Genomic DNA, 57450 nt, shown 5'->3' on the forward strand with positions numbered 1-57450 from the left:
GCTGCAGCCGCACCAGGTCGCCCACTTGGGCCACATCTGCCGGCGACTGAGGCGCGCGGCCTTGGGCATTGGTATTGATGAACGGGCGAGCCCACTTCATGGTGTCCCAGGCGACGGACTGCTCCTTGCCACTGCGGGTGAGCACCTTCAGGCCGGTTTTCTCTACCTGGGTGACGATGGCAGGCTCCAGGCCACCCAGGGTGCGCTGCTTGGCCAGTTCTTGCAGCCAGGCAGCCTGGGTACGGCCCGGGAAGCGTGCCTCCGGGCCACGGTAGCCGTGGCGTTCGTCGTAGTCGGTCAGGCCCTTGAGGATGGCCTGGTTGGCCATGTCCTGGGTGTCGCTGGGCACTGTGGTGGTAACGCGGAACCCTTCGGTGTAGGCGTCGCTGCCGTAGCGGCCGACCATTTCGGCACGGGCCATTTCGGCGATGTAAGGGGCATTCACTTCGGGCGTGGGCACGTGGTAGCTGGCGTTGAGCGGCTCGGCCAGGGCGGCCTGGTAGCTCGCTTCGTCGATTTTGCCCAGCTTGTACATGCGGCCGAGAATCCAGTCGCGACGCTCTTTGGCGCGCACCGGGTTGGCCAGCGGGTTGAAGCGCGAGGGGGCCTTCGGCAGGCCGGCGATCATCGCCATCTGCGCAAGGCTTACGTCGCGGATCGACTTGCCGTAGTAAACCTGTGCGGCGGCATCGATGCCGTAGGCACGGTTACCCAGGTAGATCTTGTTGACGTACAGCTCGAGGATCTCGTCTTTGGTCAGCTCGCGCTCGATCTGCAGGGCCAGCAGAATCTCGTTGGTCTTGCGCGAGAAGCTGCGCTCGCTGGTGAGGAAGAAGTTCTTCGCCACCTGCATGGTGATGGTGCTGCCGCCGGTCTGGATATGGCCGGTCTTGACCAGCTGGGTGGCGGCGCGCATCAGGCTGCTCGGGTCTACACCGTAGTGGTTGAGGAAGTTGTCGTCCTCGGCAGACAGAAGCGCCTGAATGAACTGTGGCGGAATTTCCGCGAAACGGATGGGCGAGCGGCGCATTTCGCCAAACTCGGCGATCAGCTTGCCGTCGCTGCTGTACACCTTGAGGGGGATCTGCAACTGGATGCTTCTGAGCGAATCGACCGAAGGCAGGTTGGGACTAAGATACAGAAACGCACCGCTCACACCGAGTACGAGCGCGCAGATGACTGCGACGGAAGACCACCAGAAGAACTTAAGCAGACGTATCAAGGCTTTTCGGTGTCCAGTTTGTGAGTGAATTGCACGCGGGTCCGGCGGACCAAAACGCCGGGCATTATAAGCATTTTTTCCCCTCTCCGGGTTACCGCCCAGGTGGCTGGTCGTCGTTCTGGCCAGCGCGCATCCGGTCGCAAACCGAAGGGGCGGCAGGCAACAGGAACGCCGCGATGATAGGACGCTTTGGCAAGGATGCCGGTTCACTTTCAGGGTTGGAAATTACCGCGGGGAGCGTTAGAGCCCTGCAGTTACGGCGGCGCAAGCGGCATTACCACGTGGTGAGCTGGGCGGAGGAACTGTTCGACCCGCCAGCAGGCACCCACTGGATGGCGCAGCCGGCCTCGGTGGTGGCTGCCCTGCAGCGTATGCGCAGGCGCAGCGGGTTGCGCAAGGTGGCCATGGCGCTGCCAGCCGATCAGGTCATCTGCAAGTATTGCCAACTCCCCCTGGGGTTGGGTGAGGGGCAGATAGAGGCGCAGTTGCTGGCCGATGCCGAGCGGCTGTTCCCTTTTCCGCTCGATGACCTGGCACTGGACTTCCAGGTGCTCCACGCTTGTGCGGCGCAACCAGGTTTCGCGCAAGTGATGGTGGCCGCCTGCAGGCAGAGCACCCTGGCCTCGCTCGAGGCGCTGGTGGCGGAAGCGGGGCTGCAGCTGGAGGCTGTTGAAGTGGACACGCTCGCCCTGCGGCGGCTCGTGCCCGCGGCCAGTGATCGGGATGTGGCCCTGCTGCGACTGAGCCCGCACGATGCCACTTTGCACCGCATCAAGCCTGGTGGCGGCTGCCTGCGGCGTGAGCTGTTGCTGGATGCAGGCCCTACACCCGAGAGCATCCAGCGGCAGCTGAGCGACGAGTGCCTGCCTGGTCATCTGTGGGTCGTCAGCGCCGAGCCGTACCACCAAACCTGGCTGGCCGAGCTGCAAAGCAGCCTCAACGTGCATTGCAGCCCGGTGCCCGGGCTGGCTGGCCTCGCTCCGTTCAATGGCGCCATGCTCCTGGCTGGCGCACTGGCCGTTGGGGGGGTGTGCAGGTGATCCGGCTCAACCTGCTGCCCTGGCGCGAGCGGCAGCGCCAAGCAGCGTCGCGGCGTTTTTATGGCCAGCTTCTGGCAAGTGCCGTGCTGGCCCTGTGCGCGGTCATGGTCGTGGACCAACTGGCCCGCCAGCGCGGGGAGCAGCAACGGCTAAGCAACCTGCAGCGCGAGGTTGCAATCTCGTCACGGCACCAGCAGGCGCAGGCCTTGGCTGAGCTGCGTGACCAGTATGCTGTGCTGGTGGCCAGGTTGGCTGAACTGGAAGGCCTGCGCGGTCACCCTGATGTGCTGGCAGGCCTGTTTGCCGACCTGGAGGGTGCGTTGCCCGGCGAGATGCAACTGCTGGGCCTGCACATGCAGGCTGGCCACCTGCGCTTGACTGGCGTGGCACCCTCCGGTGCGGTGATTGCCCAGTTCATGCGTGACCTGCAGCGGTCCGGCGTGCTGGCCGGCCTTGAGCTCAAGTCCATCAAGAGCTTGCCTGGCGCAGACGAGTTCATGCTCACAGCTCGAGTGGCGGCATTCTGGTCATGAATACCACGGCGTTATTGGGCAGCCTGGCCATCATCGGCCGCACGCCATGGTTCAGGCGGCTGGCACCATGGTTGTTGGCCTTTGGCTTGTTCACCCTTGGCTGCATGGTTCGTCTGCCTACGGCGATGCAGCAGCAAAGGGGTGAGCATGCCCGGTCTGCCGCATTGGAGGCGCAACACACTGCGGCGGTGCAGCAACTGGCGGAGCGGGAGGCTTTGAAGGCGAAGGTGGCAACTGCCGAACGGCATATCCAGGAGGCACTGTGGTACCTCGATGCAGGGCAGGGGATGAGTGACCTGCTGGAGCGGCTGTCAGCCTCGGCGGGTAGCCACGGCGTGTTGATCGAGCAGTTGCAGGTGCGTGATGCCGAGCAGCAGGCGGGGTTGCAACGGGTACCGCTGGAGTTGCAGGTCACAGGGCCCTACAGGGCTGTGCGTGTGTGGCTGAACGAGTGGTTTGCGCAGCCGGCGGTATTTCGCAGCGGTGATTTGGCGATTGCAGGTGTTGATGGCCAGCCAGCGATCGTGCGTCTGCGATTGCACGTAGACACCTACCAGGCAAAAGCGCCGCCGCCCTCGGCTGAGTTTCTGGCGCGCTTGCCTGCCAGGCAACTGGCCGCAGGGCCTTGCGCTGATCCCTTTGCACCCAGGCTCGCGCCCTGGCGAGGGAACAGGCTGACCGGGGTGCCGCTGAAACAGGTGCAGATGGTTGGCCACCTGTCACGCGGCGATGCGCACGAGGCGTTGGTCGTGGTTGCCGGCACCCTGTATCGCCTGCGCACAGGTGACCGGGTGGGGCGCGACAATGGCGTGGTGGTGCAGGTCACCCCAGGCCAGGTCGAAGTGCAAGAACGGCTTTTCATGACGGGGGTGTGGCACCCGCGCACTGCCTTCCTTTCTCTGCAGCGACGTACGGGCAAGGAGGCCCCGGTTCAGGATGAAAACATTGAGCAAATGGCTGCTGACGTTACTGCTGCCGCTCCAGGCGGCGGCAGCGTCGACCTATCAGGGTGAGGCCTTGTCGCTGAACTTTCAGGATGTGGAAGTGCGGGCCGTTTTGCAGGTGCTGGCTGATTACGCCGGTATCAATCTGGTGGCCAGCGATGCCGTGCAGGGCAATGTCACCTTGCGGCTGCAGGATGTGCCCTGGGATCAGGCGCTGGACCTGGTGCTGCGCAGCAAAGGGCTGGGGCGACGCAAAGATGGCAATGTGCTGCTGGTCGCGCCCCTGTCGGAACTCAGCTCGGCACCGCAGGGGGCGCCCGGCGGCCTCGGGCTGGAGGCGCAGTGGCAGCCCATGCAGCGCGAACTGTTGCCTGTGCATCATGCCAAGGCCGCCGACCTGGCGGATTTGCTGCTGGCCAGCCTGGCCGACGACGGCATTCTCAGTGGCCGAGGCAGCCTGAGTGTCGATGCCCGCACCAACACACTGGTGGTGCATCAACCCGCTGATCGCCTGGCCGAGGTGCGGGCGTTGGTGGCCCAGCTGGATGTGCCGGTGCGTCAGGTGGCCATCGAGGCACGGATCGTCGAGGCCAATGTCGGTTATGAGAAGGGCCTGGGTGTGCGTTGGGGCGGGCGCCTGTACAGTGAGGCACCGCGGCTGGGCAAGGAGCTGTTCGTCGATCTTGGCGTGGAGCGGGCCGGCAGTAGCCTGGGGCTGGGCCTGCTGCGCGCTGGGGTGCTGCTTGACCTCGAACTCAGCGCCATGGAGAAGAGCGGCAAGGGCGAGATCATTTCGCAGCCCAAGGTGGTTACCGCCGACAAGGAAACTGCCCGCATCCTCAAGGGCACCGAGGTGCCCTACCAGCAATCCAGCAAAAGCGGCGCCACCTCGGTTGCGTTTCGCGAGGCGTCCCTGTCGCTGGAAGTGACCCCGCAGATCACGCCGGACAACCAGGTCATCATGACGGTGAAGGTGACCAAGGACGAGCCGGATTACGTCAATGCACTGAACGACATTCCGCCCATTCGTAAAAACGAGGTCAATGCCAAGGTGCGCGTGGCAGATGGGGACACCATCGTGATCGGCGGTGTGTACTCCACCTCGCAAAACAATATGGTCGACAAGGTGCCATTTTTGGGCGATCTGCCGTATGTTGGGCGGCTGTTTCGACGCGATGTATTACAAGAGAAAAAATCCGAGCTGCTGGTCTTCCTGACTCCGCGTATCATGAGTGACCAGGCGATTGCTGTGAGTCGTTGATTCTGTGCGAAATTTGATACTTGTGGGGCCCATGGGTGCTGGCAAAAGCACCATCGGGCGCCTATTGGCCAAAGAGCTGCGCCTGCTGTTCAAGGATTCCGACAAGGAAATCGAACTGCGATGCGGCGCCAACATCCCGTGGATCTTCGACAAGGAAGGGGAGCCGGGCTTCCGTGACCGCGAGCAGGCCATGCTCGCCGAGCTGTGCGAACTCGACGGCGTGGTGGTTGCCACCGGCGGCGGCGCGGTGATGCGTGAAGCCAACCGCCTTGCCCTGCACCAGGGTGGGCGGGTCATCTACCTGCACGCCTCGGTCGAGCAGCAGGTCGGGCGCACCGCCCGCGACCGCAACCGCCCCCTGCTGCGCACCGCGAACCCCGAAGCCACCCTGCGCACCTTGCTCGAAACCCGTGACCCGCTCTACCGGGAGATCGCGGACCTTGTGGTGGAAACCGACGAACGGCCGCCGCGCATGGTGGTAATCGACATTCTCGAACGCCTGCAGCAGTTGCCCCCCCGTTAACCCGGGACTATTCTCGGCCTCCTGCGTCGAGCGAGGTCAAACGTTACCGCGTGGCTTGCCCGAACGGCGCCGCGCCCAAGATCATTGTGGGGATACATGCAGACACTGAAGGTCGACCTGGGCGAGCGTAGCTACCCGATCTACATTGGCGAAGGCCTGCTGGACCAGCCCGAGCTGCTGGCGCCGCACATCGCCGGGCGGCAGGTGGCCATTGTCTCCAACGAGACCGTTGCCCCTCTGTACCTCGAACGCCTCACCCGTACCCTGGGTGCCTACGCTGTGCTGCCAGTGGTGCTGCCCGATGGCGAGGCGCACAAGAACTGGCAAACCCTGCAACTGATCTTCGACGGCCTGCTGACGGCACGGCACGACCGCCGCACCACCGTGATCGCCCTGGGCGGCGGCGTGATCGGCGACATGGCCGGCTTTGCCGCTGCGTGCTACCAGCGCGGCGTCGATTTCATCCAGGTCCCCACCACCCTGCTGTCCCAGGTGGATTCCTCGGTTGGCGGCAAGACTGGCATCAACCACCCGCTGGGCAAAAACATGGTCGGCGCGTTCTACCAGCCCAATGCGGTGCTGATCGATACCACCAGCCTGAGCACCCTGCCGGCACGCGAGTTGTCCGCCGGCCTGGCCGAAGTGATCAAGTACGGCCTGATCTGCGACAAGCCCTTCCTGGAATGGCTCGAAGACAATATGCAGGCGCTGCGCGGCCTTGACCCGGCAGCGCTCACCCAGGCCATCAGCCGCTCCTGTGCAGCCAAGGCTGCGGTGGTGGGGGCGGATGAGCGTGAGTCGGGCGTGCGCGCCACCCTGAACCTGGGCCACACCTTCGGGCATGCCATCGAGACCCACATGGGCTACGGTGTGTGGCTGCATGGTGAAGCGGTTTCGGCGGGTACGGTAATGGCCCTGGAAATGTCCATGCGCCTTGGCTGGATCACCCAGGCCGAACGTAATCGCGGCATCCGCCTGCTGCGCGATGCAGGTTTGCCGGTGGTGCCACCACAGGAAATGACCCCGGCGCATTTCATGGAGCACATGGCGGTCGACAAGAAGGTGCTGGACGGCCGTCTGCGTCTGGTGCTGCTGCGCCAGATGGGCGAGGCCGTCGTTACCGACGACTATCCTAAAGAGATTCTTCAGGCCACCTTGTCCGCGGATTACCGCGCGATCGTGGCCCAGCTTTGAGGTTGTGACAGCGCAATGACCAGTTTGCATGCCGATGAGGCCTTTCTCGACCATTACCAGTTGAGCCACGACCCGTTCGCACCCCGTGTGCCCGGTTTCAAATTCTTCCCTGCCCAGCGCAAGCCGGTGTTGGGCCAGCTGCACCATCTGGCCCGTTACAGCCAGCTGATGCTGGTGGTCAGCGGGCCGTTGGGCAGCGGCAAGACGCTGCTGCGCCAGGCCTTGGTGGCCAGCACCAACAAGCAGTCGGTGCAAAGCGTCGTGGTGTCTGCCCGCAGTGCCGGCGATGCCGCCAGCGTGCTGGCGCACATCGCCCAGGACCTGGGCGTTGCCCAGCCCGAAGTGCAGGCCATCCTGTCCAAGGTCGTGCAGCTGGCACTGACCGGCCAGGAGGTGTACCTGCTGGTGGACGATGCGGAACAACTTGGCGAGTCGGCACTCCAAGCGTTGCTGGAGTTGGCAGCAGGCGTGCCGGAAGGCCGCCCGCATGTGTTCCTGTTCGGTGAGCCGTCGCTGATTGCAGGGCTTGACGAACTCGAGATCGAGGAAGAACGTTTCCACATCATCGAGCTTGCCCCCTACAGCGAAGAGGAAACCCGCGAATACCTGGAGCAGCGCCTGGACGGTGCTGGCCGGGGCATCGAGGTGTTCAGCCGTGAACAGATTGCCGACATCCATGAAAATTCCGACGGTTGGCCTGGCAACATCAACCAGGTCGCCCGTGACACGTTGATCGAAGCCATGATCGCCAGCCGTTCGACGGTCAAGCGACCATCCATGGGGTTCAAAATGCCGAAGAAACATGTGCTCGCGCTGTCTGCTGTGGTCGTTGTCGCCGTCGCGGCTGCCGTGTTGATGCCCAGAAAGGGTGACAAGGCCCCTGCCGAAGCGCCAGCGGCCCAGGCGCAGCTGCCGCTGGGCGATGGCAAGGGTGCGGCCATCGAATTCTCGGGCTCCTCGCAGCCCACGCCATTGCCGCTGGTAGGGCAATCGCAACCGGTGATGCGCGAACCCCTGGCCCAGGCCGCTGGCATGGGTGAGGGTGAAGAGGGCAGCCCTGCCGGTGACACCGCACTGCAGCCAGGCAACCCACCGCCTACCGTGACCACCATCGCGCCGCCCCAGGGCGTGGCAGCAGGCCCAGCGCCAACGCCCGCCCAGCCCGTGCAGCAGGCGGCGGCACCGAAGCTAGCCGCCACCCAGCAGACCAAGCCTGCTGCACAGGCCAAGGCCGAGCCTGCACCTACCCAGGTTGCCGTTGCCAAACCAGCACCCAAAGCGGTCGAGAAACCTGCTGCCGGTGGCAGTGGCAATGGTGGCTGGTACACCGGGCAGAAGCCGGGTAATTACGTGGTGCAAATCCTGGGTACAAGCTCCGAGGCGTCTGCCCAGGCCTTCGTCAAGGCGCAGGGTGGCGAGTACCGCTACTTCAAGAAAACCTTGCAGGGCAAGCCGCTCTACGTGGTCACTTATGGCAGCTTTGCCAACCGTGATGCGGCCGTTGCGGCCATCAAGAACTTGCCAGCGAAGGTCCAGGCTGGTAAACCTTGGCCACGTACCGTCGCCAGCGTCCAACAAGAGCTGGCCTCGGCCCGCTGATACCTTCCGGGCGGCATCACCCCGCCGCCCAGTAGCCAAGCGAATTCTAGCGTTCGACTAGCCTGCTGCGCCCAAGCGCGGCAGGCTTTTCTGTCCCGAGCTGCCGGCCACAAGCCTACGTTGCAGTCATGGCTGAAACGCTTCAGACTCAAGTCATGCCGCTACCACGGCAGTTGACGCAAAAACATTCAAAATTGCGACATAAATTTTCAATGGTGAGACATGAAAATTTGTGGGCGCGACTGTCGCTGTGCAACAATGGTTTTCCATGGCCACCGCAAAAAGCTGGCATTTGATCGGCGTGGATGGTAAGTGGTTGTTAAAAAAGAGATTTGCCTCCGTTGAGGGGTGAACCTGGTGAGAAAGTGTCTATGAAAACAGGTCTGTACCATCCCGAAGAATTCAAGGACAACTGTGGTTTTGGCCTGATAGCCCATATGACGGGCGAACCCAGCCACCACCTTCTGCAAACCGCCATGCAGGCGCTCACATGCATGACCCACCGTGGCGGTATCAACGCTGACGGCAAGACCGGTGACGGTTGTGGTCTGCTCATGCAGAAGCCCGACCAGTTCCTGCGCGCCGTGGCCCAGGAGCATTTTGCCGCCGAGCTGCCAAGGCAGTACGCCGTGGGCATGGTGTTCTTCAACCAGGACCCGGTCAAAGCCGAAGCCGCCCGCGCCAACATGGACCGCGAAATCATCGCGGCTGGCCTTAACCTGGTTGGCTGGCGCAAGGTGCCGATCGATACCAGCGTGCTCGGCCGCCTGGCCCTGGAGCGTCTGCCGCAGATCGAGCAGGTGTTCATCGGCGGCGAAGGCCTGAGTGACCAGGAATTCGCCATCAAGCTGTTCAGCGCACGTCGCCGTTCGTCGGTGGCCAACGCCCACGATGCCGACCACTACATCTGCAGCTTTTCGCACAAGACCATCATCTACAAGGGCCTGATGATGCCGCGCGATCTGGCGGCCTTCTACCCGGACCTCGGTGATGAGCGCCTGCAGACCGCCATTTGTGTCTTCCACCAGCGCTTCTCCACCAACACCTTGCCCAAGTGGCCGCTGGCGCAGCCGTTCCGCTTCCTTGCCCACAACGGTGAAATCAACACCATCACCGGTAACCGCAACTGGGCGATGGCACGCCGTACCAAGTTCGCCAATGACCAGATCCCCGACCTCGATGAGCTCGGCCCGCTGGTCAACCGCGTGGGCTCCGACTCTTCCAGCATGGACAACATGCTCGAACTGATGGTGACCGGCGGTATCGACCTGTTCCGTGGCGTGCGCATGCTGGTACCGCCAGCCTGGCAGAACGTCGAGACCATGGACGCCGACCTGCGCGCCTTCTACGAATACAACTCCATGCACATGGAGCCGTGGGATGGCCCGGCCGGTATCGTCATGACCGAAGGCCGCCACGCGGTGTGCCTGCTCGACCGCAACGGCCTGCGCCCGGCGCGTTGGGTCACCACCACCAACGGCTACATCACCATCGCCTCTGAAATCGGCGTATGGGGCTATCAGCCGGATGAAGTGCTGGCAAAAGGCCGTGTGGGCCCGGGCCAGATCCTGGCCGTGGACACCGAAACCGGTCAGATTCTCGACACTGACGCCATCGATGACCGCCTCAAGTCCCGTCACCCCTACAAGCGCTGGCTGCGTCAGCATGCTACGCGCATCCAGGCGACGCTGACCGACGACCAGGGCGTGGCCAGCTACGACGCTGACCAGCTCAAGCAGTTCATGAAGATGTTCCAGGTTACCTTCGAGGAGCGCGACCAGGTACTGCGCCCGCTGGGTGAACAAGGCCAGGAAGCGGTCGGTTCGATGGGGGATGACACCCCCATGGCGGTGCTGTCGCAACGGGTGCGTTCGCCGTACGACTTCTTCCGCCAGCAGTTTGCCCAGGTCACCAACCCGCCGATCGACCCGCTGCGCGAAGCGATCGTGATGTCGCTGGAAATCTGCCTGGGTGCCGAGCGCAACATCTTCCAGGAATCCCCCGAGCATGCCTCGCGGGTGATTCTCAGCTCGCCGGTGGTCTCGCCTGCCAAATGGCGCTCGCTGATGAGCCTGGAGCGTGAAGGCTTCGAGCGCCAGCTGATCGACCTGAACTATGAAGAAAGCGTCGGCCTGGAAGCGGCCATTCGCAACATCGCCGACCAGGCTGAAGAGGCCGTGCGGGCTGGCAAGACCCAGCTGGTACTGAGCGACCGCCACATCGCACCCGGCAAGCTGCCGGTGCATGCGTCGCTGGCCGTGGGCGCTGTGCACCACCGCCTGACCGACAAGGGCCTGCGTTGCGACAGCAACATCCTGGTGGAAACCGCCACCGCCCGGGACCCCCACCACTTCGCAGTGCTGCTGGGCTTCGGCGCCTCGGCGGTGTACCCGTACCTGGCTTACGAAGTGCTGGCCGACCTGATCCGCACTGGCGAAGTGCTGGGCGACCTGGACGAAGTGTTCAAGTACTACCGCAAGGGCATCTCCAAGGGCCTGCTGAAGATCCTGTCGAAGATGGGGATCTCCACCATCGCCTCCTACCGGGGTGCGCAGCTGTTCGAAGCCATCGGCCTGTCCGAAGAAGTGGTCGGCCTGAGCTTCAAGGGCGTTTCCAGCCGCATCAAGGGTGCGCGCTTCCAGGACCTGGAAAGCGACCAGAAGCTGCTGGCCGCCGAAGCCTGGAGTGCGCGCAAGCCGATCCAGCAAGGCGGCTTGCTGAAGTTCGTCCACGGCGGCGAGTACCACGCCTACAACCCGGACGTGGTCAATACCCTGCAAGCCGCCGTGCAGCAGGGCGATTACGCCAAGTTCAAGGAATACACCTCGCTGGTCGACCAGCGCCCGGTGTCGATGATCCGCGACCTGTTGAAAGTGAAGGTGGCCGACCAGCCACTGGCGCTGGACCAGATCGAACCGCTGGACGCCATCCTCAAGCGCTTCGACTCGGCGGGTATCTCGCTGGGTGCACTGTCGCCTGAGGCCCACGAAGCACTGGCCGAAGCCATGAACCGCCTGGGTGCGCGTTCCAACTCAGGTGAAGGTGGCGAAGACCCGTCGCGCTACGGCACCATCCGCAGTTCCAAGATCAAGCAGGTGGCGACCGGCCGTTTCGGCGTTACGCCCGAATACCTGGTCAACGCCGAAGTGCTGCAGATCAAGGTCGCCCAGGGCGCCAAGCCCGGCGAGGGTGGCCAGCTGCCCGGTGGCAAGGTCAATGGCCTGATCGCCCGCCTGCGTTACGCGGTGCCGGGGGTGACGCTGATTTCGCCACCGCCGCACCACGATATCTACTCCATCGAAGACCTGGCCCAACTGATCTACGACCTCAAGCAGGTCAACCCGCAGGCGCTGGTGTCGGTGAAGCTGGTGGCTGAAGCAGGCGTAGGCACCATTGCTGCCGGCGTGGCCAAGGCCTATGCCGACCTCATTACCATTTCCGGTTATGACGGTGGCACCGGCGCCTCGCCGCTGACGTCGATCAAGTACGCTGGCGCCCCGTGGGAACTGGGCCTTGCCGAAACCCACCAGACCCTGCGCGGCAACGACCTGCGCGGCAAGGTGCGGGTGCAGACCGACGGCGGCCTCAAGACCGGCCTGGACGTGATCAAGGCGGCAATCCTGGGGGCCGAGAGCTTCGGCTTCGGCACCGCCCCGATGATTGCCCTGGGTTGCAAGTACCTGCGCATCTGCCACCTGAACAACTGCGCTACAGGCGTGGCCACCCAGAACGACAAGCTGCGCAAGGACCATTACATCGGCACCGTCGACATGGTGGTCAACTTCTTCACCTTCGTCGCTGAAGAGACCCGTGAGTGGCTGGCCAAGCTGGGCGTACGCAGCCTGGGTGAGCTGATCGGCCGCACCGACCTGCTCGATGTGCTGCCGGGCGACACCGAGCGCCAGCAGTACCTCGACCTGACGCCGCTGCTGGGCAGCTCGCACATCCCGGCAGACAAGCCGCAGTTCTGTGAAGTCGACCGCAACCCACCCTTCGACCAGGGCGAGCTGGCCGAGAAGATGGTCGAGATGGCCATGCCGGCCATCCGCGACCAGGCCGGCGGCGAATTCAGCCTGGACATCTGCAACTGCGACCGCTCCATCGGTGCGCGGGTATCGGGCGAGATTGCCCGGCTGCATGGCAACCAGGGCATGGCCAGCGCGCCGATCACGTTCCGCTTCAACGGTACCGCCGGCCAGAGCTTCGGCGTATGGAACGCCGGTGGCCTGAACCTGTACCTGCAGGGCGACGCCAACGACTATGTGGGCAAGGGCATGACGGGTGGCAAGTTGACCATCGTGCCGCCAGCGGGCAGCCCGTTCAAAACCCAGCACAGCGCCATCGTTGGCAACACCTGCCTGTACGGTGCCACTGGCGGCAAGTTGTTCGCTGCCGGTACTGCAGGCGAGCGCTTCGCTGTACGTAACTCCGGCGCCCATGCCGTTGTCGAGGGCACCGGCGATCACTGCTGTGAATACATGACCGGTGGCTTTGTCTGCGTGCTGGGCAAGACCGGTTACAACTTCGGTTCTGGCATGACGGGCGGCTTCGCCTACGTGCTCGACATGGACAACAGCTTCGTCGACAAGCTCAACCACGAGCTGGTGGAAATCCAGCGCATCAGTGGTGAAGCGATGGAGGCTTACCGCACCCACCTGGCGCGGGTCCTTGCCGAGTATGTGGATGAAACCGACAGTGAGTGGGGGCGCGAGCTTTCCGAGAACCTGGACGACTACGTGCGGCGCTTCTGGCTGGTCAAGCCCAAGGCCGCCAACCTGAAGCAGTTGCTGTCCAGCACCCGGGCCAACCCGCAGTAAAACAGCTGCAAGCAGGCAAGCCCCACACTGCAGGTAGAAGCAGTACAGGGCTTGCCAGACTTACGTGATCGTCTTGTGGCTTGCAGCTAAACGCTTGCAGCTGCTGTTAAGAGGTTTTTGAAAATGGCTGAACGTCTGAATAACGACTTCCAGTTCATCGAGGTGGGCCGCAAGGACCCGAAGAAAAAGCTGCTGCGCCAGCGCAAGAAGGAGTTCGTGGAAATCTACGAACCGTTCAAGCCGCAGCAGTCTGTGGAACAGGCGCACCGCTGCCTGGGCTGTGGTAACCCGTACTGCGAATGGAAGTGCCCGGTGCACAACTTCATCCCCAACTGGTTGAAGCTGGTGTCCGAAGGCAACATCCTGGCGGCGGCGGAATTGTCGCACCAGACCAACACCCTGCCGGAAGTGTGCGGGCGGGTGTGCCCACAGGACCGCCTGTGTGAAGGTGCCTGCACGCTGAACGACGGCTTTGGCGCGGTGACCATCGGTTCGGTGGAGAAGTACATCACCGATACCGCCTTCGCCATGGGCTGGCGCCCGGACATGTCCAAGGTCAAACCCACCGGCAAGCGCGTTGCCATCATCGGCGCCGGCCCGGCAGGCCTTGGTTGTGCCGACGTGCTGGTGCGCGCCGGCGTAACCCCGGTGGTCTTCGACCGCAACCCGGAAATCGGCGGCCTGCTGACCTTCGGCATCCCCGAATTCAAGCTGGAAAAAACCGTGCTCAGCAACCGCCGTGAAGTGTTCACCGGCATGGGCATCGAGTTCCGCCTGAACACCGAGGTGGGCAAGGATGTAACCCTTGAGCAACTGCTGGCCGAGTACGATGCAGTGTTCATGGGCATGGGCACCTACACCTACATGAAGGGGGGCTTCCCCGGCGAGGACCTGCCAGGGGTGCACGATGCCCTGGACTTCCTGATCGCCAACGTCAACCGCAACCTGGGCTTCGAGAAGTCGCCGGAAGATTTCGTCGACATGCAGGGCAAGCGGGTGGTGGTGCTCGGTGGTGGTGACACCGCCATGGACTGCAACCGCACCTCCATTCGCCAGGGCGCCAAGGCCGTGACCTGTGCCTATCGCCGTGACGAAGCCAACATGCCCGGTTCGCGCAAGGAAGTTAAGAACGCCAAGGAAGAGGGCGTGAAGTTCCTGTACAACCGCCAGCCCATTGCGATCGTGGGTGAGGAAAAGGTCGAAGGCGTGAAAGTGGTGGAAACCCGCCTGGGTGAACCCGACGCCCGTGGCCGCCGCAGCCCGGAGCCAATCCCGGGGTCTGAAGAGATCCTGCCGGCCGATGCCGTGGTCATCGCCTTCGGCTTCCGCCCAAGCCCGGCCCCCTGGTTCGAGCAGCACGGCATCCAACTGGACAGCCAGGGCCGTGTGGTGGCGCCGGAGCAGGGCAAGTTCAAGCACCAGACCACCAACCCGAAGGTGTTTGCCGGCGGCGACATGGTGCGCGGGTCCGACCTGGTAGTGACCGCCATTTTCGAAGGGCGCACCGCTGCCGAAGGCATCCTGGACTTCCTGGAAGTGTGAGGTCGGCTGCCGGCTCCTGCAAGGTACGCGGTATCTGCAGGGGCCGGCTTTGTACGCGACACAGCTTGACCCAACGCACCCAATAGACAAAACGCATGGTCTCAGCCGTGCCTTTTGTGCTGGCGTCTGAGAAAATGCCCCCACTTTTTTTCCGGATGCCGACATGACTGCCCTGAAGAACGATCGTTTCCTGCGTGCACTGCTCAAGCAACCCGTAGACGTCACCCCGGTGTGGATGATGCGCCAGGCCGGCCGCTACCTCCCGGAGTATCGCGCCAGCCGTGCCAAGGCCGGTGACTTCATGAGCCTGTGCAAAAACCCGCAGTTCGCCTGCGAGGTCACCCTGCAGCCACTGGACCGCTACCCGCTGGACGCCGCGATCCTGTTCTCGGACATCCTTACCATCCCTGATGCCATGGGCCTTGGCCTTTACTTCGAAACCGGCGAAGGCCCGCGTTTCAGAAAGGTGGTCAGCACCCCGGCCGACATCGAGGCACTGCCGGTGCCCGATGCCCAGAAAGACCTGGGCTACGTGATGGACGCCGTCAGCACCATCCGCCGCGAGCTCAATGGCCGGGTACCGCTGATCGGCTTCTCAGGCAGCCCGTGGACGCTGGCCACGTACATGGTCGAAGGCGGCTCGTCCAAGGACTTCCGCAAGACCAAGGCCATGGCCTACGACAACCCTCAGGCGCTGCACCTGTTGCTGGACAAGCTGGCCCAGTCGGTCACCACCTACCTCAATGGCCAGATCCTAGCCGGCGCACAGGCGGTGCAGATCTTCGACACCTGGGGTGGCAACCTGTCGGCTGCGGCGTACCAGGAGTTTTCCCTGGCCTACATGCGCAAGATCGTCAGTGGCCTGATTCGCGAGCACGAAGGGCGCAAGGTGCCGGTCATCCTGTTCACCAAGAACGGCGGCCTGTGGCTCGAGAGCATTGCCGAAGCGGGTGCCGATGCACTGGGCCTGGACTGGACCTGCGATCTCGGCGATGCCCGCCGCCGTGTGGGTAACCAGGTGGCCCTGCAAGGCAACATGGACCCGACCGTGCTGTACGCCCGGCCCGAAGCCATCCGCAAGGAAGTGGCGCGTATTCTGGCCAGCTACGGCCAGGGCAGTGGCCACGTGTTCAACCTGGGCCATGGCATCACCCCGGAAGTCGACCCGGAGCATGCCGGTGTGTTCATCAACGCCGTGCACGAACTGTCAGCGCAGTACCATCAGTAAAGGCCAGCTCGCGGGCATGCCCGCGAGCCCCTACGCCGCCTTTGGCGGTAGCTTGCTCAGGTGCAACGCCACCAGCAGCGCTACCGCCAGCAGGCTGCCGATGAACAACCCGATGCCGTTCCAGCCCCACTGGTGCCAGAACACCCCGCCTGCCGTCCCGGCCACGCTCGACCCCGCGTAGTAGCAGAACAGATACAGCGATGATGCCTGCCCCTTGGCCCGCAAGGCGCGGCGGCCGATCCAGCTGCTGGCCACCGAGTGTGCCCCGAAGAAGCCGAAGGTGAACACCAGCATGCCTATGATCACCATCAACAATGGGCTGGTCAGGGTTATCAGCATGCCCCCCGCCATGACCACGATACTCGCCCAGAACACCTTGCGCCGGCCCAGCTTGTCGGCCAGTGCGCCCACCTGCGCCGAGCTGTAGATACCCGACAGGTACACCACCGACAGCAGCCCCACCAGCGCCTGGTTCATGTGGTAGGGCTCCGCCAGCAGGCGATAGCCAATGTAGTTGAACAGGGTGACGAAGGCGCCCATCAGCAGGAACGCTTCGAGGAACAGCCAAGGCAGCCCGGCATCCTTGAAGTGCACCACGAAGCCGTCCAGCAGGCTGCGCGGGTTCATGGCCTGGGGGCGGAAGTTGCGCGACTCGGGCAGCACTTTCCAGAACACCACCGCCGCCAGCAATGCCAGGCCACCCACCGTGAGCATCGCCGTGTGCCAGCTGACGAAGTCGATCAGCACGCCGGTAATCAGCCGGCCGCTCATGCCACCAATGGCATTGCCGCCGATGTACAGGCCCATGGCCAGGCCGATGTGCTGTGGGTGAATCTCCTCGCTCAGGTAGGTCATTGCCACCGCTGCTAGGCCGCTCAGGGACAGCCCGACCAGTGCGCGGGTGGCCAGCACCAGCTCCCAGCTCGGCATCACGGCGCTGGCGACGGTGCACAGCGCCGCGCACACCAGCGCGAACACCATCACCGGCTTGCGCCCAATGCGGTCGGAGACGGGGCCGGTTATCAACAACCCGAACGCCAGCATGCCGGTAGCGACCGACAGCACCAGGCTGCTCTGCGCGGCATTGATGGCAAATTCCTTCGACAACAGCGGCATCATCGGCTGCACGCAGTACAGCAGGGCAAAGGTGGCAAAGCCGCCACTAAACAGCGCCAGCACGGTTTTCATGAAGGCTGGCGTGCCTTTTTCGATCCACAGGTCGTTGAGCGAGGCAGTCTCAGGTTCAGCAGGCAAGGGAACAGCGGCGGTTTTCACTGGCGGGTACCTCAGGCGCGATGGAAAAAAGCATATAGCTGCCTAATGATTAGATCCAATATATTGTTCGACCTATTTAAGACGTTTCACGACCTGTTGGAGCCTGCCCATGGAGCTGCGTCACCTGCGCTATTTCGTTGCCGTTGCCGAAGAATTGCACTTTGGCCGCGCAGCCCAGCAGCTCGGCATTTCACAGCCGCCCTTGAGCCAGCAAATCCAGGCGCTGGAGCAGGAGCTGGGCGCCAGGTTGTTCGAGCGTACCAACCGTCGGGTGGAACTCAGTGAGGCCGGGCGGCTATTTCTGGAGGAGGCCCGGCTGGTACTGGCCCAGGTCGAGAAAGCGGCCGATGTGGCCAGGCGTGCCCAGTTGGGGGAGCTGGGCGAGATGAAGATCGGCTTTACGTCCTCTGCGCCGTTCACGTCGAAGATCCCCCAGGCGATCCATGCCTTCCGCCAGCGCTTTCCGGCAGTGCACCTGAACCTCAAGGAAATGAGCAGCCGCGAAGTCGCCGAAGGGGTGTTCGATGAGTCCATCGAAGTGGGCCTGATGCGGCCGATGCCGCTGCCCCAGGGGCTGGTTGCCACGGAGCTGTTCCGCGAGCCACTGGTGGCGGTGATCAATGCCTCGCATGCGCTGGCTCAGGCCACGGAGCAAGGCGTGCATCTGGCAGCGCTGGCCCAGGAACCTTTTGTGTTCTTTCCGCGCAGCTATGGCAGTGGTTTGTATGCCCAGCTGCTCAGCCTGGCGCGTCAGGCAGGCTTCAGCCCGCACTTTGCCCAGGAGGCAGGGGAGGCGATGACGATCATCGGGCTGGTGTCGGCGGGGCTTGGGGTGTCGGTGCTGCCGGCTTCTTACCAGCGTATGCGCATCGAGGGCGTGGTGTACCGCACGTTACTGGATACCGAAGCCACGTCTGCCGTGTGGCTGGTACAGCGCCAGTGCCAGAAGTCGGCGATGGCCACAGCCTTCGCCGAACTGCTGACCGGGCAGGTTCAGGCCTGACGCCAGCCTGCCCCGGTTGCGCCTGGGTATCAGTCCACGCGGGCCAGGTCGCCCTTGATGGCAACACCGGCGATGACCGCGCCGGCATGGCACTCGTAGGTGGCCGGGTCTTTGCGCTCGTTGCGCTTGTAGTAGCTGACGATGTTGGTCACGGCATTGGCGTTGGCCTTGCGCGCAGCGTCCTGCATGGTCAGCAGGGCCGACTGCAGGGCCCATTCGCAGGCCACTTCGTCACTCTTGTTGAAGGCGTTGGTCTTCTTGTTGGTCACGGCATTGGGGCTGACCACCTTGACCTTGCCGCGTGGCTGCACGCCCGCCAGGTAGAACTTGACCGAGCCATCGAGCTTTTTCTCGGCAAGCATTTGCTGCACTACCTTGTCGAAGGGCAGGAACAGCGCGGTATCACGGGCCTGGCTCAGGCCTGGCAGTGCAGCCAGCAGCAGGGCAGTGGCGGCGGTAAGGGTCTTCAAGCGCATCGGTTCTTCCTTGGTCGGTGGTTAGGGGGTAACGCTGCTTTGTTGCAACAGGCTCTGGCTGCTCACTGTGTTGAGCTCACGCACGATGCTGCGGTCCAGGTTGTAGACCCAGCGGTTGTAGTTGCGGTGGATCTTGCCGTCCTTGTACCCCAGCTCGCGGCTGTCGCGGTAGGCGATGCGGAACTGGCTGGCGCTGTAGTGGATATCCACGGCAGCGAAGAAGGTGTTACGCACGGTGATGTCGGCCTGGATCACGCTCGGGTTTACCGAGCGTGCCGTCCAGCCGCGGTCGGCAATGGCCTTCAGAATGGCCTGTTGCACCTGCTGTTGGGTGTAGGGTGTCGCGGAGGCCAGCTGTTCAGCCGGGTTCAGCACCGGCTTCGACGTACAGCCGGCCAGGCCGGTCAGTACAAGGCCCAGGGCCGCTGCGCGGATCAGAGGGGACATTCCATGCTCTCCAGGTTTGGGGTTACGGCCAGCGGCGGAAGATCAACGACGTGTTGACCCCACCGAAAGCAAAGTTGTTGTTCATCACGAACTGGTGGTTCATGGTGCGGAACTCGCCACGCAGGTAGTCCAGTTCGCCACAGCGTGGGTCTACTTCGTCCAGGTTCAGGGTGTGCACGTAGCGGTCACTGTTCATCATCTCGATGCTGAACCACGACTCCAGTGCCCCGCACGCCCCGAGCGTGTGGCCAAGGAAGCTCTTCTGCGAACTGATGGGCATGTGGGTGCCGAACAGGCTGCTGGTCGCCAGGGTCTCGGCGATGTCGCCCTGCTCGGTGGCGGTACCGTGGCCATTCACATAGCCGATTGCTGCGGGTGCCAGGCCGGCATCCTCCAGCGCCAGCTCCATGGCGCGGCGCATGGTCGTCTGCTCCGGGCGGGTGGTGTGCTGGCCATCGGCGTTGCTGCCAAAGCCAACGATTTCGGCGTGTATCCTGGCCCCGCGGGCGCGGGCGTGTTCAAGTTCTTCAAGCACCAGCATGCCGCCGCCCTCGCCAATCACCAGGCCATCACGGCGGCAGTCGTAGGGGCGTGGGCTAAGGTGCGGGGTGTCGTTCATCAGGCTGGTGGCGTACAGCGCATCGAACACCATCGCCTCAGTGGGGCACAGCTCTTCGGCGCCCCCCGCCAGCATCATCGGCAGGCGCCCGTACTTGATTGCCTCATAGGCGTAGCCGATGCCCTGGCTGCCGCTGGTGCAGGCACTGGAGGTGGGGATCAGGCGCCCGGTGAGGCCGAAGAAGATGCTGATATTGGCGGCGGTGGTGTGCGGCATCATGCGCACGTAGGAATTGGCGTTGAGGCCGTCGGCCACCGAGTTGAGCAGCATGTTGCCGAACGCCTTGATCTCGTCCGTGCTGCCGGTGGACGAGCCGCAGGCCACCCCCATGCGCCCATCGCGAATGCTCGGGTCATCCAGCAGGCCTGCATCGGCCAGTGCCCGCTCGGCGGCGGCCACCGCCAGGCGTGATACCCGGCCCATGCTGCGCAGTTGCTTGCGGGTCCAGTGGGCGGGCACCTTGAAATCATCGACGGGGCCGGCCAGCCGCGTGTTCATTTCTTCGAAGCGGTCCCATTCGTCCATGCGCCGGATGCCACTGCGCTGGCTGGCGAAATGCCCGGCGATGGTCGCCCAGTCGCTGCCCAGCGAGGTGATGCCGGCCATGCCGGTGACGACAACCCGGCGCATCAGCACAACCCCCCGTTCACGGCCAGCACCTGGCGGGTGATGTAGGCAGCCTCCGCCGACATCAGGAAGTTGACTGCACCGGCCACTTCTTCAGCGGTGCCCATGCGCCCGGCAGGGATCATCTTCATTAGCTCGTCCACAGGCACGTGCTCGTCGAGCATGGCCGTGTCGATCAGCCCAGGGGCCACGCAATTGACGGTGATGCGGCGTTTGCCCAGCTCGATCGCCAGCGCCTTCGCCGCGCCGATCAGCCCCGCCTTGGAGGCGCTGTAGTTGACCTGGCCACGGTTACCGATCAACCCCGATACCGAGGTGATGCAGACGATGCGCCCGGGTGCCCGACGGCGGATCATTGGCATGGTCAGTGGCTGCAGAACGTTGTAGAAACCGTCCAGGTTGGTGCGCAGCACCTGGTCCCAGTCTTCGTCGGTAAGCGCCGGGAAGGCGCCATCGCGGGTCAGCCCGGCGTTGCACACCACGCCGTAATACGCCCCATGCTGCTCCACATCGCTCTCCAGGGCGGCGCGGCAGGCGGCACGGTCGGCAATGTCGAACTGCAGCACCCGTGCCTGTTGGCCCAGGGCCCGCACGTTTTCGGCCACGGCGTCGGCCTCGGCACGGCCACTGCGGCAATGCAGGACCAGGTCGTAACCGGACCGGGCCAGGCGCAGGGCGATGGCGCGGCCAATGCCGCGGCTCGAACCGGTGACCAGAATGGTGTCAGTCATGGGGGGACTCCTCAGGGCCCGCTTCGGCCAGGTAGCTGGCCGCTTGCGGCGGGCGGTACACGTTCAGGCGGGCGCTGGCATGGATGCCGGGGCCGCGCAGGTGGCATTCGAACACGCCCATGCCGTTGTCGTCTTCGAGCGAACGCTGGGCGTGGATGTGCAGTTCGGCGCCGGCGGGGAAGTGCTCGACATCGCATTCGTATTTGCGCGCACCCAGCAGGAAACCCAGTTCGACTGCCTGGCCGTTACGCCGGGCGCGGCAGCCGGCATAGGCCGCGACGCTCTGGGCCATCAGCTCGATGCCCAGCCACGCCGGCAGGCTGCCGTCGGCGCGGTTGAACAGGCCGCCAGGCTGCACGGTGGTGCGGGTGAAGATCTGCTCCTCATCGCAGCGCTCGATCTGGTCGATCAGGATCATGTCGCCGGCGTGGGGCAGCAGCTCGGCCAGTGGCCAGGGGTTCATGCGGTGTCTCCGAGAATCAAGCTGACATTATTGCCGCCGAAGGCGAACGAGTTGCTCATCAAACGGCGTGGGCCATCAGTACCCAGGCGCTGGCGGCCATCCACCAGGGCCAAGCCCGGCAGCGCAGGGTCGCGCTGCTGGTCCCACACATGCGGTGGCAGCAGGCCCAACGGGTTGTGCTCGCTCAGGCTCAGCCAGCAGAACGCCGCTTCCAGCGCGCCGGCCGCACCCAACGTGTGGCCGGTCATGGGCTTGCTTGACGAACACGGCACCGTGGCACCGAACAGGGCATGCACGGCCAGGCTTTCCATGGCGTCATTGTGCGCAGTGGCGGTGCCATGCAGATTCAGGTAGTTGATTTGCGCGGGCGCGAGGCCGGCATTGTCCAGTGCTTTGCCCATGCACTGCAAGGCGCCGGCACCGGTCGGGTCGGGCGCGGATATGTGGTGGGCGTCCGAGCTGGCACCGGCACCCAGCAGTGCCAGGGTGCGGCCTTGCGCGTTGCGCTGGCGCGTCATCAGGAACAGGGCCGCCGCCTCGCCAATGTTGATGCCATCGCGGTTGGCCGAGAACGGGTTGCAGCGCTGCTCACTGACTGCTTCCAGGGCGCTGAAGCCGTTGAGGGTGAGGCTGCACAGGCTGTCGACGCCGCCGCACAGCACGGCGTCGCACACGCCCAGCTGCAGCAGGCGCCGGGCGCTGAGCAAGGCGCGGGCACTGGAGGTGCAGGCCGTGGAGATGACGTAGGCCGGGCCGCTGAGCTGCAGCCAGTCGGCGAGGAAGTCGGCCGGCGCGCTCAGTGCCTGCTGTGCGTAGTGATAGTCGGCAGGGAACTGCCCGCTGTTCATGAACTGGCCGATGGCGGCACTGCCTTCGGCAATGCCGGACGTACTGGTCCCGAGAATGACGGCAACACGGTGCCCACCATACTGGGCGATCGCCTGGCGGATGGCCGGCTCGATCTGCAGGGCGGCCGCGTACAGCAGCTGGTTGTTGCGGCTGTGCTGCTCGGGCAGCGGTACTGCGGGCAATGCCGCGGCGACCGCACCCACGGGCGGGCAGCGGTCGGGGATCCAGCCTGAAGCGGGCTGCATGCCGGAACAATCGCCGGTGAACAGGCCGGCCGCCACTTCGGCCTGGCCCTGGCCAAGGGCGCAGACCAGGCCTAGGGCATTGAGGTAGGCGGTCATGGTCGGTTCTCGCGAGGCAGGGGGTCGATTACATAACGCAGGCCTTCACCGAGGTTCAAGTCGAAGGCATCCTCGCCCCGATAGGTGACGTGCCAGCGGTCACCCAGCCAACGCTGCCCCGCTTGCTCGCGGGCCTGTGGATAAAGCTGGGCCAGCTGCGCAGGCGGGGTGAGGGCGAACAATACGGCAGCGAACAGCTCCCGGGCTGCCGGGTTGGGCGGCAGCAGCCCATCGGCCTGCCATTGCCGGCCGTCCAGCAGTTGCCGGGCCTGGGGGATGCCCAGCAGGTCGAGCAGCGACCAGCGCAAGCGCTGATGCTCGTCCTGGATCACCAGCAACCAGTCCTGGCGCTGGCTGGCCTGTTCGCGCTGCACATGCAACTGCTGCGGCAGGGTCAGCCCCGGCAGCCGCTCGGGCAGGGGCGGGCGCGCGGCGCAGGCGCTCAGCAGCAGGCACAGCACGCATGCCAGGAAGGCTTTCATGCGGGCTCCAGCGGCTTGCGCGCAACCACGTTGACCAGCGTTTCCTCGCGTTCGCCCACCGGTGGCGGCTTGCGCAGGCCCAGGCGCTCGAGCAGGCCGAAGTCCTTGGCCCGGCTCCACCACAGGTAGGGGTAGGAGACATTGGCAGGGCCAAACTCGAAGCCCTGGCTGCGCAGCATCTGCAGGTAGCCCTCGGCACTCTTCTGCACGTGCATGGGGTGGCGGAAAAACCAGCGGATCACCCAGGTATCGATGTACGCCTCGGTGGACTCGGCGAACAGCAGGTAGCCACCCGGCTTGAGTACTCGGTAAAACTCGGCCAGGGCTTTTTCCTGTTCCACCAGGTGGTGAAAGGTCTGGTGGCAGAACAGCAGGTCGATGCTGGCGTCAGGGTAGGGCAGCTTGGCGCAGTCGCTGCCGCACAGCTCCACATTGATGCCCAGGCGCTGGGCCTCGGCTGCGCTCAGGTCAAGGCTGTGCGGGTCGGCATCGGTGCCCAGCAGGCGAGCGGGCGCAAATACCCGCTGCAGGTGCTTGAACGACCTGCCCTGCCCGCAGCCGGCATCCAGCAGCACTGCGCCCTGGGGCGGTGCACCGTCGAACAGCCGGCGCAGGTCTTCGATGGCCACCCGCAGCACGTGGTGCTGCCAGGTGTGACTGGCGAGAAAACGAAAGCCTATGCGGGTTTCCTCGACATAGGTGTCGCTCAGGAACGGGCGCTCACTCATGCCGGCGCCCTCGCGCACAGTTCGGCCAGGGTGCGCAGCCGGCGCCGGGGTTCGGCCACGAACGGGTTGCGCGTATCCCAGGCATAGCCAGCCAGGATGGAGCTGATCATGGCGCGGATTTCCGGCGAGCTGCCTGGGTGGTAGATCACGTCCTGGAAACTGCCGTCGTACCAGCCTTCGACATAGACACGGAAGGTGTCGACGCCCTGCTGAAGGGGGGCGGCAAACTCGGTCTGCCAGTTCACCGTTTCACCTTGCAGTTGGCGGTGCAGCAGGCCGGCGGCCATGCTCGCCGACCGCATGGCGATGGTGACCCCGGAGGAGAACACCGGGTCGAGGAATTCGGCGGCGTTGCCGAGCAGGGCATAGCCCTTGCCGTGCAGCGCCTTGACGTTGGCCGAATAGCCCCCGATGGTGCGCGCCGGGGTATCCCACACCGCGTTGGCCAGCACCTTGGACAGGCTCGGCGCCTGTGCCACGAAGTGCTTGAGGCAGGCGTCGAGGTCCTCGGGGGCGTTGGCATAGTGTTCTGCGGCCGCCACCACGCCCAGCGAGGTGCGGCCGTCGCTGAAGGGGATGGTCCAGAACCAGATGTCACGGTGCTCGGGGTGGGTGGTGATGAGGATCTTGTCGCGGTCGAAGCCTGGGTGGTCGATACGGTCTTCGATGTGCGTGAACACGGCCCGGCGCACCGGGAAGGCCGACGGTGCTTCGAGGTCCAGCATTCTTGGCAGTACCCGGCCGTAGCCGCTGGCGTCCAGCACGAAGCCGGCCTGCACGGTGTACTCGCTGCCGTCCGGGCGGCGCACGCGCACCTGAGGCTGCTCGCCATTCATGTCGGCGCTGACGATCTCGTGCTCGTAACGTATCTCTACGCCCTGGGCTTCGGCCTGGTCGGCCAGCAACTGGTCGAAGCCGGCCCGCTGCACCTGGAAGGTGCTGGGTTTACCCTGGGTGAAGGTCTGGCCGAAGTCGAATGCCGTGTATTCGTCGCCCCAGGCGAAGGCGGCGCCATTCTTGTGCTGGAAGCCTGCGGCTTGCAGGGCCTCGAGCATGCCGGCCTCTTCGACGAAATCCAGGCAGTGGGACAGCAGGCTTTCACCGATTGAAAAACGCGGAAAACGCTGGCGTTCGATGACCAGCACATCGTGCCCCTGGCGCTTGAGCAGGGCCGAAGCGATGGCGCCGGAAGGCCCGGCACCGATCACCAGGATTTGGCGTTGTTGTAGGTCAGCGTTTGGCATGCGGGCTCCTTGCCATGGATGGGGCGTTAAGTGGAAGACGGTGCAGGCCGGCCAGCGCCGGCATCAGGGTGGCAACCAGGCTCATCAGCATCAGCGCGAAATACACTGCAGTGCTGATCAGCTGCTGCGACAGCAACAGGTTGAGGAAAACGATTTCGCTGAGGCCGCGAATGTTCAGCAGCAGGCTCTCGCGCCATCTGCTGGCCCCGGGGAATGACGGGGCGGCCCAGCACAGGCCAAGCCAGTTACCCAGCAGCTTGCTGGCGATCGGCAGCGCGACCAGCGCGCACAGTTGCCAGCCGTCCAGGCTGTCGAGGGCGTGGTGTGCATCGATCTGTATCACGCCGTAGGTCAGTATCAACGGCACGGCGAGGCTGTGTTGCACTCGGTGGTTGCAGGTATCGGGCAATGGCAGCGTGGCCGGTATCTTGCGCCAGGCAAGGCAGGCCAGGTAGCCCATGCCGAAGACCAGGGCATTGAGCTTGTAGTGTTCGGCAACGAACAGCAGCACCAGAAACAGCGCCCCATAAGCCTTGGGTGCGCGCAGGCCCAGTGCATGAAGCGGCAGCGGCAGCAAGGCAGCCAGCAACGGCAACGCTAGCGTGCCCGGGTGCAGGCTGCCTTGGCCCAGGCCCAGCAGCAGCCAGCACGCCACGTCGATCAGGATGGCCGCTTGCAGCAGCCGCCGGCTGGCGGCAGCGGGGTAATCGATAGCCCGCAGGTACAGGTACAGCACAGGGATTGCGGTAATGGCGAAGACCAGGCCCAGGGCCAGGGCAGCGACGCCGCTCAAACCCATCAGCCCTGTTGCGCAGGCCAGGCCGCAGGTGAACGGCAGCAGAAAGCTGGGTACCGCCAGTTTCACAGCCTGGCGGTCTGGCCGCAGGGCCAGCACATCGGTGAGGATGTGCCCGAGCAGCAGGGCGAAGCTGGCGCCGTACAGGGTCTTGACCCAGACCGGTGCGACCAGTGCGGGGCCGTCCAGCTGCCAGTGCGGGGTTATCCACAGCCCCATCACCGCAGGCAGCACCAGGGTGGCCAGCAGCAGCTGGCTGACGATGGGGATCAAGCCCAGGCGTTTGCCCAGCTGGCTGGCGAGGGCAAATGCTGCCAAGGCCAGGCCCCAGAACAGAATGATCGTCATGGTGGCGTTGGCGCTCCGTCGCGAGGGGCGGCCCAGGGCGCCAGCAGGAAGCTGAAGACCAGGCCCAGGCTTACCGCTGCGCCGAAGTTGCTCACCGCCGGGGTGCTGGACAGGGCCAGCAGCCCGAACGACAGCCAGGTGGTGAGCGCGGCCAGCAGGGTACCCAGCAGGCTCACGGCCGCCCCGCCTATGCGCTCATGCATGAGGATGGCGTAGTCGACGCTGATGGCAGTGACCAGCAACAGCCCGAACAGGCTGAACAGCGTCAAGGGTTGGCCCAGCCAGCCCAGGCTTGCCAGGCTGCACAGCGCGGCGAGCAGCGGCAGTGCAACGATGCGCAGCGAACCACGCAGGCCGAAGGGCATCACCAGCAACACCAGGATCAGCACGCAGGACAGCAGCTTGAGTTCCGCTGCGCTTACCTGGGTCGCCGCAAACAGCTGGTTGAGTTCGCCCAGCCGGTCCACCAGTTGCACGCCGTCCAGGTCCTGGGTCTGCAACTGCAGCAACGCTGCATCCGACAACCCCTGAAGGCTGACGATGGCAGCTACGCCCTGAGCATCGGCGCCCAGCCACAAGGTCCGCCATGCTTCGCCCAGGGGGCCTGCCAACACCTGTTCGATGGCCTGCACAGGTAATGCCTGCAACTGCTGGATCTCGGCCTGCAAGGCCGCTTCGGGTACGCCAAGCGCCACCAGCGGCTGCCAGTGCTCGGGCAGCACCTCCAGCGCCTTGCGCGCCTGCTGTTGCTCGGCGGGGCTGGCAACCAGCTGGCTGAGGCTCATGAAGCCCTTGAGCTTGCCCAGTTCCACCAGTTCCGTGAGTTTGGCCCCCAGCGCCTGGGTGCGCGCCAGCAGTTGTTGCTGGTCGGCAGCGCGCACCAGGTAGAACTGGCTGGTAGGTTGGTAGCCAGTGATGCGCGCCACGGCCTGGGCTTGCTGCAACAGTTGCGGCGGCGTACCGACCCACTGGCGGATGTCGTTGCGCGTCTGCAGGTGCCAGAGGCCGCCGGCGCAGAACAGCAGCACCAAGGCCAGCAAGGCGCCACTGGGCACCCTGCGCAGCAGCGCTTCACGCCACTGTGTCAGGGCCTGGGTGATGCGCAGCGGCCATAGCGCCGGCCTGAGCTGCGCCGACGCCAGCAACGCGGGTAGCAGGCACACCGCGCTCAGGTAGGCGCCCAGCAGGCCGGCGGCGGAAAACGCGGCGATCTGGGTCAGGGCCGGGAAGGGTGTGAAGGCCAGGGCCAGGTAGCCAATGCAGCTGGTAGCCAGGCTCAGGCTCATGCCTGGCAGGGTCAGGCGCACCGCCGGCCAGCTTTGCCAGGGTTTTAGGCTCCAGCTCTTGGACAGGTAGTGCAGCGGGTAGTCCACTGCCACACCGATCAGGCTGGAACCGAGCACCAAGGTCATGACGTGCATCTGGCCGAACAGGGCCACGCACACCACCGAGCCGAACAGCATGCCCACCAGCACCGGAACGAACGCCAGCAGTGCCCGCCAGTTACGGAAGGCCAGCCACAGCAGCAGCAGAATACCCAGCGTGGCGCCACCGCCTACCCAGCTGATTTCGCGGCTGGCCTGCTGCTGGCCGGCAGCAGCGTGCAGCAGGCCGCTGGCCGCCAGCAGCTGGGCACCGAGCGGTTCGGCCTGCTGGCGGGCGTTGGCCAGGAGGTCGGCCACCTGCAATGGCAACTGCATGTCGAATGCGTTGCCCAGGGTACGGGCACGCAGCAGCACCCAATAGTGGTCATCCGCCTGGGCGATCAGTGCGCCGCTGGCGGTATCCAGCTCGACATTGGCGGGCTTGGGCTGGCTGTTCTGGACACGCCCCGTGAGCCCCAGCCAGTCGTCCTGGTTGGGCACCAGGCTGAACCCGGCAAACGGGTCGAACAGGCTTTGCACCCGTTGCGCCACGAACGCATCGGGTTGCGCTTCCAGCTGTTGCCGGTCTGCGGGCGCCAGCATGGCCAGCCGGCCCTGCAACAACTGCATGCGCACAGCCTGCAGGTCGGTCTGCAGGCTCCACTGGACCTTTTCGAACAAGCCGCTGGCCTGCCACTGCCCGGCCAGCTTCTCGGCCATGGCCAGCGCCTGCTGGCGTTGCGGGTGCCCTACCAGTACCAGCAGTTCGCGGTTCAGCGGCTCCTGCATGCGCTGCTCGGCACGCTGCACCATTGGATCCTGGGTGGCGCCAGGCACCAGCGACATCAGGTCGGCGGACAGCGGCGCGCCCCGGTGCCACTGCCAGCCGGCCACGGCAAGCATGGCCAGCAGCAGGCAGACGAACAGGCGCGGCAGCAGGCGTTCAGTTGGCAAAGTCGCTGCGCTCCGCGTCGCTCAGGTCCGCAGCGCCGCTGCTTTCGGGCATGCGCAGCACCGTGCTGTCGCCCTGGGTTTCGCTCAGTTCGATGCGTTGTACATAGCGCCCACCGGTGATGTCGATGCGCTTGAACACCTGCTTGAGCAGCAGCGAACGGGGGGTGAGCTGCAACTGCCAGTGGGCGGCGTCCCCGGTGAGGGCCAGCTCGAAGTCACGTTGCAGGCCGGTGCTGTCGCCTTGCAGCACGGCGAAGAACAGGCGGTTCTGCTCGGCACCGGCGCTACGGTTGGGCAGGGCCTGCCAGCCGCTCGGGTCGCGCCGGGCGATGCCATGGGCATCGATGCGGTAATCCTGGCGCAGTGGGGTTTGCAGCAGCCACAGCAGCCCGTGGTCGCGGGCCAGCACGAACTGCCCCTGGCTCAGCAGCGGCTGGGGCAGGGCACGCAGGTGCTTTTCCTGCACGAACGGGCCTTTGACCACGGCGGGGGCGCTGAGCTGCTTTTGCAGGTCGTCGAGGGTGAAGGCGAAGGTGAGGGGGCTGATAAGCCACAGCAGCAAAGCCAGGACGAGCGGCCCTGCTTTGCAGGCTATCGCCGGCAAGCCGACGCCTGCAGTACGCCGGAGGGCGCGGTTATCGATGGGGTTCATGCAAGCACCTGCTGGACGGCATCGAGCATTACCTGGGGCGAGGCCAGCTGCATTTCGCCACTGGCAATGTGCACGGCGACCTGCACGGTGCTGGCCCGGGTCATGCGCTCACCGGTTTCGGCATCGCTGATCAGGTAATGGATTTTCAAGCGGTTTTCCCATTCCACCAGGCTGGCCCGCACGCTCAGGCGCTGGCCGAAGGTGGCGCCGCGCATGTAGCGCAACTGCAGGTCGATCACCGGCCATGCGTAGCCGCTGGCCTGCATCTGCACGTAGTTGTGCGAGAGGCGGTCGAGCAGGGCGCAGCGGGCCACCTCCAGGTACTTCACGTAATGGCCATGCCACACCACGTGCATGCTGTCGACGTCGAAGAATGGCACGACCACCTCGCTGTCGACGTGGAATACCCCGGCGCTACGCATGCAGCCTCCAGTGGCGCTGGCCGATCCGTTGCAGGCAGTGGCGCAGGTCTTGCTCCAGGGCCCTGTCTTCGATCACCGGGGCAAACTCACCCAGCAGCGCTTCGTGCATGTGCGCCAGCGCAGGCGGCAATGGGCGTGCATCGGCATGGCGGCTGCGCAGCCACACGCCCTGGTTGGCGGCCAGCAGCGCGGCGGCAGCTACCTGTTCGGTCAGTTCCAGCACGCGCAGGGCATCGCGGGCAGCGATGGTGCCCATGCTCACCTTGTCCTGGTTGTGGCACTCGGTGGAGCGCGAGAACACGCTGGCGGGCATGGTCTGCTTGAGGGCTTCGGCGGTCCAGGCGCTGGTGCCAATCTGCACGGCCTTGAAGCCGTGGTTGATCATCGCCCGGTCGGCCGGCGCGCCGGACAGGTTGCTCGGCAGGCCATGGTTGTAGCGCACGTCCACCAGCAGTGCGAGCTGGCGGTCGAGCAGGTCGGCGACGTTGGCCACCAAGGTTTTCAGGCTGTCCATGGCAAAGGCGATATGCCCGCCGTAGAAATGCCCGCCGTGCAGCACACGTTCAGCGTCACCGTCGATGATCGGGTTGTCGTTGGCACTGTTCAGTTCGGTTTCGATGAAACCGCGCAGCCAGCCCAGGCTGTCGGCCAGCACCCCCAGCACGTGCGGCGCGCAGCGCAGCGAGTAGCGGTCCTGCAGGCGGTGCAGGGTTGGTAGCGGGGCGTCGATGGCAAGGTCCTGGCGCAGCCAGGCGGCGACTTGCGCCTGGCCGGGGTGCGGCTTGGCGGCGAACAGCCGTTCATCGAAGTGTTCCGGGTTACCCTGCAGTGCGATCACGTTCAGGGCGGTGATGCGGGTGGCCAACTGCAGCAGGTAGTCGGCGCGGCTGTAGGCCAGGCACGCCAACCCGGTCATCACCGCAGTGCCGTTCATCAGCGCCAGGGCTTCCTTGGGCCGGAGCACCAGCGGTTGCCAGCCCAGTTCGCGGTGCACGTCGGCGCTGCTGCGGCGCACGCCCTGGTACATCACATCGCGCTCGCCCGACAGCGTCGCGGCCACATAAGACAGCGGCGTAAGGTCACCGCTGGCGCCCACCGAGCCTTCTTCGGGGATCAGCGGCAGGATGTCGTGGGCGAGGAATTCGCGCAGGCGCTCCAGAAGTTCAAGGCGCACGCCGGAAACACCGTGGCTGAGCGAGCGCAGGCGTGCGGCCAGTACCGCGCGGGTGGCAGGGGCATCCAGTAGCTTGCCGAGGCCGCAGCCGTGGAAGGTGTACAGGTGCTGTGGCAGCGCCTCCACATGTTCCAGCGGTACAGCCACCACGCAGGAATCACCGTAACCGGTGGTTACGCCGTAGATCACCCCTTCCTTGTCGAGCAGGGTGTCGAGAAACCTTGCACCCCGGGCGATACGCGCCCGGTAGGTGGCGTCGTCCTGCAGGTGTACCTGGGCACGGCGCTCTGCCAGGGCCACCACCTGTTCGATTGCCAGCGGCGCTTCGCCGAACGTGACAGCTTCATGCGGATGCATCGTCATCGGTCTTCCAGAAAGGGTAGAAATTGAACCACTGCAGGGGCGCCCGGGTGCAGTAGTGGCCCAGGCGGTCGGCGTAGCGTGCGGCCCACTCGGCGATTACCTGATCGCGCTGGCCGCGTCGCCATTGCAGGCGCTCGGCAAAGGGTTCGAGGGTGACGTGGTAGCGCCCCTGGTGCTTGAGGCAGAACAGCAGGTTGAGCGGGCATTCGAGCATGCCCGCCAGCAGCCACGGGCCTTGCGGAAAGGCGGCCCGGTGACCGAGGAAATCCACCTCCACCGTGCGCCCGCCGTGCAGGGGCACGCGGTCACCGGCAATCGCCAGCCATTCGCCACGCTCCAGCCGTTCGGACAATTGCAGCATGACAGCTGGGTCCAGTTCGCTGACCTGGATCAGCCTCAGGTTGGTAGCCCCCGCTTCACCCAACAGGCGGTTGAAGCGCTCGGCATGGCGGGTGTGCACCAGTACGTTCATGGTGACCTGCTCGCCGATTTCGGCCAGGGCGCGGCACACCTCAAGGTTGCCCAGGTGCGCCCCTACCAGCATTTGCCCACGGCTGCCGCGCAGTTGCCGGCGCAGTTGGGCCGGGTCGTGGATCTCGATGTCTTCGATACGCAGCTTGCCGTTCCACACGTCCAGCTTGTCCAGCAGGGCCTCGGCAAAGGCCATGAACTGGCGGAACACCTGCCATTGGCTGGGGGCGGTGGTCTGCCCGCCGCTCCATTGGCGCAGCCGCTGCTGGTACTGCCAGGCGCTGCGCCGGGCGCGGCGGCCAAACAGGAAGAAGTAGGCGACGATGAGGTGGATCAACGGGCTGAGCATGCGCCGGCCCAGCAGGCGCACCAGGGTGGCGGTGAGTTTCATCAGCCAGAAGCTGCCGCGCTCCTGATGCTCGGCCCAATGCTGCGACGGTTCGCTCATGCCCGCCACCTGCGCCAGAGTATTGCCGGTGCCCGCAGCAGCATGCCGAAGAACAGCTTGGCGTGCATTTTCGAGATCAGCGCGTTGTCATGGAACAGCCTGAAATGTGACAGCCCGTCCTGGGGGTAGTGCACCCGGGTGGGCAGCCAGCGCATCGGCTGATTGCGCCAGGCCAGGCGCACCAGGATTTCAGGGTCGAAGTCCATGCGCTTGCCCAGTTTGACGCTGTCGATCATCGCCAGGGTGACAGGCAGCGGATACACGCGAAAACCGCACATGGAGTCGGGGATCTGCAGCGACAAGCTGTTGATCCACACCCACACGTGGGTGAGGTAGCGGGCATACAGCCTGCCCTTGGGCACACTGGCATCGTACTCGGGGTAACCGCACACCAGTGCCTGTGGGTGGCTGCGCGACTGGTCGAGGAACAGCCTCACATCGAGCAGGTTGTGCTGGCCATCGGCGTCCACCTGCAGCGCATGGCTGAAGCCAAGGCGTGCAGCTTCTCGCAGGCCAGCCATTACCGCGCCACCCTTGCCCTGGTTCACGGCCAGTGTGACCAGATACACATCACGCTGGCTGGCCAAGTGTGCGAGCACTTGCGCGCAGGCGGGGTGGCTGGCGTCATCGACCAGCACGCAGGGCAGGCCCGCTTGCTGCAACTCGGCGACCACAGCTGGCAGTGCCTGCTCGTGGTTGTACACGGGAATGACCGCGCAGGGCTTATGCACAGGTGTTCTCCAGCAGGATACGGCCGCTGGAGCAGGGTTGCCCCGCGCAGGTGAAGGCGAAGTACAGTTTGCTGCGTGCCCGGTCCAGGCGAAGGCTCAGTGCCAGCTCGTCGCCGGGGCGCACCAGCTGCTGGAACTTCAGCACTTCCATGCCGGCGAAGTGCAGCCCGGCCTGCAGGTGTTCGGTTGCCAGGGCGATGGCCCAGTCGATCTGCACCACGCCCGGCAGCACTGGCGTACGCGGGAAATGCCCGGAGAAACACGCCAGGTCCAGCGGCACGGCGAGGTTGAACTGCAGTTCGTCGCCCGCGCCCTGCTGTGCCAGCACCTGTGGCGCCATGCTGCGTGGCGCCACCAGCAGCGTGTGCAGGGCCGCCTGGGGCAGCTTGCCCTGACTATTGAGTGGCAGTTGCTGCATCAGCCGCCAGCGGCGCGGCAACGCCAGCGCCTCGCAGTGGCCCGCCAGGTGCTTACGCAGCGTATCCAGCAGTACCCGGCGGCCCTGGTTGCGCAGCGCGTGCAGGCCTGCTGCGGTGGGTACCAGCAACGCGGCCAGGTACGCCCGGCCTTGTTCGATCATGCCCAGGCGCGCTTCAGCCACCCAGGGGTGGGTGCACAGGGCCTGCTCCAGCATGGGCAGGGAGATGCGTTTTTCTTCCAGCTTGACGATGCGGTCCAGGCGGCCCAGCAGGCGGAAACGCCCGTCTTGCGAGAACTCCGCAGCATCCGCGCTGTGTTCCACATGCCCGGCAGGCAGGTAAGGCGAGGCGATACGCAGCGCGCCATCGGCGCCGTGGCTCAATTGCACGCCGGCAAAGGGCTGCCACAGGGCTTGCCCCTGGCGCCAGGCGATACCGCCGGTTTCCGAACTACCCAGAATTTCTGCAGGCCACTGGCCGAGGCGTTGCTGCAGGCGCTGGGCGGCATCAGCTGGCAGCTCGCCACCGGACGAAAATACCTTGCGCACCGGTTGCAGGGCAGGCCAGTCCAGGTTCTCGCCCATGCGCTTGAGCAGGGCAGGGCTGGCCACCCAGGCGAACGCAGGGTGCTCACGGCTGGCCCGTTGCAGGTCTTCGGGGAAGGGCAGCTGGCGCCGCTCGAAGCCGCGCCCGGCGCACAGGGGCCACAGCACACGGAACAGCAGGCCGTAGATGTGCTGGGTGGCGACACTGCCGATGATCCAGGCCCGGCCCAGGTCGGCTCCCCAGAGTTGTTCGAGTGCCTCTACCTCGTTGGCCAGCTGGCGCAGCTGCTTGTCGATGCGCTTGGGTTCGCCACTGGACCCGGACGTGCACAGGCTGATGCGGCACAGGTCCAGGTCCAGCGCGGCGGGGGGCATGGTTTCGCCCATCAATGCCTCGAACGGCGTATCGCCGGGCTGGTCGCTGAGCCAAAGGTCGACATGGCTGTGCCAGCGCTCACGGGTGGCGGGCTGCAGGTCGGCGGGCAGCAGCACCTCGACGCCCGCCCGCCAGGCACCCAGCAGGGCGGCGGCCAGTTGGGCTGCGTCCTCCAGGTGAATGGCCAGGCGCCGGGCTCCGCGCTGGTGCAGGCCCCCCGCCAGCCGCAGGGCCTGTTGGCACAGGCTGGCATGGTCCAGGGCGGGGGCCTGGGTCACCGGCCGCGACGCGTCCAGCGCCAGCAGCAGGTGTTCGAGGTTGATCCAGTTCATGAGCGTCCTCGCACACGTTGTCTTATCAGCCATTCCAGGGCGAACAGCACGCCCATGGCGGCGTAGGCGATGATGCCGTTGTACAGCGTCCACCACGTCAGGGGTGCCCACAGGGTGAGGCTGGCGGCGATCAGGCCGTTAAGCAGAAAAAACAGGCACCAGGCCTGGGTGACGTGCCGCGTATAGCGCACCGCTCGCGGCGGCAGCTGTGGGTCGCGCAGGCGTGCAAGGCGCTCGGCCACCGGCATGCCGTGCAGCAGGCTGGTACCGAACAGCGCCAGCATGAAGGCACTGATCAACACCGGGTACCAGCGCAGCAGGGCCTGGCTGTCGGACAGCCCCAGTACGCAGCAGAATGCCAGGGCGGCCACGGCCATCCACAGGCTGCCGGGGCGGCGCGGCGCGCTGAGCACACGGGCCAGCCACAGGCTGCCAAGCAGCAGGCCGAATTGCCAGGGGGCGAAATGGGCCATGCCGAAGTGCACCGCAAACGGGTACAGCAGGCCGGCCACCAGCAGGCCCAGGCCAATCAGCTGTTTCATGCCGCCGGGTTTACCAGGCGGAACACAGCCTCGACCACGTCGTTGACGGTGCGCACCGACTTGAATTCGTCAGCGGCGATTTTTTTGCCCGTCTGGCGCTTGATGTGGTCGATCAGGTCGACGGCGTCGATGCTGTCGATTTCCAGGTCCTGGTAAAGGTTGGCGTCGAGGCTGATGCGGGCCGGGTCCAGCTCGAACAACTCGACCAGGGCGTCGCGCAGGATGTTGAAGATGTCTTCACGGGTTTGCATGGTGCGGTCTCAGGCGGCCTGACGGGCAGTGACGAATGCCGCCAGGGTGGCGACGTTGCTGAAATGGTTGCGGGTGTCCTTGGCATCGGCATCGATCTTGATGCCGTAGCGCTTCTGGATCGCCAGGCCAAGCTCCAGCGCATCTACCGAATCCAGGCCCAGGCCTTCGCCGAACAGGGTCTGTTCGTCGTCGATGTCCTGGACGCTGATGTCCTCGAGGCCCAGGGCGTCGATGATCAGCTGTTTGAGGTCACGGTTGAGGTCTTGCTGTGGCGCGCTCATCGGCGGCGAGCTCCTTGAGGAAGTAGTCATGCAGGTAATCGTTCAGCAGGCGAGAGGCCTTGGGCGCCGGGCCCAGGGCGCTGAACACTTGGGGGTCGATATCGGCACCTACCTTGAAGGTAAGGTGCACGCGGCGGCTGGGAATGCGGTACCAGGGTTCGTTCTTGGTCAGCGTGGTGGGGCTGACCCTGATGGTGACGGGGGTGACCATTTTCGCGCCACGCAGGGCGATGGCGGCGGCCCCGCGATGGAAGGCCGGCGCCTGGCCTGGCGGGGTACGCGTGCCTTCGGGGAAGATCACCAGCGTTTGGCCCTGCTGCAGCGAGTCGACGGCGGCGTCGAGCATGTCCATGCTGCCGTTGTTGCCGATGTACTGGGCTTCGCTGACCGGCCCGCGGGTGAACGGGTTGTCGAACAGGCTTTGCTTGACCACGCAGTTGGCCTGGCGCACCAGGCCAATCAGGAACACCACATCGATCAGCGAAGGGTGGTTGGCGATGATCATCTGCCCGGGCCGGCCCAGGCGCTCTGCCCCGTCGATCTGGTAGGTGAGTACGCCGGCGGCGCGCATGAAGCGCACGAAACGCCAGAACAGCCAGCTGATGGTGCGCCGCGCACGCAGGCGATGGCGGCCGCTGCCCCCAGGCAGGCACGCCAGCAACGGGAACACCAGCAGGCGCAGGGCCAGGCAGCCCAAGCCAAATACAAAGAAGCTCGCGGCGGTTGCCAGCAGGCGCCAATGGTAGGCGTCGCGGGGCCTGCTCACTGCTGACGGTGCCAGTTCCATGTACGACGCATCCATGTGTGGGTGAAAGAATCGCAGCCCGTCAACATGGCCTTGAGCCAACTGAGGCCATGGGGCAATGCCCCGTGCCGTGACGGTTCAGCGGTGGTTGCGGGTGCCAGTTGCCACTGCTTGCCCGGGGTCAGCAACAGGCCCAGCGCATAGGCGAAGGGCACGTCGTCTATCCACGGCCCATACACCTGCGGTGGTTGCTCCTCGGTAACGATCAGCAGCACGGCTGGCGCACCTTCGGCCAGCAGCGCGGCCGCTTCCAGGATGCCTTGCTCAAAGCCGTCGCCGGCGGCGGCCAGCGCGGTCATTTCGCACGTGGACCCGCGCAGGATCGACCACAGGCCGATTACTGCGTTGTGTACCGACAGGCTGAACTGGGTAGGCGACAACGGCTGTTTCGCCGCCAGCTCGCTGAGGATCGAGAACGTACGCGGTGTTTCACCATGCCGTGAAACGAACACCAGTGGCAGTTGCGGCTGCCCTTCGGCCAGGGGCCAGCCCACGGCGAACGCCATCCGCGCCATGTGGCTGAGCCGCCGCCGCTGCATCGCGGGCAAAAAGGCCACGTCGGGTGCCGCGGCATCGCCAGCGGGTGGCTGCTGCCCACAGGCCCAGGCCTGCCAATCAGCAGGCGCCGAAAGGCCCGGAGCCCAGGCACGCCATTGGGTGATATCAAAGGTGATCACAGTGGTTTCTCTTTCCCGCCCCGAGGGACTTCCATGCCGAGGGAATGACTCGGCGCATGCCTGCAAGGGTGGGTGCGTTCGTCGAGTGGCGCGCATTATCCCGGTGCGGCGTGCATGTAGCAATGGATTCGGATCCAAACAGACAACGCCTTCAATCGCGTGTGGCAACGTCTGATCGAATAGTTGCCTGTTTCCGACAGCCGGTGCTGCGTGCTGGCAGGCTGCTATTGCCTGCGACGGTGCTGGTTATTGTCACGTGGCCCGCACATACTCGGGCACTCGTCTACACACGGAGATCAGCCATGCGGCGCGTGGTATTCAATCAGAAAGGTGGCGTGGGCAAATCGAGCATCGCCTGCAACCTGGCGGCGGTGAGTGCCCATGAAGGTTACCGTACCCTGCTGATAGACCTGGATGCCCAGGCCAATTCCACCCAGTACCTCACCGGCCTGACCGGCGACGACATCCCCATGGGCATTGCCGACTTCTTCAAGCAGAGTTTGTCCAGCGGGCCGTTCGCCAAGAAGAACAAGGTGGACATCTACGAAACCCCGTTCGACAACCTGCATGTGGTCACTGCCACGGCGGAGCTTGCCGACTTGCAGCCCAAGCTCGAGGCCAAGCACAAGATCAACAAGCTGCGTAAGCTGCTCGAGGCGCTGGACGAGGACTACGACCGAATCTACATCGATACGCCGCCTGCACTGAATTTCTATGCGGTTTCAGCGTTGATCGCTGCCGATCGGGTGCTTATTCCTTTCGACTGCGACAGCTTCTCGCGCCAGGCCCTTTACGGCCTGTTGGCGGAAATCGAGGAGTTGAAAGATGACCACAACGAAGACCTGCAGGTCGAAGGCATTGTGGTCAACCAGTTCCAGGCCCGCGCCAGCCTGCCCCAGCAGATGCTCGACGAGCTACTGGCCGAAGGCTTGCCCGTGTTGCCGGTCTACCTGGGCAGCTCGGTGAAAATGCGCGAATCGCACCACGCCAGCCTGCCATTGATCCACCTCGAACCGCGGCACAAGCTGACACAGCAATTCGTGGAGTTGCACGATTTGCTGGAGCGGGGGGAGTAGCTGGCTTGGCGAGAGCTTGCTGCGTCGGTAAACTCTCGGCATAATCTCCCAAAAAGGGAGATTGGCCTGGATGCGTATTATTGCCAAGAGCAGTTTGGTGAAATTTTCGGAGTCGCCTGGCCGTCAAGACGCCAAATCGGCCCTCGAAAGCTGGCATGACATCGTGCTCAAGGCAGAATGGCGAACGCCACAGGATGTGAAGAATCAAATGGGTAGTGCCAGTGTCTGTGGCAATAACCGCGTTGTCTTCAACATTGGAGGCAATAAGTATCGGCTAGTCGTGGAGATTCAATACCGTGCGGGTATTGCATGGGTTAAGTTCATCGGTACGCACGAGCGGTATGACGAAATCGACGTGGAGACAGTCAATGAATATTAAACCGATCCGCAATTATGATGATCTGCGAGCGGCATTCGAGAGGCTAGAAGCTATTTTCCAAGCAGAGGCTGGCACGGCTGAGGCCGATGAAATGGAAGTTCTAGTCACGCTGATCGAAGTTTACGAAAGCAAGCACTACCCAATCCATCCTGCTACCCCGATTGAAGCCATTAAATTTTGCATGGACCAACAGGGACTTACTGCACGGGATCTTGAACCCTATATCGGCGCAAGTGGCCGAGTATCGGAAGTGCTAAATGGTAAACGGGGCTTGAGTCTCTCGATGATCAAGCGTCTCCATGATGGCCTCCGCATTCCTTACGAATCATTGCTGGCAGGCGCGTAAGAAGTCACACGTATAGGGCAGTGTTTCAGTAAGCAAGGCCTATTCACTGTGGGGTTTACCCGCGAAGCAAACAGTGCGGTGTATGGCACCGGCTTCGCTGGTGTTCGCGGCTGAAGCCGCTCCCACAAGGTGGATTGCGCCAGCGTTCAGATTTTATGGAAGACAACTGCTCCCATTGTGTGCAGCCCTACCCACAACGCTTGAATCAGGAAGAGCAGCTGATTTCCAGGTGCTTGCCCCACTCCGGCGGGCGTTGGGCATAGGCTTCCATCCCTGGCTGCTCTTCGAACGGTTCGCAAAGCACTGCATGCAGGCGCCGCACCTCTGTGTAATCCCCGCCCTCAGCCGCTTCAATGGCCTTCTGTGCCAGGTAATTGCGCAGCACATAAAGCGGGTTTACCGCATGCATGCGCGCGCGCCGGCCTTCGGCGTTGGCAGGTTCGCGGGCGCAGCGTGCCAGGTAGTCCGCCGCCCAGCCGTCGAAGCCGGCCAGGTCGATGAAGTCGTCCCTTACCCGCTGCAACGCCTCGGCCACCGGCTGATCGCCCAGGGTGCGGAAGAACAGGTTGTAGTCCACGCCGCCGCTCTGCATGCGCTGTAGCAGGCGCTCGACCAGCGCCATGTCGTCATCCTCGGCAGTGGTCAGCCCCAGGCGCCGGCGCATCAGGTCCAGGTAGTGGGCCTGGTACAGCGGCAGGAACAGCCCCAGCGCGTCTTTCAGCGGCTCCACTTCGATCACTGTGGTCAGCGCCTGGGCCAGCGCGCTTAGGTTCCAGTGGGCGATGGGTACCTGGTTGGCATAGCTGTAACGGCCCCGGTCATCGGAGTGGTTGCAGATGAAGTTGGCATCGAAATCGTCGAGGAACGCGAACGGGCCGAAGTCGAAGGTGATGCCCAGGATCGACATGTTGTCGGTGTTCATCACCCCATGGCAGAAGCCATAAGCCTGCCAACGGGCGATCAGCTCGGCGTTGCGTTCCACGATGGTGCGGAACATGGCCAGGTAGGGCTGTTCGGCCGTCAGGCACTCGGCGTAGTGCTGTTGCAACACGTGGTCGATCAGCTGGCGTTGCTGTTCGGGCTGCTTGGTGTAGTAGAAATACTCGAAATGGCCAAAGCGCACGTGGCTGTGGGCCAGGCGCGTCAGCATCGCAGCGCTTTCGCGGGTTTCGCGCCACACCGGAGTGCTGGAGCCGACCACGCACAGCGCCCGGCTGGTGGGGATGCCCAGGGCATGCAGGGCTTCGGACGCGAGGAACTCGCGAATGGATGAGCGCAGCACGGCGCGCCCATCGCCCATGCGCGAATACGGGGTTTGGCCGGCACCCTTGAGGTGCAGGTCCCAGTGCTCGCCTGCATCGTTGACCACCTCAGCCAGCAACAGGCCACGGCCATCGCCCAGGCGCGGGTTGTAACTGCCGAACTGGTGCCCGGAATAGACCATGGCCCGTGGCTCGGCCTGGTCCCACAGGCTATTGCCGCTGAACACCTCGGCAAAAGCCGGCAGCTCGGCCTGAGCCGGGTCCAGGTCCAGCAGGGCCATGGCTGCCTGGCTTGCCACCACCAGGCGCGGCTCTGCAATAGGCTCTGGCAGCACCTCGGTGGAGAAGGCGTCGCCCAGGCGGGCGAAGCGGTTGTCGAAGGTCAGTTGGTCGAGTGCTTTCACAGGCTGCTCCTGAAGTTCAGCGAAGCATAAGGCATTCGAGCCTGCTACACCGCAGCAGTGCCATCGGGTTTGGGTGGGCCCTGCGGGATCAGCTGCTGTTTGCCACCCTTGGTGTCCATCAGGAACACCTCCACTTGGCGTACCGAGATCTTGATGTCGTGGGCCTTGAACTCACGGTTGATGTAGCGGTTGATCTCGTCCAGCGTCGGGTTGCGGTCGCCCAGGTCGCGCACGTGCATGCGCAGTTCGTGGTCCAGCGAGCTTTCGCCAAATTGCAGGAAGTACACCAGCGGCTCCGGGTCCTTGAGCACGCGCGGGTTCTCGTGGGCACCCTTGAGCAGCAGGTCGCGCACCAGGTCCAGGTCGGAGCCGTAGTCGATGCCAAGCTTGAGCGTCACGCGGGTGACCGTGTCGGTCAGCGACCAGTTGATCAGCTGGCCGGTGATGAAGGTCTTGTTGGGGACGATGATGTCCTTGCGGTCGAAATCGGTGATGGTGGTGGCCCGGATGCGGATCTTGCTGACCGTGCCCGACAGGTTGCCGATGGTGATGGTGTCGCCGATGCGTACCGGGCGTTCGAACAGGATCATGATGCCGGAAATGAAGTTGGCGAAGATTTCCTGCATGCCGAAACCCAGGCCCACCGACAGTGCCGCCACCAGCCATTGCAGCTTGTCCCAGCTCACCCCCAGGGTGGACAGGGTGCTGACGATACCTACCCCGACGATGGTGTACGAAAGCAGCGTGGTGGTGGCGTAGGCGCTGCCCTGGGCCAGGTTCAGCCGTGACAGCACCAGCACCTCCAGCAGGCCAGGGAGGTTGCCGGCCAGGGCGAAGGTAATGCCCACGATCACCAGCGCGCCCAGCAGGTCGCCGAGGCTGATCGGGACCATGCTGGCGGCCGCGCCGGTACCACTGGTGTACTCATACAGCACGAAATTGTTGAGGTAGGCGAACACCGATATCAAGTCTGCCCATACCCAGTACAGCCCGGCAATGAACCCGCCGAGCAGGGCCAAGCGGATCAGGCGCAGGGATTGCTGGTTGACCTGTTCGATATCCAGGGTGGGCTCTTCGATGATGACCTCACCGTCCAGCCCCTCCTTGGCCGCTGCCCGCTTGCTCAGCGCACGCTGGTAGGCCAGGCGCCGCGCTGCCACCGAGAGGCCGCGCACGAAGGCGGCTTCGATCACCAGCCAGAACAGCAGCAGGTAGAGCGTATAGATCAGCCGGTCGGTCAGCTTCAGCGCGGTGTAGTAGTAGCCGAAGCACACGGCCATGAACAAGGCGATGGGCAGCGCGGTGAACGCCACGCCCACGGCTTTGCGGAACAGCGAGGTGTCGCGGTGTGCCGGGCTGCTCAGCAGCAGGCGGCTGAGCAGCCACGCCATCAGTGCGTAGCAGGTCAGCACCACGCCGATGCCCAGTACGTCATCCGCCAGCGCCGAGGGCTGATGCTCCGCCACGGCCACCACGCCTACCAGGGCCAGCACCACGGTGCCCAGGCGGCGCACCCAGCCACGCAGGAATTCGACCTGAGGCTTGTGCCAGCGGAAGTGCACCTCCGCCACCCCGCCTGGCGACAGGATGCGATAGGCGGTGTAGAACACCAGCCAGGCCTGGGCCAGTTGCCACAAGGCGGCGCCCAGGTTGGCGTTCTGCCCACGGGCGTCGATCTGCAGGGCGTAGCTGCACAGGGCCAGGCCCAGGCTCACCGGCATCGCCAGCAGGATGTTGATCAGGATTGCCCGCGGCGTATGCCACTGGCTGTCGCGGCGGAAGTGGCCGATATCCTGGTGGACCTTGTCGATGCTGGCGTACAGGTTCTTGCGCCGCCACAGCAGGCCACCGATCACCAGCAGCAGCGGCAGGAACAGCAGCGGGCGCTGCACCAGGCCGTCCGCCAGCTCGTTCAGCCCCGAGCTCCAGGGCAGGTTGGCTACCTGGTCGGCCAGGCGCTGGGGCACGTAGGTCAGCCAGTCCCAGTCCAGGGGCTTGTTGCTGGGGATCCAGAACATCTGCTCGTCCAGCGTGGTACGCAGGCTCTGTGCCGTACCCAGCAGTTGCTTCTGGTTCAGCTGCAGGGTGATGGACTCGTTGAGCAACGCCGACAGCTCGCGGTTAAGCCGCTCCAGCAGGTCACTGCGGGTGATCGCCACCTCCAGCAGCGCCTTGCGCAGCTGGGGCGTCACCTCTTCCTGGGGTTGCCCGGCCAGCAGCTTGTCTACATAGCTCACCGGGCTGCTCATCTGTTCGCGCTGCTGGTTGACTTCGAACTGGTACAGCCGCGTGTCGGCAATCTGGTCAGCCAGGTCACGGTCCAACTTGAGGTGGGGCAGGGTCTGCTTCTGTTTGTAGAGGATCTTGGACAGCAGCAGGCTGCCCTTGAGCACGTTGATCTGCTCGTCCAGTGCCTGGTCGGCCTGGGTCAGGCTGTCGAGCTGCTGCTTGGTCCGCAGGTTCTGCTGGGTCAGTTCGTTGAGCCGGTCGGTGCTTCTGAGCAGGTAGTCGGACAGTTGCAGGTTGGTCGCGCTCTCGGTTGCCAACAGGCTGCTGCCACCGGCTTTTTGCGCCTCGATCGACTGCTGGGTCACGGTTTCCTGTGACTGGGCCAGGCGCTTGCTGTTGATCAGGGTCTGCAGGTCCTGAATTTCCTGCTCAAGGCGTGCGGCGCGTTCGATCAGCAGGTCATGGCGGGCATTGCCCAGGTCTTGCAGCAGGCTGTTGCCAGCCAGTTCCTGGCGGCGCAGCGTGGTCATCGCATTGAGCGAAGCCAGTTCGGCATTGAGCTGGTTGCGCAGGTCGGCGCTGATCGGTTTACCGGCGTCCTTGCCGCTTTTGAGCGTGCTGTTGATCTGCTGGGTACGTGCCTGGCTGCTGCTGATCTCGGCCTGGGACCGCTCCGGGCGGGTCTGCGAGTTGATGATCAGGCTGTTGGCTTCGGACAGTGCCTTCTGCAGCTCGCCCTGCTGGGTGGTGCGCTCGCTGAGCATCTGTTCAAGCTGCGGCACGGACAGGCTGGCATAGCGCTGCGCTACCGGTTGCGCGGGGCTTTGCTTGAGCCGGGCCAGTTCTTTCTGGCTGTCGCTGGTTTCCTTCGGGGCATTGGCCAACTGCTGCTTCAATGCGGCCAGCTTGCGTTCGCTGTCTTCCTTGCTGGCCAGCAGGTTCAGGGTCTGTTCCAGCACCTGCTGCAGGGCCTTCTGATCCGCTTCGGGCAGCTTGCGGTCGGCAATTTTGTCGAGGCTGTTCTGCACGCTGGCGGTGGTTGGGGCTTCTGCCGCAGCGGCTGCGAAGGAAAGGGACAGGCACAGCCCCAGCAGGGCTGTGCGCAGATACACGCGAAAGGACATAGGCAGGCTACTTATGGATCAGGCAGAAACGAAGTTTAGAGGAACAATCCTGGTCCTGGTCGCGTTCCTTCGGGGAATCTGACGCCCACTTTCTGGATGTTGTTCCCGTCCATGGTCGCCACGGTCCAGATCGTGCCGTTCCATTCCACCTGGTCGCCTACCACTGGCGCGCCTCCGACCTTCTGTCGGATGAACTGCGCCAGTGGCATTTGCGCGTCGAGTGTGTCCACTTTCAGGCCGTACAGGGACGCCACCGCGCCCAACTCTGCGTCACCTTCGAGCACAAAGTCACCGAAGAAGCGCAGGTCCAGGCCGCGCTGCGGCGCCTGGCTGAACAGTTTGCCCAGCGCGGGCAGGTTGTGCTCGTGGCCGATGACGCAAAGCATGTCGTCCACCTGCAGCACGGTGCTGCCGGTGGGGTGCAGCAGCTGTTCGCCACGGAACAGTGCGGCAATCCGGGTGCCCTCGGGCATCTTGAGTTCGCGCAGGGCTGCGCCGATGCACCACTTTTCTGCACCCAGGCGGTACACGAACATTTCCCACTCGCTGGTGATGTGCACCTCCAGCGCCGAGCGCGAAATGGGCGCTGGGTCTGGCGGCACGGTCACCTTCAGCAGTTTGGCCATCCACGGCAGGCTGGTGCCTTGGACCAGCAGCGATATCAGCACGATGAAGAACGCCAGGTTGAAGAACAGCTGGGCGTCGGGCAGGCCGGCCATGAGCGGGAACACCGCCAGAATGATGGGGACTGCGCCGCGCAGCCCGACCCAGGCAATGAAGCCCTTTTCACGCCCGTGGAAGGCCTTGAACGGCAGCAGTGCAGCCAGCACAGACAGCGGGCGTGCCACCAGGATCATCCACAGGGCCAGGCCCAGTGCCGGTACCGCGATGGGCAACAGGTCGTGGGGCGTCACCAGCAGCCCCAGCACCAGGAACATGCCGATCTGGGCCAGCCAGGCCATGCCGTCGAGCATGTGCAGGATGCCATGGCGGCTGCGGATTGGCTTGTTGCCCAGCACCAGGCCGCACAGGTACACGGCCAGGAAGCCGCTGCCGTGCAGCGCGTTGGTCAGCGAGAACACCACCAGGCCGCCGGCCACCACCAGAATGGGGTACAGGCCGCCAGCCAGGTTGATGCGGTTGACCAGTTGCAGCATCAGCCACCCACCGCCCAGGCCCAGCAGCCCGCCGATACCAAACTCGCGCAGCAGGTGGCCCAGCAGGCTCCAGTGCAGCCCGGTCTGGCCACTGGCAATCATGTCGATCAGGGTGACGGTGAGGAACACCGCCATGGGGTCGTTGCTGCCCGATTCGATTTCAAGGGTGGCGGTGACCCGCTCGTTCAACCCCTTGCCGCCCAGCAGCGAGAACACCGCTGCGGCGTCGGTGGAGCCGACGATGGCGCCGATCAGCAGGCCCTGGATCAGGCTAAGGTTGAACAGCCAGGCGGCGACCATGCCGGTCAGCGCCGTGGTGATCATGACCCCCACCGTGGCCAGCGACAGCGCTGGCCACAGGGCGACGCGGAAGCTGGCAACCCGCGTGCGCAGCCCGCCGTCGAGCAGGATGACGGCCAGCGCCAGGTTGCCCACCAGGTAGGCGGTGGGGTAGTTGTTGAAGATGATGCCGCCGCCGTCCACGCCCGCGACCATGCCGACGGCGAGGATGATGACCAAAATAGGGATGCCCAGGCGCGATGACAGCGAGCTGACCAGAATACTTGCACCCACCAGCAATGCGCCGATCAGGAACAGGCTGTTGATGGTGCTGGCATCCAAAGGCAGGTACTCCGGGATATTGCGGGAAGAATGAGGCTTGACTGGCAAGTCGCGTGCCAATCGATTCTAACCCGATGAATTGCCAGCATGTAAAGCGTTTCTGCAGATGTACAAAAGGCACCACAGTGGGTGCCTTTATCCATGCTACCTGTGGGGCGGCTTACGCCTGCTTCACTTCGCGCATCGGCGCGCCTTTCACCGGCGCATCGCCCGCAACGTAATACTGGGCAGTGCTGCGCGGCAATGGCTGGCGACCACGGATCTTGTCCGAAATTTTCTCGGCAATCATGATGGTGGTGGCGTTGAGGTTACCGGTGATGATGATCGGCATGATCGAGGCGTCGACCACGCGCAGGCCCTGCATGCCATGCACGCGGCCCTCGCCATCGACCACGGCCATGTCATCGGTGCCCATCTTGCACGAGCAGGACGGGTGGAACGCTGTTTCAGCGTGCTCACGGATGAACTTGTCCAGTTCTTCGTCGGTTTGCACGTGCGCGCCCGGGCTGATTTCGCGGCCACGGTAAGGGTCCAGCGCCGGCTGGGCCATGATTTCGCGGGTCAGGCGGATACCGTCACGGAATTCCTGCCAGTCCTGCTCGGTGGCCATGTAGTTGAACAAAATGCTCGGGTGCTGGCGCGGGTCCCTGGATTTGGCCTGCACGCGGCCACGGCTTGGCGAACGCATCGAGCCCATGTGCGCCTGGAAACCGTGCTCCTTCACGCCGTTGGAGCCGTTGTAATTGATGGCGACCGGCAGGAAGTGGTACTGGATGTTCGGCCACTTGAACTCGGGGCGGGTGCGGATGAAGCCACCGGCCTCGAACTGGTTGCTGGCGCCGATGCCGGTGCCATTGAACAGCCATTCGGCACCGATGGCCGGCTGGTTCCACCACAGCAGCGACGGGTACAGCGAGACCGGCTGGGTGCAGGCGTACTGCAGGTACAGCTCCAGGTGGTCCTGCAGGTTCTCGCCCACGCCTGGCAGGTCGTGCACCACCGGCACACCCAGGGTTTCCAGCAGGGCGCGCGGGCCCACGCCGGAGCGCTGCAGCAGCTGCGGCGAGGCAATGGCGCCGGAGCTTACGATCACTTCCTTGCGCGCGCGCGCTTCGACGCGCTCTTCGCTATCGCCCACCAGGTAGGTCACGCCCACGGCACGCTTGCCATCGAATAGCACGCGGTCGCTGAGGGCGTGGGTGACGATGGTCAGGTTGGGGCGTTTCTTGGCCTGGTCCAGGTAGCCGCGGGCGGTGCTGGAGCGGCGACCGTTCTTGGTCACCGAACGGTCCATCGGGCCGAAGCCTTCCTGCTGGTAGCCGTTCAGGTCTTCGGTGCGCGGGTAGCCGGCCTGCACGCCGGCCTCGACCATGGCGTGGAACAGCGGGTTGTTGCCAGCCTTGGGCGTGGCAACGCTGACCGGGCCTTCGCCACCGTGGTAATCGTTGGGGCCGATGTCGCGGGTTTCCGCCTTGCGGAAGTACGGCAGGCAGTCCAGGTAGGTCCAGTCCTGCAGGCCAGGCAGCTCGGCCCAGCCGTCGAAGTCCATGGCGTTGCCACGGATGTAGCACATGCCGTTGATCAGCGACGATCCGCCCAGGCCTTTACCACGGCCACACTCCATGCGGCGGCCATCCATGTGCGGCTCGGGGTCGGTCTCGTAGGCCCAGTTGTAGCGGCGGCCCTGCAGCGGGAAGGCCAGGGCGGCTGGCATCTGGGTGCGGAAGTCAAAACGGTAGTCGGGGCCCCCGGCTTCGAGCAGCAGCACGGTGGTGCCGGCATCTTCGGTCAGGCGGGTGGCCAGGGTGTTACCGGCAGAGCCGGCACCCACGATGATGTAATCGTATTCCATGGGGCTTCCTCCGGAAGCAGTGGCGAGCTTCAAGCTGCGAGCTGCAAGGAACAGCAGCCGTGCGAAGCTCACGGATGGACGAGGCCTGCAAGGGCCGGTTGGCAGGTTGCCAGCCGGCGCTTTCTTGCAGCGAGTAGCGAGCGGCTAGACGCTGTGGATCAGAAGACCGACGCGTAACCGCCCAGTTCGACTTGAACCGACTTGATGCGGGTGTACTGGGCCAGCGAGCTGATGCCGTTCTCACGGCCTACGCCCGATTGCTTGTAACCACCCACCGGCATTTCGGCCGGCGACTCGCCCCAGGCGTTGATCCAGCAGATGCCGGCTTCGAGCTGGTGGATGATGCGGTGGGCGCGGCTGATGTCGTTGGTGCAGACGCCCGCTGCCAGGCCGTACTCGGTGTCGTTGGCGCGGCGTACCACCTCTTCCTCGGTCTCGTAGCTGAGGATGCTCATTACCGGGCCGAAGATTTCTTCCTTGACGATGGTCATGTCGTCGGTGCAATCGGTGAACACGGTCGGTGCCACGAATGCGCCCTGGGCGAACAGGCCGTCGGTCATGCGCTCGCCGCCACACAGTACGCGGGCGCCTTCTTCCTTGCCCTTGGCAATGTAGCCCAGCACGCTTTCCATGTGCTGGAAGCTGACCAGGGGGCCGAAGTTGGTGTTTTCATCTTCCGGGTTGCCAGCGCGGATGCGTGCCACGCGCTCGACGATCTTGGCTTCGAAGGCAGCTTTCAGCTCGGCCGGGATGAACACGCGGGTACCGTTGGTGCATACCTGGCCCGAGCTGTAGAAGTTGGCCATCATGGCGATGTCGGCGGCCTTGTCCAGGTCGGCGTCGGCGCAGATGATCAGGGGCGACTTGCCGCCCAGTTCCATGGTCACTTCCTTGAGCGACGAGCTCGAGGCGCTGGCCATGACTTTCTTGCCGGTGGTGGTGCCGCCGGTGAAGGAGATTTTCTCGATGCGCGGGTGCTCGGTCAGCCAGCCGCCGACTTCGCGGCCGCTGCCGGTCAGTACGTTGAACACGCCATCAGGCAGGCCAGCTTCGGTGTAGATCTCGGCCAGTTTCAGGGTGGTCAGCGAGGTCACTTCCGACGGCTTGAAGATCATCGCGTTGCCGGCGGCCAGGGCCGGTGCGGATTTCCACAGGGCGATCTGGATGGGGTAGTTCCAGGCGCCGATGCCTGCGGTAACGCCCAGGGGCTCGCGGCGGGTGTAGACGAAAGACGATTCGCGCAGTGGGATCTGCTCGCCCTCGATGGCCGGCACCAGGCCTGCGTAGTATTCCAGCACGTCGGCACCGGTCACGATGTCGACGTAGCGGGTTTCGGAGTACGACTTGCCGGTGTCCAGGGTTTCGAGCATGGCCAGTTCGTCATTGCGTTCACGCAGGATGTCGACGGCACGGCGCAGAATGCGCGAGCGCTGCATGGCGGTCATGGCCGCCCACACTTTCTGGCCACGCTCGGCGCTGGCGACGGCCTTCTCGACGTCAGCCTCGGTGGCACGCTGCACGTGGGCAAGCACTTCGCCGGTGGCCGGGTTGATGGCTTCGAAGGTGGCATCGCTGCCAGCATCCACGTAACCGCCATCAATGTAGAGTTTTTGCGTTCCGAAACGGGCCATAGTGTCCTCGCAAGTGCAGTGTGTGGGTTGGCCTGGGGTCACGCTCCCGCCGGGTTGGCAAGGGCTGCGCGCCGTTTTTCAGCCCCTGGGTCAGTGCCCAGGGTGTGCTGCTTGGCCAGTTGTAGATCCATGTATTCGTAAGCAATCCGTATTGCCTGGTCGGTGTCGAAGGCATCCCCCGACAGGGCGCCACGCAGCCACAAGCCATCGATCAGGGCTGCCAGGCCGCGGGCTGCCTTGCGCGCATGGTAAAGCGGCAGGGCGCGGCGGAACTGGCAACACAGGTTGGAGTACAAACGGTGGTCGTTGATCCGTTGCAACCTGTGCAGATCGGGCTGGTGCATGCTGGAAGCCCAGAACGCCAACCAGGTTTTCATCGCCGGGCCATTCACCTGGCTGGCATCGAAGTTGCCCTCGATGATCACTTTCAGGTGGGCGCGGGGCGTATCGTCGGTCAAGGCTTGGCGGCGTGCCCGCACGCCCTCGTTGAGCATGCTCATGATGTAGCCCATCGTCGCTGCGATCAGGCCATTCTTGTCCCGAAAGTAGTGACTGATGATGCCGTTGGACACCCCGGCCAAACGGGCAATCAGCGCAATGCTGGCATCCCCCAGGCCGACCTGATCGACAGCCTGCAATGTGGCTTCGATCAACTGCTGACGGCGGATGGGTTGCATACCGACCTTGGGCATCTTGCTATCTCCTCAGGCCTGCGAGCAGACGACAGGCGGCTGACTCGGCGAAGACCAGTCTATTTTGTTTTGATTGAACGTTCAATCAATAAAGAATAAGCTCTGCGACAATTTGTGCCATTGACAGTTTTTCAGGCGGTCGATCAGGCACGAATTGTCACCCCAGAAAATCGCGAAACCCCCGGCTGGTAAAGCCTGCGCGGGTGCTAGCGATGCAAGACGCAGATGCTGCCGTGCGGTGCTGGACCGTGCGGCAGGCCCTTGGAGCGGGCGGTGTACCTGTGACCAATGCGCGCACCGCAAGCCGGCGCGGGGCATTTGCAGCAGGGCCACCTGTGTGTGTTTTGCAGCGGATCGGTTCGGAACCGCGATTCCCAGGGTGCTTTTATAACACCTGATGCAGTGGGGATATTCCACCAATTGCTCGGGAAAAACAGATTAGCCTCCACAGCCGTACTGCCCGGAGCATTCGTGCAATGACTTCTGCCTCACTTACAAACCCTCCTGCCGAGAGGGTACGGGTCAACCGCGTGGTGTTCTTCACCTCCGCGCTGATGATCCTCGTTCTGACTGCCTTGCTGATCGCTGTACCCGAAACTGCCGGCCAGGTACTGGGCGTTGCCCAGCAGTGGCTGACGCGTACCTTCGGCTGGTACTACATGCTGGTGATCTGCGGCTACCTGCTGTTCGTCATCTACCTGGCGTTTTCCGACTACGGCAAGCTCAAGCTGGGCGGCAAGGACGACCAGCCTGACTTCAGCTACGGTGCCTGGGCCGGCATGCTGTTTTCGTCGGGTATCGGCATTTCGCTGCTGTACTTCGGTGCATCCGAACCGCTGGACCACTACTTCAACCCCCCCGAGGGCTCCCCGGCCAGCCTGGAGGCCGCGCGCCAGGGCCTGCAACTGACCTTCCTGCACTGGGGCTTGCACGGTTGGGCGATCTACGCACTGGTCGGCCTGGCAGTGGGTTACTTCGCCTACCGGCACAACCAGCCGCTGGCCCTGCGTTCGGCGCTGTACCCGCTGGTGGGTGAGCGTTGGGTCAAGGGCGCCGCGGGTAACGCCGTGGACATCTTCGGCATGTTCGTGACCCTGCTGGGCCTGGTGACCAACCTGGGTATCGGCTCGATGCAGGTGGCCTCGGGCCTCGAGTACCTGTTCGGCATGGACCACAGCAAGACCAACCTGCTGGTGGTCATCCTGGTCATGGCCGGGGTGGCCACCGTGGCAGCGGTGTCGGGTGTGGAGAACGGCATCCGCCGGCTGTCCAACCTCAACATTGCCCTGTTCAGCGGCCTGCTGATGTTCGTGCTGCTGGGGGGTGAAACCCTGCACCTGCTCAACGGGCTGGTGCAGAACGTGGGCGATTACCTCAACGGTATCGTGCTGAAAACCTTCGACCTGTACGTGTATGAAGGCGAAGCCGGCAAGTCCGAGCGCTGGCTGGGCCTGTGGACCGTGTTCTACTGGGCCTGGTGGATTTCCTGGGGCCCGTTCGTAGGCATGTTCATTGCCCGTATTTCCAAGGGCCGTACCGTACGCCAACTGGTCAGCGGCGTGCTGCTGATTCCGCTGGGCTTCACCCTTGCCTGGCTGTCGATCTTCGGCAACACCGCCCTGGACCTGGTTATCAACCATGGGGCGGTGGAACTGGGCAAGACCGCGCTGGAACAGCCGTCCATGTCCATCTACCAACTGCTGGAATACTTCCCGGCGGCGAAGGTGGTGATCGGTGTGGCGGTATTCGTTGGCTTCGTGCTGTTCCTGACCCCCGCCGACTCCGGCGCGGTGATGATGGCCAACCTTTCCTGCAAGGGCGGCAAGGTGGACGAGGATGCGCCGCACTGGATGGTGGTGTTCTGGTCGGTAATCATCACCCTGGTCACCATCGGCCTGCTGCTGGCGGGCAACTTCGAAGCCATGCAGACCATGGTGGTGCTGGCTGGCCTGCCGTTCTCGGTGGTGCTGGTGCTGTTCATGTTCGGCCTGTACAAGGCCATGAAGCAGGATGTGGCCGTTGAACAGGAGCGCGCCGAGCTGGCCGCCCGTGGCCGCCGCGGCTTCAGCGAGCGCCTCAGCCAGCTGGAGCTGCAGCCTAACCAGGCCGTGGTGCAACGCTTCATGGACAAACAGGTAAGCCCGGCACTGAAGGAAGCCGCCGCGCAATTGCAGACACTGGGCTTCGAGGTAGAAACCCGTGTCGGCCAGTCGCGCAACATGATGGGCCTGCGGGTGATGATGGAAGAGGGCAACCCGTTCGTCTATGAGGTCAGCCTTGACGGCTACATGGCTGCACCGAGCGAAGCGCCGGTGGAAGGCGAGCCGGAAGTCAGGCAGCGCTTCTACCGTGCCGAGGTGTACCTGCACGATGGCAGCCAGGAGTACGACCTGATGGGCTTTGCACCGGAGCAGATCGTACGCGACGTACTGGACCAGTTCGAAAGCCACCGCCAGCTGCTGGGGCGTGTCTACAGCTGATCTGACCTTGCCCGTCGCCGGGCCTGCAAACCCTGTTTGTGGGCCTGGCGCAGGGCGCGGGTACCTGTAGGCAGCAATATGTACACCCAGCTGCCAACCCGCTGAAGGCAGGCTCACCCTCCGCTCATTCAGGAGGCGTGACCATGCCGGACCCCTACGCACTACCCACCGATTTCAAAGCCCTGGTGGCTGCCCAGTTCGCCAGCCGCCCCACCCTGCGGCAGGTGGTGAGCACGCAGATCATGCAGCTGCTGATTCAGCACTACCCACTGATCAAGGTCCATCGCCCCGAACTCACGGATGCCGATCGCCTTGGCCTTGCCCTGCCCAGTGCCGATGGGCAGCGCGTATCGACCACGCCCCTGGTGGATGTGGCGTTGCAGGCCCTGTACGCGGGTACACCGCTGAATTTTTCGCAGGTCGCGGGGCAGAAGCAGTACCTGACGCTTGATGCTCGACGTTTTTTCGCCATCCCCGACCCGCTGCAGACCGCAGAAGGTGACCAGATCGAACTGGCGCCGCTTACCCAGGCATTCAATGACCTGCTGCTGATCATCTGGGGCTGTTTCAACCAGGCCCAGGTCGACTACTGGCGCGCCGATGGTAGTGCAGGTGTCAGCCGTGATCGCTGGTTACAGCAGATGATCAGGTCGGCCACCCTGTACAACCTGCCATTGCAGGGGTTAGGGCCCCAGCAACAGGCGTGCGTACGCGGCTTGTTGCGCGGGGCAGGGCAACGTCCCAGCGTGTTTTTCGTGCAGATCGAAACCACCGTCGACGGCAAGGCGACCAGCCGTTTTCTGCCCGATTTGCTGGTATATGGCCAATGGGACGAGGCTGATATCGTGCTGTGGTGCAAGCCGGCCGGCACCGTGTGGGGCTACCCGGGCTTCGATGCGTTTGCCCAGGCGTTGCAGGCTGAATACCCAAGCCTGGCCAGCCACGACAGCATCAGCTGGCACCGGCATGAGCTGGAAGGTGATCCGTTTTCCCAGCAGACGGCAATGCTGCTGGAGTGCATGCTGGAGCAGGTCGGCAGCCTGCGCCGCAGTGCGTTGAACGGTGTTGCCGACCTGGAGCAGGCCTGCCTGGCCCTGACCGACCCTGCACAGTGGTTCATCGAGGGCTACGTCAACCAGCCCGCGCTGGATGGCAAGCCGCCCCGTGGGCTGCTAGGTGTGGCGGCCCCGGACAGTTTTGCCTGCCAAAGGGCCTTTTATGAGCTGGCCCTGGCCCAAGCTGAATCCGACGGTGTTGCAGCCCTTGATGGCGTACTCGACCTGCACGGCTACGCTAGCCAGCAGTTGCGTGAGCAGTTGCTGCACGATCACCCGGTGGATGCCAACTACTTTCCCGATGACCTGCAACTGGAGCTGACCTCGGCATTCGGTGTGCCGGGTGGTGCCGGGGTGGGGGCCGGTGATGGCGCGCTCGAGAAGCGCACCCTCAGCCTGACCCAGTTCGCCATTGCCAACCTCAGCTCGCTGGAGGGTGCGACCATAACGTCCATCACCCACCGCGAAGGCCAATTGATAATGGGCTGGATGACCGCCGACTATGCAAAGGCGCTGGTAGAGCGTGTAGACGTGGGGGGTAATTATCCAGCCTATGTGGCCAGCAAGCTGAACGAGCCGACGGGGTTGGCGCAGCGGGTGCAGCGCTTCACCCGGGAATGGCGCTGCGATTTCATGCTGCGCGCACTGCGGGCAAAGCTGCATGGCAGCTTGAGCGAGGCAGCCTTGCAAGCGATCTGCGACTATTGCAGCGGGCAAGTCGACCCGTTGCTGCCGGCAAGCATGCTGATGCCGTTCGCCCTGCGCCGTGACCCTGACAGCCAGGCTTACGATGTGGTCCGGGGCATGTACGTGTTGTTCAACGCGGAGCCTGGCAGCGTCGTGTTGTACCGGCCGCTTTATGGAAAGGCGGCCGTTCTGGCGTTCGCCAGCGTCGAGGCCATGATGCAGGCAGTGCGCGATGACCAGGCGCTGCAGGCCAGCCTGCTGGCCTGGCTGGCGCCAGAGGCCAGGCGTGTGTATGCCAACGGTGGGTTCACTGAGCCTCACCTGGGCGGCGCCATCGTGGACACGTCGATATTGCCCGCCCCGGTGGCGCCCGCGCAGTTCTGGCCGCGGTTCTGGCGCAGCGATGTCGACCTGCAGATGTACACCGCCAATCGCGACCTCTTGGTGGAGCTGGCGGATCGCAACTCGGTATCCAACGCAGAGAGCCGCTGGGCAATCCTTACCCAGGGGGCCTGGTTGCTGTTCGACGTGGCAAGCCTGGTGGTGCGTGGCCCGGCTGCTGTCGCGCTGTGGCTGGTGCAAATGTTCAATGCCGCCAGCGCAGACCTGCAGGCCATTCGCGAAGGCAGCGACTTCGAGCGGTCTGCGGCGGTGGTCGACATGCTCCTCAACCTGGTGATGGTCGTTGGCCATGCTTATGCACCCAGGTTGACCCGCAACCCGGCTACCCTGCCAGACGCCATGCCCAGCGACAGCCCTGGGCCTGGGTCGGTACGCCCAGTGCTGGGAGCTGGAGCCCAGATGCTGCAAGGCAAGGTCTACCTACCGGGCGCACTGGAAAAAAGCGGTGCACTGCTCGATTTTTCCTTCAGCGGTGGCGAGGGCTTCAACGTGCTACCCGCCCAACTGCGTAAACGATTGGAAGCCATGCGCGCCGATGCATCGCTCGAAGGCGTTGACCCCGTGCAGGCGGGGAATGCGGCTGGGTTGTACTGGCAGCATGGCCAGCACTACGTAAAGCTTCGGGGCGACACCTATCGCGTTGCGCCCGGCGAGCATGGCGTGCGCATCGTCGATGCACTGGGCAACCCCGGCCCTTGGTTGCAGCACACAGCAGGGGTATGGCGTATCGATCATGGGCTGCGTTTGAGTGGGGGTATGCCAAGGGGGCGCGTGGAACTGATGCGCGAGCAGAATGTTCGGCAGGAGGCACGCATGCGTGATGAGGATGCGCGCCTGACCGAGCAGCGCAAGGGCCTCGTCGAGGCCTATGAGCGGCACAAGAACGAGGTCGACAGGTCCACCGCCAGGATCGAAGAGCTGGAGCGCCTGGCGCAGCCCGACGAGCACCAGCAGGAAATGCTGAGCCTGCAAAAGCAGTTGAGGAGGGGGCAGCGGCAATACCTGGCCAATGACCTCAAGCAGCTTGTCGCACAGGACGCCGAGCACGACAGGGTATTGATGGAGCGCGGGCGCATACGGCTTTCCAGCCAGGTCGTGGAAGACGCCATTCGCCGTCAGCGCAGCACGATCCGGGAAGGCCTCATTGCCACCTGCGAGACGTACTACAACCTGCTGGCCACCATGATCAACGAGGAAGACATCGACGGCCAGCACAAGGCAATTGCACTGCTGCCCGAAACCGATGAGGAAAAGCAGCAGTACCAGCGGTTGGTGAAATCCCTGGAGCGCGTGTGGCAATGGGGCAGTGACATGGTGGCGCTGTCGGCACAGTTCGACCCGTTGCTGGAGAGTACGCTCAAGGACAACGACATCGTCTTCAGGGATGAAAATGGGCGGCAGGCCAACAAACACCATGAGTTGAGCCGCGTCATCCAGGACCGCCGCCTGAATGCCATCGACCTGGAGTTCAGGTTGCTCGAGGACTTGGGTGAGTTGGCGCTCAACCGTTTGAACGGTACCAGTGAAGCGCAGCTGGATGAATATTACGAGATGCTCGCCGGTGACAACCTGCGCAGCGCGGGCAGTGCGCACGGCGAGCTGGCAGGCAGCGGTTTGACCGATGAAGAGCGTGTGGCGGTGCTCAACGATGTGATCGACAGCTATGAGGAAACCATTGGCCGGGCGGAGTACCTGGCCAGTGTCGAGCCGGCCGAAATCCGCCCGGACAAGCTCCAGCTGTTCCTGCAGGTGCTACGCAGGCTCAAGGACCTGGCCAGTGAAGAAATGGCGGCCAGCGTCCGCGAACTGGAACAGGTCGAAGCTGCTCGCCCCCGCACACCCGTGTATGCGGCGCGCGGCGGTGTACGTCGCCTGGTGCGCACGCACCGTGGCCGTAGCGTGGTGGGTATCGAGGCGGTGGGCGATGACGGTGTGGCAGAGGTGCAGCAGCGCGACAGCCGCGACAAGGTGCTGCGCACGTTCCGCAGGCAGAACAGCCAGTGGTGGGAGGTACAGGGCGCACCGCAGCAGGAGCTGGCACCTGCCAGGCCGCATGCGCCTGAGGTGCTGCGAAACAGGCTTGGCAGGCTGATCGACAGCGTGGGTACAACGTTGGTCATGGCCAAGCGTTTTTTCAGCAAGGATGAGCCTTTGGGGCTGTCCACGGTGATCGATCAACATATCAAGGACCTGCGTGACACCCGGGCGCTGTTGCCGCGCACTGCGTCGGACAAGGCCTTGGCCGAGCGTGCACAGGCCGCCGTGGATGAGCTTGAGGACAGCAAGCAGGAGCTGCTCAAGACCCACTACCTGACCAGCAAGGCGCCGACGTTGAACGCCCTGAAATTTCTACACGGCATTGGCGAACTAGCGGTGGCGAGAGTTGAACGTCGGGTGGAATTGTCACCCACCGACTACCTGGATACCTACGAAATCAAGCGTGTTTCAGGTAAACGATTGTGGGAGGCGCACTTCCACTACCCTGGCGCGGACACCCCTGACAGAAACTTCCAGCGCGGGCACCTGAAATTGTGGGAGCAGCGCAAACTCGGGCATCAGGCCGTGTTGCGCGCGGCCAGGCGCAATGAGGTGCTGCGGGTGTATCGCGGGCAACTGCGCAAAGGCGACGTCGAGGGCATCATCCCCTTCGAATGACGTGCGTCAGCGGTTGCTGTACCTGCCGTGTCGGCCATGGGCCGGCATGGCCTGGTTGCCACGCTCGGCAACCATCTGCTGCAGCTCGATCAGCTCGACACCCTGCTGTTTCAACCGGGGGATCTCGCGTTCGAGCACTTCCAGTGTTTGCGGGTAAGGGTGGCCGATGAGCACGGCCGACCCTTGCCGACGCGCCAGCGCCACGCCCTGTTGCAGCTGCCCGGCGATAGCCTCGGTGGTGCGCACATCGTCAAGGAA

Annotated in this window: 47 protein-coding genes (2 of these 47 cut by a window edge); 16 read left to right on the forward strand and 31 right to left on the reverse strand. The window is 64.2% G+C overall.

Going from position 1 to position 57450, the window contains the following annotated elements; all coding sequences use genetic code 11:
• On the reverse strand, positions 1-1222 hold the 5' portion of the coding sequence (locus IAE33_RS07770; protein WP_201163033.1) for a penicillin-binding protein 1A. The gene continues 1220 nt to the left of window position 1, outside the view; only the first 1222 of its 2442 coding nucleotides appear in the window; the start codon lies at positions 1220-1222; its stop codon lies beyond the left edge, outside the window.
• A gap of 176 nt (positions 1223-1398) precedes the next feature.
• Here IAE33_RS07770 and pilM point away from each other — a divergent pair, with 176 nt between their 5' ends.
• From pilM to hemE, 10 genes are all read left to right on the forward strand, one after another.
• Positions 1399-2262 carry a type IV pilus biogenesis protein PilM gene (pilM, locus tag IAE33_RS07775; protein ID WP_201163034.1) on the forward strand — a complete coding sequence of 288 codons (864 nt, stop codon included), beginning with the start codon at positions 1399-1401 and terminating at the stop codon, positions 2260-2262.
• Positions 2259-2795 carry a PilN domain-containing protein gene (locus IAE33_RS07780; protein ID WP_201163035.1) on the forward strand — a complete coding sequence of 179 codons (537 nt, stop codon included), beginning with the start codon at positions 2259-2261 and terminating at the stop codon, positions 2793-2795. The genes pilM and IAE33_RS07780 overlap by 4 nt, the downstream gene beginning before the upstream one ends.
• Positions 2792-3808, forward strand: coding sequence for a pilus assembly protein PilP (locus IAE33_RS07785; protein ID WP_201163036.1), 1017 nt, complete (start codon positions 2792-2794; stop codon positions 3806-3808). Before IAE33_RS07780 ends, IAE33_RS07785 begins: the two co-directional genes overlap by 4 nt.
• Positions 3732-5000 carry a type IV pilus secretin PilQ gene (locus IAE33_RS07790; RefSeq protein ID WP_201163037.1) on the forward strand — a complete coding sequence of 423 codons (1269 nt, stop codon included), beginning with the start codon at positions 3732-3734 and terminating at the stop codon, positions 4998-5000. Before IAE33_RS07785 ends, IAE33_RS07790 begins: the two co-directional genes overlap by 77 nt.
• Before the next feature lie 4 nt (positions 5001-5004).
• Positions 5005-5523 (forward strand): shikimate kinase AroK, encoded by a 519-nt coding sequence (gene aroK, locus IAE33_RS07795; RefSeq protein WP_028632028.1) that lies wholly within the window; start codon positions 5005-5007, stop codon positions 5521-5523.
• A 96-nt stretch (positions 5524-5619) separates the two neighbouring features.
• Positions 5620-6717, forward strand: a complete 1098-nt coding sequence (aroB, locus tag IAE33_RS07800) for a 3-dehydroquinate synthase (protein WP_201163038.1) — start codon at positions 5620-5622, stop codon at positions 6715-6717.
• 15 nt (positions 6718-6732) lie between these two features.
• Positions 6733-8316 carry an SPOR domain-containing protein gene (locus IAE33_RS07805; RefSeq protein WP_201163039.1) on the forward strand — a complete coding sequence of 528 codons (1584 nt, stop codon included), beginning with the start codon at positions 6733-6735 and terminating at the stop codon, positions 8314-8316.
• A gap of 371 nt (positions 8317-8687) precedes the next feature.
• Positions 8688-13133: a glutamate synthase large subunit gene (gene gltB / locus IAE33_RS07810; protein ID WP_201163040.1), complete on the forward strand. Its 4446-nt coding sequence runs from the start codon at positions 8688-8690 to the stop codon at positions 13131-13133.
• A gap of 123 nt (positions 13134-13256) precedes the next feature.
• Positions 13257-14675: an FAD-dependent oxidoreductase gene (locus IAE33_RS07815; RefSeq protein ID WP_201163041.1), complete on the forward strand. Its 1419-nt coding sequence runs from the start codon at positions 13257-13259 to the stop codon at positions 14673-14675.
• 163 nt (positions 14676-14838) lie between these two features.
• Positions 14839-15903, forward strand: a complete 1065-nt coding sequence (gene hemE / locus IAE33_RS07820; RefSeq protein ID WP_201163042.1) for a uroporphyrinogen decarboxylase — start codon at positions 14839-14841, stop codon at positions 15901-15903.
• A gap of 30 nt (positions 15904-15933) precedes the next feature.
• Here the strand turns inward: hemE and IAE33_RS07825 are convergent, their stop codons facing one another.
• Positions 15934-17178 (reverse strand): MFS transporter, encoded by a 1245-nt coding sequence (locus IAE33_RS07825; RefSeq protein ID WP_201163043.1) that lies wholly within the window; start codon positions 17176-17178, stop codon positions 15934-15936.
• A 109-nt stretch (positions 17179-17287) separates the two neighbouring features.
• Here IAE33_RS07825 and IAE33_RS07830 point away from each other — a divergent pair, with 109 nt between their 5' ends.
• On the forward strand, positions 17288-18181 hold the full coding sequence (locus tag IAE33_RS07830) for a LysR family transcriptional regulator (RefSeq protein WP_201163044.1): 894 nt from the start codon (positions 17288-17290) through the stop codon (positions 18179-18181).
• A 29-nt stretch (positions 18182-18210) separates the two neighbouring features.
• Here IAE33_RS07830 and IAE33_RS07835 read toward each other — a convergent pair whose 3' ends face one another.
• The 22 genes from IAE33_RS07835 to IAE33_RS07940 are packed head-to-tail and all read right to left on the reverse strand — an operon-like array spanning position 18211 to position 37140.
• Positions 18211-18657, reverse strand: a complete 447-nt coding sequence (locus IAE33_RS07835) for a hypothetical protein (protein ID WP_028632020.1) — start codon at positions 18655-18657, stop codon at positions 18211-18213.
• A 21-nt stretch (positions 18658-18678) separates the two neighbouring features.
• The gene (locus IAE33_RS07840) at positions 18679-19104 is read right to left on the reverse strand and encodes a hypothetical protein (protein WP_028632019.1); all 426 of its coding nucleotides are present in this window, start codon (positions 19102-19104) and stop codon (positions 18679-18681) included.
• 22 nt (positions 19105-19126) lie between these two features.
• Positions 19127-20353, reverse strand: coding sequence for a beta-ketoacyl-ACP synthase (locus IAE33_RS07845; protein WP_060480797.1), 1227 nt, complete (start codon positions 20351-20353; stop codon positions 19127-19129).
• Complete coding sequence (gene fabG / locus IAE33_RS07850; protein WP_028632017.1) at positions 20353-21081, reverse strand: 3-oxoacyl-ACP reductase FabG; 729 nt, start codon at positions 21079-21081, stop codon at positions 20353-20355. The genes IAE33_RS07845 and fabG overlap by 1 nt, the downstream gene beginning before the upstream one ends.
• The gene (locus tag IAE33_RS07855) at positions 21074-21544 is read right to left on the reverse strand and encodes a hotdog family protein (RefSeq protein ID WP_028632016.1); all 471 of its coding nucleotides are present in this window, start codon (positions 21542-21544) and stop codon (positions 21074-21076) included. Before IAE33_RS07855 ends, fabG begins: the two co-directional genes overlap by 8 nt.
• On the reverse strand, positions 21541-22734 hold the full coding sequence (locus IAE33_RS07860; RefSeq protein WP_201163045.1) for a beta-ketoacyl-[acyl-carrier-protein] synthase family protein: 1194 nt from the start codon (positions 22732-22734) through the stop codon (positions 21541-21543). The genes IAE33_RS07855 and IAE33_RS07860 overlap by 4 nt, the downstream gene beginning before the upstream one ends.
• Positions 22731-23216, reverse strand: coding sequence for a hypothetical protein (locus IAE33_RS07865; RefSeq protein ID WP_201163046.1), 486 nt, complete (start codon positions 23214-23216; stop codon positions 22731-22733). Before IAE33_RS07865 ends, IAE33_RS07860 begins: the two co-directional genes overlap by 4 nt.
• The gene (locus IAE33_RS07870; protein ID WP_201163047.1) at positions 23213-23944 is read right to left on the reverse strand and encodes a class I SAM-dependent methyltransferase; all 732 of its coding nucleotides are present in this window, start codon (positions 23942-23944) and stop codon (positions 23213-23215) included. Before IAE33_RS07870 ends, IAE33_RS07865 begins: the two co-directional genes overlap by 4 nt.
• Positions 23941-25188, reverse strand: coding sequence for an NAD(P)/FAD-dependent oxidoreductase (locus IAE33_RS07875; RefSeq protein WP_201163048.1), 1248 nt, complete (start codon positions 25186-25188; stop codon positions 23941-23943). The genes IAE33_RS07870 and IAE33_RS07875 overlap by 4 nt, the downstream gene beginning before the upstream one ends.
• Positions 25175-26332: a sodium:proton antiporter gene (locus tag IAE33_RS07880; protein WP_201163049.1), complete on the reverse strand. Its 1158-nt coding sequence runs from the start codon at positions 26330-26332 to the stop codon at positions 25175-25177. The genes IAE33_RS07875 and IAE33_RS07880 overlap by 14 nt, the downstream gene beginning before the upstream one ends.
• Positions 26329-28650, reverse strand: a complete 2322-nt coding sequence (locus IAE33_RS07885) for an MMPL family transporter (RefSeq protein ID WP_201163050.1) — start codon at positions 28648-28650, stop codon at positions 26329-26331. Before IAE33_RS07885 ends, IAE33_RS07880 begins: the two co-directional genes overlap by 4 nt.
• A complete protein-coding gene (locus tag IAE33_RS07890; RefSeq protein ID WP_080667805.1) occupies positions 28640-29302 on the reverse strand; it encodes an outer membrane lipoprotein carrier protein LolA in 663 nt (220 codons plus the stop codon). The genes IAE33_RS07885 and IAE33_RS07890 overlap by 11 nt, the downstream gene beginning before the upstream one ends.
• Positions 29299-29724 carry an acyl-CoA thioesterase gene (locus IAE33_RS07895; protein WP_201163051.1) on the reverse strand — a complete coding sequence of 142 codons (426 nt, stop codon included), beginning with the start codon at positions 29722-29724 and terminating at the stop codon, positions 29299-29301. The genes IAE33_RS07890 and IAE33_RS07895 overlap by 4 nt, the downstream gene beginning before the upstream one ends.
• A complete protein-coding gene (locus tag IAE33_RS07900; protein ID WP_201163052.1) occupies positions 29717-31261 on the reverse strand; it encodes an HAL/PAL/TAL family ammonia-lyase in 1545 nt (514 codons plus the stop codon). The genes IAE33_RS07895 and IAE33_RS07900 overlap by 8 nt, the downstream gene beginning before the upstream one ends.
• Entirely contained in the window at positions 31242-32180 is a 939-nt protein-coding gene (locus tag IAE33_RS07905) for an LpxL/LpxP family acyltransferase (RefSeq protein WP_201163053.1), read from the reverse strand. Before IAE33_RS07905 ends, IAE33_RS07900 begins: the two co-directional genes overlap by 20 nt.
• Positions 32177-32911, reverse strand: a complete 735-nt coding sequence (locus IAE33_RS07910) for a glycosyltransferase family 2 protein (protein ID WP_201163054.1) — start codon at positions 32909-32911, stop codon at positions 32177-32179. Before IAE33_RS07910 ends, IAE33_RS07905 begins: the two co-directional genes overlap by 4 nt.
• Complete coding sequence (locus tag IAE33_RS07915) at positions 32904-34583, reverse strand: AMP-binding protein (RefSeq protein WP_201163055.1); 1680 nt, start codon at positions 34581-34583, stop codon at positions 32904-32906. The genes IAE33_RS07910 and IAE33_RS07915 overlap by 8 nt, the downstream gene beginning before the upstream one ends.
• Entirely contained in the window at positions 34580-35125 is a 546-nt protein-coding gene (locus tag IAE33_RS07920; protein WP_028632003.1) for a membrane protein, read from the reverse strand. The genes IAE33_RS07915 and IAE33_RS07920 overlap by 4 nt, the downstream gene beginning before the upstream one ends.
• On the reverse strand, positions 35122-35376 hold the full coding sequence (locus IAE33_RS07925) for an acyl carrier protein (protein WP_028632002.1): 255 nt from the start codon (positions 35374-35376) through the stop codon (positions 35122-35124). The genes IAE33_RS07920 and IAE33_RS07925 overlap by 4 nt, the downstream gene beginning before the upstream one ends.
• A 9-nt stretch (positions 35377-35385) precedes the next feature.
• Entirely contained in the window at positions 35386-35658 is a 273-nt protein-coding gene (locus IAE33_RS07930; RefSeq protein WP_028632001.1) for a phosphopantetheine-binding protein, read from the reverse strand.
• Positions 35627-36445 carry a lysophospholipid acyltransferase family protein gene (locus IAE33_RS07935; protein ID WP_028632000.1) on the reverse strand — a complete coding sequence of 273 codons (819 nt, stop codon included), beginning with the start codon at positions 36443-36445 and terminating at the stop codon, positions 35627-35629. The genes IAE33_RS07930 and IAE33_RS07935 overlap by 32 nt, the downstream gene beginning before the upstream one ends.
• The gene (locus tag IAE33_RS07940; protein WP_201163056.1) at positions 36421-37140 is read right to left on the reverse strand and encodes a beta-ketoacyl synthase chain length factor; all 720 of its coding nucleotides are present in this window, start codon (positions 37138-37140) and stop codon (positions 36421-36423) included. The genes IAE33_RS07935 and IAE33_RS07940 overlap by 25 nt, the downstream gene beginning before the upstream one ends.
• 302 nt (positions 37141-37442) lie before the next feature.
• On the opposite strand from IAE33_RS07940, the gene IAE33_RS07945 reads away from it, so the two are divergent.
• The 3 genes from IAE33_RS07945 (at position 37443) to IAE33_RS07955 (ending at position 38941) form a co-directional block, all read left to right on the forward strand.
• The gene (locus IAE33_RS07945; RefSeq protein ID WP_201163057.1) at positions 37443-38216 is read left to right on the forward strand and encodes a ParA family protein; all 774 of its coding nucleotides are present in this window, start codon (positions 37443-37445) and stop codon (positions 38214-38216) included.
• Between the two features lie 70 nt (positions 38217-38286).
• Positions 38287-38595, forward strand: a complete 309-nt coding sequence (locus tag IAE33_RS07950; RefSeq protein WP_201163058.1) for a type II toxin-antitoxin system HigB family toxin — start codon at positions 38287-38289, stop codon at positions 38593-38595.
• Positions 38585-38941, forward strand: coding sequence for a helix-turn-helix domain-containing protein (locus IAE33_RS07955; RefSeq protein ID WP_028631996.1), 357 nt, complete (start codon positions 38585-38587; stop codon positions 38939-38941). The genes IAE33_RS07950 and IAE33_RS07955 overlap by 11 nt, the downstream gene beginning before the upstream one ends.
• Positions 38942-39146: 205 nt before the next feature.
• Here IAE33_RS07955 and selO read toward each other — a convergent pair whose 3' ends face one another.
• The 6 genes from selO to betI all read right to left on the reverse strand — a co-directional run bounded on the left by selO (position 39147) and on the right by betI (position 49913).
• Positions 39147-40607, reverse strand: coding sequence for a protein adenylyltransferase SelO (selO, locus tag IAE33_RS07960; protein WP_201163059.1), 1461 nt, complete (start codon positions 40605-40607; stop codon positions 39147-39149).
• A gap of 44 nt (positions 40608-40651) precedes the next feature.
• Positions 40652-43960 (reverse strand): mechanosensitive channel MscK, encoded by a 3309-nt coding sequence (gene mscK / locus IAE33_RS07965; protein ID WP_201163060.1) that lies wholly within the window; start codon positions 43958-43960, stop codon positions 40652-40654.
• 35 nt (positions 43961-43995) lie between these two features.
• A complete protein-coding gene (locus IAE33_RS07970) occupies positions 43996-45738 on the reverse strand; it encodes a potassium/proton antiporter (protein WP_201163069.1) in 1743 nt (580 codons plus the stop codon).
• Between the two features lie 160 nt (positions 45739-45898).
• Entirely contained in the window at positions 45899-47590 is a 1692-nt protein-coding gene (gene betA, locus IAE33_RS07975; RefSeq protein ID WP_201163061.1) for a choline dehydrogenase, read from the reverse strand.
• Positions 47591-47748: 158 nt separating this feature from the next.
• The gene (betB, locus tag IAE33_RS07980) at positions 47749-49221 is read right to left on the reverse strand and encodes a betaine-aldehyde dehydrogenase (RefSeq protein ID WP_028631991.1); all 1473 of its coding nucleotides are present in this window, start codon (positions 49219-49221) and stop codon (positions 47749-47751) included.
• A gap of 38 nt (positions 49222-49259) precedes the next feature.
• Positions 49260-49913 (reverse strand): transcriptional regulator BetI, encoded by a 654-nt coding sequence (gene betI / locus IAE33_RS07985; protein ID WP_028631990.1) that lies wholly within the window; start codon positions 49911-49913, stop codon positions 49260-49262.
• Between the two features lie 476 nt (positions 49914-50389).
• Here betI and IAE33_RS07990 point away from each other — a divergent pair, with 476 nt between their 5' ends.
• The gene (locus tag IAE33_RS07990; RefSeq protein WP_201163062.1) at positions 50390-52393 is read left to right on the forward strand and encodes a BCCT family transporter; all 2004 of its coding nucleotides are present in this window, start codon (positions 50390-50392) and stop codon (positions 52391-52393) included.
• A gap of 143 nt (positions 52394-52536) precedes the next feature.
• Positions 52537-57192, forward strand: coding sequence for a dermonecrotic toxin domain-containing protein (locus tag IAE33_RS07995; RefSeq protein ID WP_201163063.1), 4656 nt, complete (start codon positions 52537-52539; stop codon positions 57190-57192).
• Positions 57193-57198: 6 nt separating this feature from the next.
• On the opposite strand, the gene IAE33_RS08000 is transcribed toward IAE33_RS07995, so the two are convergent.
• Positions 57199-57450, reverse strand: partial view of a divergent polysaccharide deacetylase family protein gene (locus IAE33_RS08000; protein ID WP_201163064.1) — the final stretch only. 516 nt of this gene lie beyond the right edge of the window; only the last 252 of its 768 coding nucleotides appear in the window; its start codon lies off the right edge, out of view; it ends in the stop codon at positions 57199-57201.

It is taken from the genome of Pseudomonas sp. S60, assembly GCF_016647865.1.
In the GTDB taxonomy this organism is placed as follows: Bacteria; Pseudomonadota; Gammaproteobacteria; order Pseudomonadales; family Pseudomonadaceae; genus Aquipseudomonas; species Aquipseudomonas parafulva.

What these genes read in the sequence shown, in the direction of transcription:
- pilM (WP_201163034.1), top strand. Translation starts at nt 1,399, where the DNA reads ATGATAGGACGCTTTGGCAAGGATGCCGGTTCACTTTCAGGGTTGGAA.
- IAE33_RS07785 (WP_201163036.1), top strand. Translation starts at nt 2,792, where the DNA reads ATGAATACCACGGCGTTATTGGGCAGCCTGGCCATCATCGGCCGCACG.
- IAE33_RS07790 (WP_201163037.1), top strand. Translation starts at nt 3,732, where the DNA reads ATGAAAACATTGAGCAAATGGCTGCTGACGTTACTGCTGCCGCTCCAG.
- aroB (WP_201163038.1), top strand. Translation starts at nt 5,620, where the DNA reads ATGCAGACACTGAAGGTCGACCTGGGCGAGCGTAGCTACCCGATCTAC.
- IAE33_RS07805 (WP_201163039.1), top strand. Translation starts at nt 6,733, where the DNA reads ATGACCAGTTTGCATGCCGATGAGGCCTTTCTCGACCATTACCAGTTG.
- gltB (WP_201163040.1), top strand. Translation starts at nt 8,688, where the DNA reads ATGAAAACAGGTCTGTACCATCCCGAAGAATTCAAGGACAACTGTGGT.
- IAE33_RS07815 (WP_201163041.1), top strand. Translation starts at nt 13,257, where the DNA reads ATGGCTGAACGTCTGAATAACGACTTCCAGTTCATCGAGGTGGGCCGC.
- hemE (WP_201163042.1), top strand. Translation starts at nt 14,839, where the DNA reads ATGACTGCCCTGAAGAACGATCGTTTCCTGCGTGCACTGCTCAAGCAA.
- IAE33_RS07830 (WP_201163044.1), top strand. Translation starts at nt 17,288, where the DNA reads ATGGAGCTGCGTCACCTGCGCTATTTCGTTGCCGTTGCCGAAGAATTG.
- IAE33_RS07835 (WP_028632020.1), bottom strand. Translation starts at nt 18,657, where the DNA reads ATGCGCTTGAAGACCCTTACCGCCGCCACTGCCCTGCTGCTGGCTGCA.
- IAE33_RS07840 (WP_028632019.1), bottom strand. Translation starts at nt 19,104, where the DNA reads ATGTCCCCTCTGATCCGCGCAGCGGCCCTGGGCCTTGTACTGACCGGC.
- IAE33_RS07845 (WP_060480797.1), bottom strand. Translation starts at nt 20,353, where the DNA reads ATGCGCCGGGTTGTCGTCACCGGCATGGCCGGCATCACCTCGCTGGGC.
- fabG (WP_028632017.1), bottom strand. Translation starts at nt 21,081, where the DNA reads ATGACTGACACCATTCTGGTCACCGGTTCGAGCCGCGGCATTGGCCGC.
- IAE33_RS07855 (WP_028632016.1), bottom strand. Translation starts at nt 21,544, where the DNA reads ATGAACCCCTGGCCACTGGCCGAGCTGCTGCCCCACGCCGGCGACATG.
- IAE33_RS07860 (WP_201163045.1), bottom strand. Translation starts at nt 22,734, where the DNA reads ATGACCGCCTACCTCAATGCCCTAGGCCTGGTCTGCGCCCTTGGCCAG.
- IAE33_RS07865 (WP_201163046.1), bottom strand. Translation starts at nt 23,216, where the DNA reads ATGAAAGCCTTCCTGGCATGCGTGCTGTGCCTGCTGCTGAGCGCCTGC.
- IAE33_RS07870 (WP_201163047.1), bottom strand. Translation starts at nt 23,944, where the DNA reads ATGAGTGAGCGCCCGTTCCTGAGCGACACCTATGTCGAGGAAACCCGC.
- IAE33_RS07875 (WP_201163048.1), bottom strand. Translation starts at nt 25,188, where the DNA reads ATGCCAAACGCTGACCTACAACAACGCCAAATCCTGGTGATCGGTGCC.
- IAE33_RS07880 (WP_201163049.1), bottom strand. Translation starts at nt 26,332, where the DNA reads ATGACGATCATTCTGTTCTGGGGCCTGGCCTTGGCAGCATTTGCCCTC.
- IAE33_RS07890 (WP_080667805.1), bottom strand. Translation starts at nt 29,302, where the DNA reads ATGAACCCCATCGATAACCGCGCCCTCCGGCGTACTGCAGGCGTCGGC.
- IAE33_RS07895 (WP_201163051.1), bottom strand. Translation starts at nt 29,724, where the DNA reads ATGCGTAGCGCCGGGGTATTCCACGTCGACAGCGAGGTGGTCGTGCCA.
- IAE33_RS07900 (WP_201163052.1), bottom strand. Translation starts at nt 31,261, where the DNA reads ATGACGATGCATCCGCATGAAGCTGTCACGTTCGGCGAAGCGCCGCTG.
- IAE33_RS07905 (WP_201163053.1), bottom strand. Translation starts at nt 32,180, where the DNA reads ATGAGCGAACCGTCGCAGCATTGGGCCGAGCATCAGGAGCGCGGCAGC.
- IAE33_RS07915 (WP_201163055.1), bottom strand. Translation starts at nt 34,583, where the DNA reads ATGAACTGGATCAACCTCGAACACCTGCTGCTGGCGCTGGACGCGTCG.
- IAE33_RS07920 (WP_028632003.1), bottom strand. Translation starts at nt 35,125, where the DNA reads ATGAAACAGCTGATTGGCCTGGGCCTGCTGGTGGCCGGCCTGCTGTAC.
- IAE33_RS07925 (WP_028632002.1), bottom strand. Translation starts at nt 35,376, where the DNA reads ATGCAAACCCGTGAAGACATCTTCAACATCCTGCGCGACGCCCTGGTC.
- IAE33_RS07930 (WP_028632001.1), bottom strand. Translation starts at nt 35,658, where the DNA reads ATGAGCGCGCCACAGCAAGACCTCAACCGTGACCTCAAACAGCTGATC.
- IAE33_RS07935 (WP_028632000.1), bottom strand. Translation starts at nt 36,445, where the DNA reads ATGGAACTGGCACCGTCAGCAGTGAGCAGGCCCCGCGACGCCTACCAT.
- IAE33_RS07945 (WP_201163057.1), top strand. Translation starts at nt 37,443, where the DNA reads ATGCGGCGCGTGGTATTCAATCAGAAAGGTGGCGTGGGCAAATCGAGC.
- IAE33_RS07950 (WP_201163058.1), top strand. Translation starts at nt 38,287, where the DNA reads ATGCGTATTATTGCCAAGAGCAGTTTGGTGAAATTTTCGGAGTCGCCT.
- IAE33_RS07955 (WP_028631996.1), top strand. Translation starts at nt 38,585, where the DNA reads ATGAATATTAAACCGATCCGCAATTATGATGATCTGCGAGCGGCATTC.
- mscK (WP_201163060.1), bottom strand. Translation starts at nt 43,960, where the DNA reads ATGTCCTTTCGCGTGTATCTGCGCACAGCCCTGCTGGGGCTGTGCCTG.
- betA (WP_201163061.1), bottom strand. Translation starts at nt 47,590, where the DNA reads ATGGAATACGATTACATCATCGTGGGTGCCGGCTCTGCCGGTAACACC.
- betB (WP_028631991.1), bottom strand. Translation starts at nt 49,221, where the DNA reads ATGGCCCGTTTCGGAACGCAAAAACTCTACATTGATGGCGGTTACGTG.
- betI (WP_028631990.1), bottom strand. Translation starts at nt 49,913, where the DNA reads ATGCCCAAGGTCGGTATGCAACCCATCCGCCGTCAGCAGTTGATCGAA.
- IAE33_RS07990 (WP_201163062.1), top strand. Translation starts at nt 50,390, where the DNA reads ATGACTTCTGCCTCACTTACAAACCCTCCTGCCGAGAGGGTACGGGTC.
- IAE33_RS07995 (WP_201163063.1), top strand. Translation starts at nt 52,537, where the DNA reads ATGCCGGACCCCTACGCACTACCCACCGATTTCAAAGCCCTGGTGGCT.